Below are 57671 nucleotides of genomic sequence, written 5' to 3' on the forward strand. Positions count from 1 at the left end.
GAGGAATTTCTCCAACAGCTGAAAATCGCCCGGAATCTGGGGATGGAGATTCTCTCCCGGGAACAGTGGGAGGAGCTTTGCAGCCAGGGCGGGATGCAGTGCCGGGTTTTGATCGACGCTATCTTTGGCGTGGGTTTAAGCCGTCAGGTGCAGGGCGCGTACGCGGAGTGCATCCGGCGGATCAACGGCCTGCGCCAGGAGGGTGCCGTGGAATGCGTGGCGGCGGTGGATATCCCCTCGGGTGTCCACTCCGACACGGGGCAGGTGATGGGGGAAGCGGTGAGCGCAGATTTGACCGTGACCTTCGGCTGGGAGAAGCGGGGCACGGTGCTTTATCCAGGGCGCAGCCTGGCCGGCCGGGTGGTGGTGGAGAACATCGGATTTCCGCCCCTGGATTCCCTGAAGCCGGAGGTACGGGACGGGGAGGACGAGGAGGAAATTCCATACGCCTGCACCTACGGTCCCGGGGATTTGGAGCGTATTCCTGAGCGCGCGGCCTACTCCAACAAGGGAACCTTTGGCAAGGTGCTGATCGTTGCGGGCTCGGAAAATATGTGCGGCGCAGCCTATCTGAGCGCTCTGGCCGCCTACCGCACCGGCGCGGGGCTGGTGAAGCTTCTGACTGTGGAGGAGAACCGGCTGATCCTCCAGTCCAGGCTGCCCGAGGCCATTTTAGTGACCTACACCGCGGGACAGCTGATGGAGGGGCGGGAGGAGTTCCGCAAGCTGATCGACGAGCAGTGCCGGTGGGCCGATGTGGTGGTGCTGGGGCCCGGCCTGGGCTGCGGCGCTTACGTGGAGTACCTGGTGGAGGATATTCTCACCATGGCCTGCTCTCCGGTGGTGGTGGACGCGGACGGCCTCAACACCATCGCGGCCCATCCCTACCTGACCTCCTACTACACGGAAAACATTATCATTACCCCGCACCTTGGGGAGATGGCCCGGCTGACCGGGCAGAGCATCCCGCAGATCCGGGAGAATCTGGTGGAGACGGCCGCCGAGTACGCGGCCCACTACGGACTCACCTGCGTGCTCAAGGATGCGGCCACGGTGGTCGCTTCCCGGGAGGGCGGCATCTATATGAACACTAGCGGCACCAGCGCCATGGCCAAGGCCGGTTCCGGCGACGTGCTCACCGGGATTATCGCGGGCCTTCTGGGCCTGGGCATGGATGAGACGGAGAGCGCCAGGCTGGGCGTTTATATCCACGGCCGGGCGGGCGAGCTGGCGGCGAAGAAAACCGGCTGCCACGGCATGCTGGCCTCGGACCTGGCGGAGGCCATCGGCAGCGCCATGGACGGCAAAAAGGCCGGGAATGCGGCGGAGTCCGTTTGGCAGAGCAGGGATTCGGAGGAAAAAAGATGAGACCATATAACAGAGTGTACGCCACCGTGAATCTGGATGCGGTGGCTGACAATATGAAGGAGATGGCGGGCAATCTGCCCTCCGGCACCGGGATGATCGGCGTGGTGAAGGCAGACGGCTACGGCCACGGCGCCGTCCCGGTGGCGATGGCCGTGGACCCATACGTCAGGGGCTTCGCCGTTGCCACGGTGGAGGAGGGGGTGATCCTGCGGCGCCATGGAGTCGGGAAAATGATCCTGGTCCTGGGGGTCACCCATCCGGACCAATACGGGGAGCTGATCCGTTATCAGATCCGCCCCACAGTGTTCACGCTCCGGCAGGCGGAGCGCCTCTCTGAGCTGGCTTGCCGGGAGGGCGTGCGGGCTAAGCTCCATCTGGCGGTGGACACGGGCATGAGCCGCATCGGCATGGAGCCGGACGAAGCTTCGGCGGACATGGTGTTGTCCATGAGCCGCCTGCCCGGGATCGAGATCGAAGGCATGTTCACCCATTTTGCCAGGGCCGATGAGTGGGATAAGGAATCCGCCCGGGCCCAGCTGGCGGCATACCTGAACTTCTCGGAGATGTTAAAGCGCCGGGGGATCGAAATTCCGCTTAAGCACTGCAGCAACAGCGCGGGTATCGTGGAGGGGCTGCCCTCCAACAGCCTGGATCTGGTGCGCGCGGGGATTTCCATCTATGGGCTATATCCCTCGGACGAGGTGGACCGGGAGACCGTCCATCTGACCCCGGCCATGGAGCTTAAGAGCCGTATCTCCTACATAAAGACCATCCGTCCGGGCACGCCGGTGAGCTACGGGGGCACCTTTGTGGCCGGCCGCCCCACGCGCATCGCCACCATTCCCGTGGGTTATGGGGACGGATATCCCCGCAGCCTTTCGTCCCGGGGAAGCGTGCTCATACGCGGACGGCGGGCGCCGATCCTGGGGCGGGTCTGCATGGACCAGTTCATGGTGGATGTGACGGACATCCCGGAGGCGGAGGAAGAGGATGAGGTGACGCTGATCGGCCGGGACAGCGGGGAACAGATTTCCGTGGAGGAGCTGGCCCGTCTCGGGGGAGGATTCCACTATGAGCTGATCTGCGACCTGGGCAAACGGGTGCCAAGGGTTTATCTGCAGGGCGGGCGCATCGCCGGAACCAAGGATTATTTTCAGGATGTCTATGAGGGCTTTCGCCGCCCGTAGTTCCCGGGCGGTTCCGTTTTCACGTTTGAATCATATGTTAATAGTAGACCGCCGTTTCCGGGCGCAGACAGCGCCTGAAACGGAGTGAATATATGGTCGGAGAGTGTCAATACTAATGGTAAATATAGATTGACGGAGTGTGAAGACTGTGATAATCAAACGTGGTGATATTTATTACGCGGATTTAAGGCCGGTGGTGGGATCCGAGCAGGGCGGAGTCCGTCCGGTGCTGATTATACAGAACGATGTCGGGAACAAACACAGCCCCACGGTGATCTGCGCCGCCATCACCTCGAAGATGAACAAGGCGAAGCTTCCCACCCATGTGGAGCTGAACACCAGGCGATGCGCCATGGTGAAGGACTCGGTGATTTTGCTGGAGCAGCTGCGGACCATTGACAAGCAGCGGCTGAAAGAGAAAATATGCCATATCGACGATGAACTGCAGCAGCGGGTAAACGACGCGCTGCTCATCAGTCTGGCGCTGAATACATAGGAAAAAACAGCGCTTGTTAAATTTCTGCTTTTCTTTTGCGGCTCTTTGCTATATAATGTGTTTGATCATTTTACAGGAGGAAGAGAAGAGAGATGGCAGACAATTTGGAGTTGCACGAGGGCGAGGTTGTGGAGAGCGAGGTAAAGGGAGACTACTGGGAGAAAACGCTCTGTATGTACAGCCAGAAGTCGGGGAAATACTGGTTTACCAACCAGCGCATCCTGTTCCGCGGAGGGTTTACCGCTTCCCTTGACCTGCCCTACGAGGAGATCGACGACGTGAGGACCTGCAGCGTGGGCCCCTTTATCCCGTTCATGCCCACCGGCGTCAAGGTGACGATGAAGAACGGTAAAAGCTACAAGCTGTCGGTTCTGGGCCGCAAGAAAATTGCGGAATATATTCAGTCAAAGCTGTCATAACCGGGAAGTTCCCGGCCATTGACGAAAAGTGGTAATAATGTTATGATAAACAGAGTTATGCCGCGGATTACAGGGCAGAGCTCTGTTTTTCTGTGAACGGGCGGGGAAACCGCCGGCGCAGGCTGCGGGAATTTTGGATCGTTTCGTGAACGAAGGGAGTGTTTTTTACATCTATGGACGATGGTTATTCGCCTGTCGGTATTTTGGTATTGATCGGCCTGATCTTTCTGGAGGCGGTGTTTTACGGTTTCGGTTCCGCCATCCAGAATGTGAACGAGGGAAAGCTGGAGGAGGAGATGGAGAACGGCAATGAAAAGGCCGCCCGTCTGCTCCGGATCGTAAACCGGCCCACCCGTTTTGTGAACACCATCCAGATTACCACCCATTTGGTGGGAATTATCACCGGTATTTTTATTCTGCCCGTTGTGGTGAACGCGGCGGCCGGTAAACTTAAGACCATGAACCTGCTTAACTCAGCTCGGACCATGGAAGCGATGGGGGGAACGGCCCCCGCCTGGTATGCAGACCCGCTGTGGTGGATGTGGGCGGGGCTTATGGTGCTGTTTACCGTGGCCGCGGTGGTCCTGATCGTCAGCTTCGGCATCATTATCCCCAAGCGTCTGGCCGCCAAGGAGCCGGAGAAATGGGGCTACCGTATGATGCCCATGGTGCTGTTTGTGGCGGCCCTTCTGCTGCCGCTCACCAAGCTGATCAGCGCAATGGCGTGGCTGGTGCTCAAAGCCTTTGGCGTGGATATGACGGCCGACGATGAGAATGTGACGGAAGAAGACATTATGTCCATGGTAAATGAAGGCCATGAGCAGGGCGTTCTGGAGGCCGGAGAGACGGAAATGATTACCAATATTTTCCAACTCGGCGACAAGGAAGCCTGGGATATCATGACCCACCGCACCAACATGGTGGTGCTCTCCGCGGATACCACGCTTCGGGAGGCGGTGGACTTCATTCTGAAAGAAGGAACCAACACGCGGTATCCCGTGTATGGGGAGGATATCGACGATATCGTCGGCATCCTGCACCTGCGGGATGCCATGGCGTATTTTGAAAAGCCGGAGAACAAGGACCGGCAGTTAATCGAAATCCCCGGGCTTCTCAGGGAAGCCAGCTTTATTCCGGAGACGCGCAGCATCGACACGCTGTTCAAGGAGATGCAGTCCAACAAGATACATATGGAGATCGTGGTGGACGAGTACGGACAGACGGCGGGCCTGCTGACCATGGAGGACATTCTGGAAGAGATCGTGGGCAATATCATGGACGAATACGACCAGGAGGAGGAGTTTATCACGCCTCTGGAGGACGGCAGCTTCAGCATGAGCGGAATGACTCCGCTGGAGGACGTGACGGATGCCCTCAGCATCCGCTTCTCCGAGGAGGACAGCGATACCTACGACACATTGAACGGTTTTCTGATCTCCCGGCTGGACCGCATCCCCCAGGAGCACGAAAAGCCGCTGGTGGAATTTGCGGGCTACCGCTTCCAGGTCACCAAGGTGGGCAACAAGATGATCGAGTCCGTCCATGTGAGCAGAATCTGCGGTCCGGAATCCGGCAAAGGGGAAACAGGAAAGGAAATAAAGGATTCGGATGATACAGATCGCACAGAACACAAAGGAGATGTTCCGGGATAAAATTTTTCTAAAAAAGGCCGTGCAGATAGCCTGTCCGGTGGCCCTGCAGGGGATGTTAAACACCGTGGTCAACCTGGTTGACACGCTGATGATCGGCACCCTGGGGGCCACGGCCATTGCGGCGGTGGGACTGGCGAACAAGGTCTTTTTTGTGTTTTCACTGCTGGTGTTCGGGATTGTCAGCGGCAGCGGCATCCTGGCGGCCCAGTTCTGGGGCAGCGGCGATGTGAAACACATCCGCAAGGTGCTGGGCTTGTCCGTGGTGTTGTCCATGGTGGGCGCAGCGTTTTTTGTGATCCCGGCGGTGGCCTTCCCGGACCAGGTGATGCGCATCTTCACCACCAGCGAGGCCAGCATCTCCCTGGGCGCGCGCTACCTTCGGGTGGCGGCCCTCACCTATCCCTTTATCGCGCTGACCAACGTGTTTGTGGCGCTGCTGCGGGCGGTCAACAAGGTGCTGGTGCCCGTTTGCACCAGCTGCATCGCCATTGTGATCAATATTATCCTGAACTATATCCTGATCTTCGGCGCCTTTGGAGCGCCCAGGCTGGGGGTGGTGGGAGCCGCTCTGGCCACCATGATCGCCCGCCTGATCGAGGTGGCGTTGGTGGTGGGTTATGTGTACGGAACAAAGTCGCCGGTGGCCGGGACGTTTCGGGAGCTGTTCGGCTGGCCGGGGCCGTTTATCCGCCGTTTCCTGGACACCGCGGCTCCGGTGATCGCTAACGAGTTCATGTGGGGGCTGGGCACCACCATGTACTCCCTGGCCTACGGGCGTATGGGGGATAACGCGGTGGCCGCAATCACCATCGCAACTACCATCCAGGACATCGTGGTGGTTTTGTTTCAGGGGCTTTCCGCCGCAACGGCCGTGATCCTGGGAAATGAAATGGGCGCGGGAAAGCTTAAGCGGGCGGAGCGGTATGCGGTGAATTTCTTTATATTGCAGTTTATCGTCACCCTGGCCGCGGCCGCGGTGGTGGTGGGAATCCGCTGGCCGCTGATCGGACTTTACCGCATCACGCCGGAGGTGGCCCGGGACGTGAACCTCTGTATTTTGGTGTTCGCCCTGTACATGCCGGCCAAGATGTTCAATTTCGTGAACGTGGTGGGCGTGCTCAGAAGCGGCGGGGACACGAAAATGTGCCTGTTTCTGGACACCAGCGGCGTGTGGTTCATCGGCGTTCCACTGGCCTTTTTGGGGGCGTTGGTCTGGCGGCTGCCGATTTACACCGTATACGCCCTGGTGATGTTTGAGGAGGTCTACAAGATGATTCTGGGGTACATCCGGTACCGGCAGAAAAAGTGGCTGCGAAACCTGGCGGTGGAAATCCGCTGAAGGGTTCCGAAATGGGGGATTCCCGGTGAAAACCCTGTAATTTCCCCTTGTCAGGGGCTAAAAATCGTGCTAAGATGGAAAAGATGTTTACATGCCAGGGACAAAAGGCCCGCCGGTTTGCGCGGGGCCGATGTTGTGAAAAACAGAATTTAATGAAGAAAGGGTGTTATACGAATGTCAGGACATTCAAAATTTGCCAACATTAAGCATAAGAAAGAGAGAAACGATGCGGCGAAGGGTAAAATCTTCACCGTGATCGGGCGTGAGATCGCCGTCGCCGTCAAGGAGGGCGGAGCGGATCCGGCCAACAACAGCAAGCTGCGCGACGTGATCGCCAAGGCTAAGGCCAACAACATGCCCAACGATACCATTGACCGCGGGATCAAGAAGGCCGCCGGTGACGCCAACGCCGTGAACTACGAGGTGCTTACATACGAGGGCTACGGCCCCAGCGGTGTGGCCATCATCGTGGACACGCTGACCGACAACAAGAACCGCACGGCCGCCAATGTGCGCAGCGCGTTCACCAAAGGCAGCGGAAACGTGGGAACTCCCGGAAGCGTTTCCTACATGTTCGACAAGAAGGGACAGATCATCATCGACAAGGAAGAGTGCGAGATGGATCCCGATGATCTGATGATGCTGGCTCTGGACGCAGGAGCTGAGGATTTCTCCGAGGAGGAGGACAGCTACGAGGTTTACACCGCGCCCGAGGATTTCAGCAAGGTGCGCGAGGCCCTGGAGGCTGAGAACATCCCCATGCTGGAGGCGGACGTGACCATGATCCCCCAGACCTGGGTGGAGCTCTCCGACCCGGAGGACATCAAAAAGCTGACCAGGATTCTGGACCTGCTGGACGAGGACGACGACGTGCAGGCGGTGTACCACAACTGGGACGAATAGGATTAAACAGATGGAGCTCTTCCCTGTTGTGCCGTAACGGCGCGCGGGGAGGAGCTTTTTGGTGAATTGCAGCAAGGGGCCGGCGCAGGCTGCGGGTGATTGCGGCGTACCCGGACGGCCGCAGCCTCAGTCGGCAGGTGATTGAGGCGTACCCGGACGGTCGCGCCTCTGCGGCAGTATAAAAGCTGGGGATATAAAGGAGAGCAGAAGATGAAGATTCAAAATGAGAGCAGACAGTTTGAAGCGCAGTTTGAGGAAAAGACGGAGGAACTGCTGTTTTTGACCGGTCCAAACGGTTTTGGAGGGGGAAGGGTGCCGGGGGAGAAGCTCTGGTCCGCCTCCATCGGATTGGCGGCGTACAAGCGCCCCGGGGAGGAGGCGGTGCAGCAGGACGGAACGTTGACGCTGAAAGCGGACGACGATCTGCTTCACCGCCTGCAGGCGCAGGTGAAGCCGTACAGTGTGATCCGCGCGGCGGTTCGTGCCGGCCGTGAGCGCCAGGCGCGTTTTATGCTGGTGGGAGAAACCTCTCCGGCCCGGGACGGGGAGCTTGAGGCGATCCTGGAGGAGCTAAAAAAACCGGTGTACTTAGAGGACGAGGTGTTGGGGCGCTTTACCCTGGACCGGCAGGTCAACTGGTTTGAGGCGGACGTGGACTGGCTGGGGCAGACGGTGCGCCTGTCCTTTGACTGGGATGAGGACGAGGCAATGGAGGACTCTCTCAGAACGGCTAAGACCCTGATGGCGGATCAGGAGGAGTGGAACCGCCGTGTGCTGGCCCGGGCCTCGGAGGACCTTCTGGAGCTGAAGAATGACAGCTGGCTGGAGGAGGACGAGGAGGAGCTTGACGCAGAGAAATTTGAGGCCCGTCTGGAGCTGGAGAGCATCGAAGTGCGGCCTGATGGAGAGTTCTGCTTCTGGTTTGAGGACGGGGATCTGTTCTGGGGTCACTCCATTACGGTGGAGGGGACGCTGGAGGGCGGTCCTGAGCAGGCGGATATTCAGGGGTAAGAACAGATGAAAATGGGTTCGGATGGGCAGTCGGAACCGGCAGGGCGGCTCTCCGGGAAGGATAGGGAGTATGAAGCGTATTTTTGCATTTTTGATTGATTATATGATTTTGCTGGCCGTTCTGATGGGACCGGTTTTTCTGGCGATTAACAGCGGCATATGGACAGGGGGAAGCTTGTCCCGGATCGGACTCCCGGCGGCGATGGCGGTCTATCTGGTATATTTTTTCTCTGCTGATTACTGGTTTCAGGGCATAACGCTGGGCAAACGTTTCCTGGGACTGCACCTGATCTGGGACCAGGGAGAGGGAAATACCAGGCTGGTCCGATCCATTCTGCACACGGTTTTTAAATGTCTGCTGATCATCGTCTGGCCCGCGACCCTGATCCTATACCTCTGCCTTGGCGGTCGGATGCCCTATGACAGACAGCTGGGTCTCTGTTACGTGCAGGGCCCGAAGGCTCCGCTCTGGAAAACGCTGCTTAAAATTGCTGCGGGTGTGGTGATTTTCTTCGCGCTGGTGTTCTCCGCGGCCTCCCTGATGTTAAGCAGTGTGAACAAAGAGGCCTATTATACGGTGAGAGACGAGAAGATTCCGTCTGTTTACACGGTTTTGGGAAAATATCGTCTGGCTGGATATTCCTCCTCCAGCAGCTCCGGCGTTTACGAGGTGCAGTACCAGTATGTGGTCCGGGGGAATGGAAATGAACTCCTGGAACAATATATGGAGTACCTGATCCAAAACGAGGGATTCGCGCGGCATGAGGAGGACGAGTCCGGATACAGGGGCAACGTCCGGGTTCTGAAGCGGCTGGCCCGGGACGGGTATGAGACGACCGCTTTTCTGGTTTCATCCCGGGACGCCCTGACGGTGAAGCTGGTCTGTGCGCAGGCTGAAAACTGAATCATCCAGACCGCGGCGGGCGGCTGCACCGATGGGTGCGGCCGCCTGCTTTTTCCCGGATGGAACGGGCCGCTGGCGCAGGCTGCGGCACACTGCCTGCCGGAATCCTTAAATTTGTGTAAAAAGTTTTTTCAAATCTTCTATCTGTTCAAAATGCACGTCAGGCTTTATGATATCCCATGTAAGAGATAAACAGTTCTTCTTCAAGCGCTTGAGAGAGACTTTTTAAAGATCCGGCGAGGCCGGGCAGGAGGTTATCAGATGGGTAAATTAATCAACAAGAATTGCATCGTGTTTGACATCCGGGGAGAGAAAAAAGATGTGATCCACAGACTGGCCGTGGAGCTTGGAAAGGCCGGGACGATCACGGACACGGAGGAATTTTACAAGGACGTTCTGGCCAGAGAGGCCATTTCCCCTACCTTCGTAGGGTTTGACATGGGTCTGCCCCACGGCAAGACCGACCACGTGCTGGAGGCCAGCGTGTGCTTCGGCCGCACCGCGGAGCCGGTGGTCTGGAATGAGGAGAGCGGCGAGACTGCGGACCTGATCATCCTCATCGCCTGCCCCCTGGCGGAGGCCGGAGACACCCATATGAAGATCCTGGCGAACCTGTCCAGAAAGCTCATGCACGAGGAATTCCGGGAATCGCTGAGAAACAGCGATGAAGAGCAGGTATATCAAATTTTAACGGAAGTTTTGGAGGGATAATGAGATGAAAGAGCAGTTAAAAACACTGAAAAAGCACATTTTGACGGGCACGTCCCACATGATCCCGTTTATCGTGGCAGGCGGTATCCTGTTTTCCCTGGCGGTTATGTTAAACCCCGCGGGAGCGGCTACCCCGGAGACCGGCTGGCTGGCCGGGCTGGCGCAGATCGGTCTGGGCGGACTGACGCTGTTTGTTCCGATCCTGGGCGGCTACATCGCTTACTCCATCGCCGATAAGCCCGGTCTGGCGCCCGGCATGATCGGAGCGTACCTGGCAAAAGAGATGGGCGCGGGCTTTTTAGGCGGCATGGTGGCCGGCCTGATCGCCGGTGTAGTGGTAAAGCAGTTAAAACGGATCAAGCTTCCCATCGCGCTTAAAACGCTGGGTTCCATTTTCATCTATCCCCTGGTGGGCACCTTTATCACCGGCGGAATCATCGTCTGGGGCATCGGCGGACCCATCGCGGCTGTGATGAACGGCCTGACGAGCTGGCTGTCCGGCCTGGGCGACGTGGGTAAGGTTCCGCTGGCTTCCATTCTGGGCGCAATGACCGCATTTGACATGGGCGGCCCGGTCAACAAGGTTGCAACGCTGTTCGCACAGACTCAGGTAGACACCCTTCCCTATCTGATGGGCGGCGTGGGCGTCGCCATCTGTACGCCTCCCATCGGCATGGGCATCGCCACACTGCTTGCGCCCAAGAAATACAACGCTGAGGAGAAGGAAGCAGGCAAGGCGGCCATTCTGATGGGCTGCGTGGGTATCACCGAGGGCGCGATCCCCTTTGCCGCCAACGATCCGCTGCGCGTGATCCCCTCCCTGATCGTGGGAGCGGTGGTCGGAAACATCATCCCCTTCCTGACCGGCGTGTTAAACCATGCGCCCTGGGGCGGCCTCATCGTGCTGCCGGTGGTCGAGGGCAGGATCTGGTACTTTATTTCCGTGCTTGCAGGTGGATTTGTGACCGCGATTATGGTAAACTTACTGAAGAAGAACAACATGGACGACGCGGTGGTCAAAGCCGTGGAGGAAGACGATCTGGACGAGATCACATTTGACGATTTATAAGATCCGCCGTCAGCCGGGCAGAAGGCGCCGGGGGCGGTACACACAATGAATATGGAACTGTAAAACAGCAAACGTTTAGGAGGAAAAAACATGAAGGTAGTCGGTATTACATCCTGCCCGTCGGGCGTGGCGCACACTTATATGGCAGCGGAGGCTTTAAAGCTCTCCGGAGAGAAGCTGGGAATCGAGGTTCTGATCGAGACTCAGGGCGGAGCGGGCGTGGAGAACCAGCTGAAGCAGAAGGACATCGACGAGGCGGCCTGCGTGGTTCTGGTCAATGACGTGGCGCTGGAAGGTCTGGACCGCTTTAAAGGCAAAAAAGTGCTCAAGATGGGCGTTTCCGATCTGATCAAGAAGTCCGACGCAGTGATGAAGAAGATTCAGGACACGTTCCAGTAAGCGCTGGTCAGGGGAGTATCAGAGCGATAAATGTTACATATGGGAATCAGGACGAGGGGAGAGGGGAGCATCTCCTCTTGTCCTGTTGCAGGTAAAAGCCGCAGGCGCAGCCCCCAGTGATTGCGCCGGCGAACGGGGGAGGCAGATATGTTTAATGGAAGAATGCTGAACATCATCCGTTACCTCAAATCCCACGGCCAATCCTCCTACAAGGAGGTGGCCAGGGATTTGAACGTCTCCGAGCGGAGCGTGCGCTACGATGTGGACCGGATCAACGATATTCTGTCCCTGGAGCGCCTGCCGGAGATCGAAAAGCATTCCAAGGGCGTGCTCGTTTACCCGGAGCACCTGGATCTTAAGGGGATGGAGGATGGTAACGAGGTCATATACACCGGTAAGGAGCGCATGTCCATCCTGCTTCTGATCCTGATGATCCGCAACGAGGACCTGAAAATCAACCAGCTGAGCGAGCAGTTCCGGGTTTCACGGTCCACGGTGAAGAACGACATGGCGGCTCTGGACGAGGAGCTGAAAAAGGACGGGATGGGCATCGGCTATTCCGGGCATTTCTACCTGGCCGGTCCAAAGATCAAGCGGGCCACCCTGCTGAACCAGGAGTTTCGCAAATACATCGAGTATCTGATCAACCCCTTCACCAGCTACAATTCCCATGAATTTTACTGCATCCATATCATTCACAAGGCATTTGAGGGCGTGTCCGTGGCTAATGTGGTGATGGCGGTGGACGATCTTTTGGAGGAGCTTCAGTGCACGCTGACCAGCAGCTCCTACCTGTGGTACATGTCGAACGTGGTGGTTCTGGTCTGGTATATTCTCCACGGCAAGGTCTACCCCCTGGACATTACCGTGGCTCCGGACTTCAACCGGGGGGCCTTCGGGCGCTTCGGGAAGCGGCTGGAGGAGATTATCGGCCGGGAGGTCTCCGAAGAACACATCCGTATGATGGCGAAAATGTTCGATTTCACCAACAAGATCGCGGGGGGAAATGCGGACGTGGACCCGGTGCAGGCGGAAGCGGTGACATTTTCCCTGATCTCCGCCATGTCCAAGCGGTTGAATATGCCCTTTGACAAGGACCGGACGCTGGTGGAAGGTCTGTTAAACCACATGATCCCCCTGATCCAGCGCATCAACAACCACGTGAGCATCCGGGACAACATGATCTCCCTGCTGCGGCCACAGGACCGCCAGATGTACAACCTCATGGCCCAGGTGTGCGCGGAGACCGATATTTTAAAGGAGATCAGCAATGAGGACGAGATCGTCTACCTGACCGTCTGCTTCATGGCCAGCCTGAAGCGGATGAAGAGCGTGCCCTACAAGCGGGTGCTTCTGGTCTGCGGCCACGGCTACGGCACCACCACCATGCTGAAGGAGTCCCTGCTCAGCGAGTATCAGATCCATATACTGGACACCATTCCCATTTATAAGGTCTCCTCCTACCCGGACTGGGCGTCCATCGATTATGTGCTCTCCACCATCAAGCTGAACAACAGCCTGCCCAGGCCCTGCCTGGTGGTGAACCCCATCCTGCAGCCCGAGGACCGGGCCGCCATCGACCGGCTGGGCGTTCCGCGCAAGACAATTCTTTCCAGCTACTACGCCATTGAGGAAAAGCTGGGGTTTCTGGACGAAGCCACCAGAGCCAGAGTGCTGGATGTGATCGAGAAGGAACTGGGATACCAGACGGTCAAGCCCTTCACCAACCCCAAGAGCTTCAGCAGCTTTTTAAAGTACGACTGCATCCGCCTGTGCCGGGAGGAGCCGGATTGGAAAAACGCGGTGCGTTTGAGCGCGGAGCCGCTGTTAAAGCGGGGATTTATCGAGGAATGCTATGTGGAGAACATGATCGGCTTTATCGGGGAGCAGGGCTTTTACGCGGTGTCCGACGACTCCTTCGCGCTGCTGCACGGCAAGGGCGTGGAGGGGATTCACCAGACCAGCTTGAGCCTGTTGATCACCGAAACGCCGGTTCATTTCGGGGAGAAGAAGGTGCGGGTGATTTTCTGCCTGGCAAGTAAAGATTCCAAGGAGCACATCCCGGCGGTGGTGACCCTCATGCGCATGGTCAAGACCACGGGCCTGATCCGGGAGCTGGAGGCGAGCCGGACCGAGGAGGAGGCGTACCAGAGCGTGTTGAACTGCGAGTTTGAGGTGTTGTAAGCAGGCGGAAACCGGGCGGATGCGAAGGGGCATCGGCCCGGTTTTTGACAGATGGTGCGGAAATAAAATTCTATTATTATGGAGAAATTTATGGTATACTACCCTTGATATGCATTGGGAAAAACAGGACGATAAGGCGCGGCAGCGGGAAATGCCGTGACCTGCGGGAGGATTATCCGGATGTTTTTAAAAGAGGTAACGATTAAAAATTACAGAGCGGTTCAAGAACTGAATTTGGAATTCAAACCGGGATTTAACCTGCTGATTGGGAATAACGGAGCGGGAAAAACGTCGGTATTGGAGGCGATTTCAGTGGGTTTAGCGGGATTTCTTGCCGGTATTGACGGGGTATCCGCGAAAAGCATTCTTCATGACGACATCCATTTTGTGTTGAATCGGGCGGGGGACGCCTCAGGCGGCATCCAATATTTTACTCCGGTGGAGATCGGCTGCGTTGCGGAAATCGGAGGAAGGGAATGGACCTGGCGGCGGCGCAGGGTGGACGCCAGCGGAAAAGCCAGAACCACCGTTGAACCGTCTGATATCCGCAGAATCGCGGGCAATATGGCGAATGATATGAATGTAAACCTGCCGCTGCTCAGCTATCAGAGCGAGGCGAGAGTATGGCAGCAGAAGCGGGGAGATTTCGGCAATGAATTAAAGAAAAAGTTAAATGACCGCAGGTGCGGATATATTGGCTGTCTGGACTATTCACTGGACATCAAGGGAATCCGGGAGTGGTGCCTGAAAATGGAGCTGGCCGCATTTCAGCAAAAACGCGAGATTGGGGAGTATGAAGCGTTTAAAGGTCTGGTATCGTCTGTGATGCAGCGGATGAGCGGTTTAGAGGAACGGCCGGTGTTGTATTACGACACTCAGGTTGGCGATATTGTGTACGTGGAAAAAGGCGAGGTGATGCCGGTTGCCCATCTGAGCGCCGGATATCAGTCTGTTATGTGGATGGTGATGGATCTGGCCTACCGCCTGGCACTGTTAAATCCGGATGCCAAAGAGCAGTTAAATACCATACCGGGCATCGTGCTGATCGACGAGTTGGACATGCATCTGCATCCGCGATGGCAGTGGAATATGATCAGCGCCCTGGAGGAAACATTTCCCAGAATACAGTTTATCGCGGCGACCCATTCCCCGATCATCATTTCCTCCTGCCGCCATGAAAACCTGATCTCCATCAATGAGGCCAGAGATATCGTCTATCTGCCATCCGCATACGGATTTTCGGTCAACGATATTTTAGACCTGCGCCTGGGCAGCGTGGAGAAGCCGGAATGGGTGAGGAAGCTGAACCGGCAGTTCGACGAAGCGATGGACCGGGAGGATGAGGAAACGGCCGGGATTATTTTAAGCAGGATGAAGGAAGCATTGGGAGAAGATCACGCGGATGTGCGGAGCGCGGAAGCGGAGCTGCAGCTGGAGGATATTTTGGGAGGAGCGGTCTGAGTGCTGTACATTAAGAAGCAAAGTCCCCCGGCGCTTGTGGCAGGCGAAGTGAGAAAGATTCAAAGATCGCCGGAGTGGAGGCGGCTTAAGGGGACGGATACAAGAGCGGTCCGGGCGTATTTTGACCTGCTGCCGAAAGAGGTGCTCCGGCAGGCCTTGTCGAAAGAGCAGAACGGTTTGTGCGCGTATTGCATGAAACGCATCACCGGCGGCCAGAGTGATACACGGATCGAACACTGGTATCCACTTTCACTGAGTAAAGAAGGGGCGCTGGATTTTAAGAATATGCTGGGCGTGTGTTACGGCGGTGAAAAAAGCGACCATACGAAGTCCTGCGTGCTTTGCTGTGACGCCCAGAAAGGCGAACAGGAGATATATGTTGATCCGCTGTCTGATGAACAGATGGAAAAAATTTCCTATCACCGGGACGGTACGATTTATACGTCGCTGTTCAATGCGAAAATGGATGACGATATCAATGGAATCCTCCATTTAAACGGTATTTTAGATAAGACCACGGGAAAGCGGCTGTCTGATACGAATACGGAGATCGTAAAAGGCAGAAGGGATACATATGAGCGGTGCAGCCGTCAGTTTGAACGGATGGCGGCTAAAAAATCGCTGACATCGTCGAACTTGAAAGGTATGATTGAAGAGATTGAAAACGCTGCGAGAAGGGGGAAAGAACTGCCCGAGTTTATCGGGGTGACCTTGTATCGCTACAAGAAGAAATATCAATGGCTTTTAAAGCATGGCCGTTGATTGATTTGACAGCACGGCTGTCCTGTTCGGTTGGAAGAACGGGGCAGCCGTATTGTTGTTAATGGGCCGTAGGCAGCGCCTGCGGGCGATTAGCTTGCGTCAGTTGGACACCACCATAGTCCTCAACCCATCCGTGGCGTTTGCCGCGTTGAAGATGTAGAGGGTGTAGGAGGTGTTGGCGCTCATGTTGGCGGCTGCCGTGGCGACGGAGACGTTGGGCAGGGAGCCGGTTCTGGAAATGTAGAGCTGGTACCAGCCGGGATAGAAGCTGGTGTAGGGTGTCACTTCACGGTAGCGCACGTTGGTGAAGGGCGTGTAGTTGCTGTTCTGATTGCCGATGGACACGTCGAAGGGCCCAAGGTTCAGAGAGAGGTTGCTGACCCGCAGACAGCTGGTGCCGATGGGCGCGTTGCAGGAGATGTCGGAAATCTCCATGATGTCCAGGCCGCTGGCCGTGTTGATGATGGCAACGGTCATGGAGCTGCCCGCCCGCACGGTGATCTGCTTCTGCACGTAGACATATCCGTTGGAGCCGGAGATGGTCACGGTCTGGCTGCCGGAGGTGGCCTGGAGATAGGTGGTCATGTCTCCGTTGCCGAAACGGCTGGCCACAAGCCAGTTGCCCAGGTAGACGAAGAAGGGCTGATAGCCGTTGCTGGCGTTTAGAAAGCGGACCCGCCCGTAGCTGTTATTGTTGCAGGAGAAGCAGGGGAAGGTGACTCCGGGGATGATGGTTACACCGCCGCCCACGCCGGGAATGATGGGACGGTAGATCGGGGGATTGCCGTCGGCAACGGGACCTCCTTCACCGGGATTGGGGAGGGGGATAACCGGAACATTAGCGTCCGGTATGGATGTATTGCCGTCGGCGACAGGGCCGCCTTCGCCGGGATTGGGAAGCGGAATAACAGGGGTCCCGGCTTCGTTGTCCACTGCGGCGGTGCTGACGATGGGTGCATCGTCATAGTTGTCGGGGTAATAGGACTGACGATTCATGTTTACCTCACTGTGTTTGATTGATTCAGTATAGTGTATTCAGGGGAGTGGGGAATTGTGAGTGAGGGAGGTGAAATTTTTTTCGCAGGGGGTACGCGCTGCCGCCGCGGGAGGGGTGCACCGGACTGCGAAGCGAAGCGCAGGATCTAATGTCCGGGGGACGGCAAAACCGCGGCACCGGCTCAATTCGCGGAGAAATCCTGAAGGCTTTCTCCGCTCAGGTCGCCTGAAATCGGGGCTTTGAGGCCCCGATTTCTCCACGGTTTTGCCGCCCCCCGGACATAAGATCCTGCGGTCCGCTTCGCAATCGCCCGGTGCACCCCTCCCGCGGCGGCAGCGCTGGGGCCCTATGGCGGAGTGAGGAAAAGGAGTCACCTTTGAAGGGGGAAATAAAGGGTATTTTTGGGAGGAGGGTGCATATAATAAAGGGAACCAGTGTGTCGGGAGTGAGGGCTTATGTTAGGGGAATCGAAGGCGGCGGCGGTGTCTGCGCTGGGGCTTCCGCGGGATGTGTTGCTGGGGGATGTGTTGGTCAGTTTTGTGGGGCGCAGGGAGGTCTGTATTGAGAATTATCGCAGCATCCTTTTATATACGGATACCATGGTGAAGGTGCAGGCCAGGACCTGTAAGGTGATTGTGCATGGGGCGCGGCTTGCCATTGCGTATTATACCAGCGAGGAAATGAAGATTACGGGCCAGATCCAGTCTCTGGAGTTTGAATCTTGACGGCCTGAGCGTGGAGAGGAGGAGGCTGCAGTGGTGGAACGGCTGCTACATAACTGGCACGGATATGTGAAGCTGAGGCTTCACGGTTATTCGCCGGAGCGTTTTTTGAATCTTTGTAATGCGAGAAAGCTGGAAATTTGGGGCATTCTCTGTAAGGATGGGGATTATGAGTTTTTTATGACGGTTCCGGGATATCGGAAGGTGAAACCGCTGGTGAGAAAATCCAGGGTGAGGCTTAGGATTCTGGAGCGGTACGGATTGCCTTTCTTTTTGTACCGGAACCGGAAACGCAAATTGTTCGGAGCCGGTCTGGCCGGCTTTTTTGTGTTTTTGTATGTGATGAGCCTGTTTGTATGGGATATCGAGTTTGAGGGAAATTATCATTATACCTATGATACGCTGATCCGGTATCTGGCGGACCAGGATGTGGATTATGGGATGTATAAGAAACGGATCGACTGCGAGGAGCTGGAGAGCGGATTCCGGGCGCATTTCCCGGAGATTACCTGGGTCTCGGCCAGGGTTTCGGGCACGCGGCTGCTGATCCATATCAAGGAGAACGAGGTGATTTCCACGCTGCCGGAAAAGGATGAGACGCCCTGTGATCTGGTGGCGGCCAAGCCGGGGGTGATCACGTCCATGATCGTGCGCCAGGGGATCGCCCAGGTGGCCATCGGGGATGAGGTGGAGGCGGGACAGGTGCTGGTGAAGGGCATCGTGCCCATTGTGAATGACGCGGAGGAGGTTGTGAATCAGTATACAGTAAGGGCGGATGCGGATGTGACGGCCAGGACGGTGAACGGGTACAGCAAGTCGTTTCCGCTGATGCACACGGAGCGGGTGGCGACGGGACGGACGCGGCGGGGGTGGTATGTGAAGGCGGGAAATGCCTCGTTTACGTTTCTTGTGCCTGCCTGGGGGGAGCAACAGTGGGATTATGTGATGGAGGAGCGGCAGCTGAAGCTTTTTTCCAATTTTTACCTTCCATTTTATCTGGGGGATATTAAGGGGAAGGAGATGTCGGCTTACGACAGGAAGTACACGGATGAGGAGCTTAAGGACATCGCGGGGCGGGAAAAAGAGTTGTTTGCGGAAAAATTAACAGAAAAAGGGGTACAAATTCTTGAAAATAATGATAGAATAGAAACGAGTGCAACCAAATGTACCATTACCGGGCAGTTCGTGACGCTGGAGCAGATCCAGAAGGCGGCGCCCCTGGCACAGGAGGAGATCATTCCCAATATCGAACCAGAGGAGACGAAAGCGACGCAATGAGTGTTATCGAGACTATGATCGACATCCCGGTTGAACATGAACGCAATGTATGCGGCCAGTTTGACTCATACTTAAAGAAAATAGAACGCACCCTGCATGTGACCATCATCGCCAGGGACGGGGAAATCAAGTTAATCGGGCCTGAGCAGACCATCCGCCAGGCCAAAAGTGTTTTCAGCAATCTGGTGGAGCTGTCCAGACGGGGCAACGCCATCACGGAGCAGAACGTGGACTACGCCCTGTCCCTCTCCTTCACGGAGAGCGACGGGCAGATCCTGGAGATCGACAAGGACATTATCTGCCGCACCATCACCGGTAAGCCGGTGAAGCCCAAGACCATGGGACAGAAGCAGTACGTGGACGCCATCCGCAAGAAGATGATCGTGTTCGGCATCGGCCCCGCGGGTACGGGCAAGACCTACCTGGCCATGGCGATGGCGATCCAGGCCTTTAAGAACGGGGAGGTGGGGAGGATTATCCTGACCCGCCCGGCCATTGAGGCGGGGGAGAAGCTGGGCTTTCTGCCCGGGGATCTCCAGAGCAAGATCGATCCCTATCTGCGGCCCCTCTACGACGCCCTGTATCAGATCATGGGGGCGGAGAGTTATCTGCACAATTCGGAGAAGGGGTTGATTGAGGTGGCGCCTCTGGCCTACATGCGCGGCCGGACTTTGGACAACGCCTATATTATACTGGACGAGGCCCAGAATACCACTCCGGCTCAGATGAAGATGTTCCTGACCCGGATCGGTTTCGGCTCCAAGGTGATCGTTACGGGAGACCAGACCCAGAAGGATCTTCCCAGCGGGGCGACCTCGGGGCTGGACACGGCCATCAAGGTTTTGAGGCGGATCGACGACATCGGATTCTGCTACCTGACCAGCTCCGACGTGGTGCGCCATCCCCTGGTGCAGAAAATTGTACAGGCCTACGATGATTTTGAGCAGAAGGGGAAGGCCACGTCCCACGCCCGCCGGACCAGGGAGCGGGACCGTTCTTAGGGAGAGCCGGGAAATGAGGCCGGGGCCCCGCAAAGGCCAAAGAACCGGCCGGACAAAGGAGAAGACAAGCTATGACCATTACCATTGAATATGAGGCGGAGAAACAGCTGGACCTGCCCTATGAGGAGATTATCCGGGATGTGGTGAACGAATCCCTGGATTACGAGAAATGCCCTTATGAGGCGGAGGTCAATGTGATTCTGACGGACAACCAGGCCATTCAGGAGATCAACCGGGAACACCGGCAGATCGACGCGCCCACGGACGTGCTGAGCTTTCCCATGGTGGACTACGAAGCGCCCTCGGATTTCGATCACGTGGAGGACGCGGTGGAGGACTATTTTAACCCCGAGACGGGGGAGCTGATGCTGGGGGACATTGTGATCAGCGTGGACAAGGTGGAGGAACAGGCGGAGAAGTACGGCCATTCCCAGACCCGGGAGCTGGCCTTTCTGGTGGCTCACAGCATGCTTCATCTGTGCGGTTACGACCACATGGAGGAGGAAGAACGGCTGTTGATGGAAGCCAGGCAGAATGAGATTCTGGAGCGCAGGGGGTACACGAGATGAGAAAAGCAGGGTGGAAGCGGATAACGGGAATTCTGTTTGCGGCCGCACTTTTGAGCGGCTGCGCAAAACAGACCTATGTGGAGGTCACCACGGCGGAGGAGACCACGGTCGCCGCCACGTCGGCTGAGATCCACATTGAGACCGCGACCACGGAGGCGGAGAAGGTGGACCCGGATCAGCCTCCCTATTACCTGCCCGAGGAGCGGGTGGAGGAGAACGGCCTCATCCGCAGCTATCTCACTGGGGAGATGACAGACGCCGCCAAGGCCAACCGCCGTCCCGTCGCGGTCATGATGAGCAACGACAAGCAGGCTCTGCCACAGTACGGCATCAACCGGGCGGGCGTGGTCTACGAGGCGCCGGTGGAGGGGGACATGAACCGTTATATGTCCATTATCGAGGATTTTGACGATCTGGAGCGCATCGGCTCGGTGCGCAGCTGCAGGACCTATTACACCTATTTTGCCAGAGAGTTCGACGCGATTTACGCCCACTACGGGCAGAGCACCTTTGCCAAGCCCTATCTGAACAATGTGGACAATATCAACGGCCTCGAGGGCATAGGCAGCGTGGCCTACTACCGGTCCAGCGACCGGAAAGCGCCCCACAACGCCTACACCAGCGGACCGCGCCTGCAGCAGTCCATCGAGAATCTGGGGTATTCCCAGGTATTTGACACGTCCTACCAGGGCCACTATCTCTTTGCGAGAGACGGTGTGACGGATCTTTTGGCGGACCGTCCCGGGGTGATGGCGGCTGATACGGTGAAACCGGGGTATACTATGAACAAGGCGTATTTCCAGTACGACCCGGAGGACGGACTCTATCACCGCTATCAGTACGGCGGCGTGCACCAGGGGAATGAAGGCCCCATCACGGTGAAGAACGTGATCTTCCAGTGCTGCCAGATGGGCCATTACGCTACCACGGAGTATCTGAACATCAACGTCCACGCGGCGGAGTGCGGCTTTTTCATCACCGGCGGACAGGCCATCCCAATCAGCTGGGAGAAGGACGGGGAGTTCGGCACCACCCACTACTATGACCTGGAGCACAACGAGATCGTGCTGAACCAGGGCAAGACCTGGGTCTGCATCATTCCCACGCGGGATTTTGATAAAATTGAAATTACAGGAAAAGAGTAACCATACATGAGCGCAACGACGAAAGAACAGACCGGAAACAAAAAGGCTTCAACGCCGGGCGGCAAAAAGGCGGCCAATTTCGTGATCCAGGGCAGCATCCTGGCCATCGCGGGCATTGTGGTCCGCCTGATCGGGATGCTCTACCGCATCCCCCTGATCAACATTATCGGAAAAAAGGGAAATGGATACTATACGTCCTCCTACGGCGTCTACAATATCCTGCTGATCCTTTCCTCCTACAGCATGCCGGTGGCCGTCTCCAAGATGGTGGCCACCAGGATGGCCAGGGAGGAACACCAGAACAGCCGCAGGATCCTGCGGGCCGCACTGGTTTACGCCACGGTGATCGGCGGCGTCGCGGCCGCGGTGCTCTGGTTCGGGGCGGAGACCTTCGCCCAGCTGATCAAGACGCCATTTTCCATGTACGCCTTAAAGACCCTGGCCCCCACCATCTGGATCATGGCCTATCTGGGCGTGCTGCGGGGGTATTTCCAGGGCACCGGTTCCATGGTTCCCACGGCGATTTCCCAAATTCTGGAACAAATTGTAAATGCCATTGTCAGCGTCGGCGCTGCGGCCCTGCTGTTTAGGATCGGAACCTCCATGAACCAGGCCACGGGCGCGACGGAGTATTCCTACGCCCTGGGAGCGGCGGGGGGAACCATCGGCACGGGAGCGGGAGCGCTGACCGCGCTGATCTTTTTTATGTTCCTGACCATGTCCCGTGCGCCGGAGCGGCGCAGGCTGGCGGAGGCGGATGTGAGCGGCAGGCGGGAGTCCTACCGGCAGCTGGCCCACACCCTGACCCTGACCATTCTGCCCATCGTGCTCAGCAGTACGGTGTACAACATCAGCAATGTGCTGGACAACTACTTCTTCGGCCAGGGTATGGATTACCTGGGCAGCTCCGAGGCGGCCATCGCCACTCTCTGGGGAATTTTGGGGCAGTACCAGCTGCTCTTTAATATCCCGGTGGCGGTTTCCAACGCGCTTTCCTCCTCTCTGATCCCCTCCTTAAGCCGTGCGGTGGCCAGCGGGAACCGGGAGCAGACGCTGGAGCGCATCGACGCCGCGGTGCGGTTTTCCATGGTGATCGCCATCCCGGCGGCCGTGGGCCTGACCGTGCTGTCCGCGCCCATCAACAACCTGCTGTTCGGCAGCGAGGACAACCTCACCGTGATCCGTCTGACCATGGCCGGTTCCCTGGCGGTGGTGTTCTATTCCCTGTCCACTGTGACCAATGCCATTTTGCAGGGACTCAACCACATGAACGTGCCCCTGCGCAACGCCTGTATCTCCCTGGCTCTCCACGTGGCGGCCCTGGAGGCCATGCTGCTGGGGGCAAAATGGGGCATCTACAGCGTGGTGTTCGCCAATATTTTGTTCGCATTTTTTATGTGCCTGCTCAACGGCGCGGCCATCGCGCGCATCGCGGGTTACCGCCAGGAGTACCGCAGGACCTTTGTGGCGCCGGGGGTCAGCGCCCTGTTTATGGGGGCCGCCGCCTACGCGGTTTACCGCCTGATCCGCCTGGCGGTTCCGGCCGGAGCCGCGGACCGCAGGTTGTGGCTGGTGGTGCAGGTTCTGCCCGCCATTCTGGCCGCGGTTGTGGTTTACGGCGTGCTGCTTGTGAAGTTTAAGGGCGTGGGCCGAAAAGAGCTGTCGGCGATGCCGGGCGGAAGGCGGCTGATTCCGCTTCTGGAGCGGGCGCGGCTGCTGTAAATATTTCTCAGAAAAAACCGGATTCATGATTAAAAACAGAACAGAAAGCAGATACTAATACTGGATTCTACAAGGAGGACTTATTCCATGAAGAAGTATATGTACTGCTTTCTGTTATTTATTGCCACGTCCATTGTCTGCCTGATCGTGGGCTACGCCGTGACCCGCTACAGCCTCCGCCAGGAACAGGCGCTGCCGGGAACCGCGGTGGAGACCGAGACGGTTAATGAACTGGAAAACCAGGTGGCTGTGAACCAGGACGAGGTCAAACCCATCCTGGAGACAGGCCCTGAGAAGGAGTTTTATCTGGTGGCGGAGTCCGGTTTTCTGCTGGTGTTCAGCAAGGACCAGAGCACCATCTGTCTTTACACCCATATTCCGGTCACGGATTTTCCGGAGACGGAGCGGGAGCGGCTGATGGAGGGAATCTGGTTTCCCACCATGATGGACGTTTACCATTATCTGGAATCCTATACCAGCTGACCCGCCGGGAAATGAGGCCCCAGGCGGCGGATTGGGGCCCGGGTGTGAGAATTATGTGAAAAGTGTTGAAATGTACGGCGAAAACAGATAAAATGTACTTCGAACATCAGACGGGACCTGCAGTCCCAAGTAAGGGATGGGAAGTGACAAATGAAACGGAAAATTATCATCATCGGAGGCGGAGCCAGCGGTCTGGTTGCCGCCATTTGCGGCGCCCGTGAGGGTGCCTGCGTGACGATTGTGGAACATATGGACCGGGTGGGGAAGAAGATTCTCTCCACCGGAAACGGACGCTGCAATATGACGAACCTGGATATGAGGCCGGAGTGCTACCGCTGCGGCCAGCCCGCGTTTCCCATGAAGGTGCTGGAGGGATTCACGGTGGAACAGACCCTGGAATTTTTCCGGGAGCTGGGCATCGAGACCAGGAGCCGGGGCGGCTACATTTACCCTGCCAGCGACCAGGCCAGCGCTGTGCTGGATGTGCTCCGCCGGGAGGTGGAGCGGCTGGGCGTCGTGGTGCTCACCGGCTGCGAGGTCAGGGAGGTGAGCGCTGTGGACGGCTTCCGCCCCGATGGCGCGGAAAAACGGAAGGCGGGGGACTGCCGCCCCGGGGGTGTCGGAAAAAACGGCGGGGAGGGCTGCGGCCCCACGGCCCCGCACTTTGTGGTGAAAACCAGCCAGGGCGATCTGACGGCCGACGCCGTGATTCTGGCGGCCGGTTCCAAGGCGGCGCCGAACACCGGCTCCGACGGCAGCGGATATGAGCTGGCAAAAGGGCTGGGACACAAGGTGATTAAGCCCTTGCCCGCCCTGGTGCAGCTGCGCTGTCAGGGAAGGCACTACAAGCAGCTGGCAGGCATCCGCACGGAGGCCCGTTTGAGCCTGTACGCGGGCGGTTCGCTGCTGGCGGAGGATACGGGGGAGCTGCAGCTGACGGATTACGGTTTGTCCGGCATCCCCACCTTCCAGATCAGCCGGTTTGCGGCCAGGGCCCTGGACGCGGGCCAGAAGGTGACGGTCCGGGTGGATTTCCTGCCCTCCTGGCCGGAGCATGAGGCGTTCGAGCGCCTGCGGGAACGGGTCTCGCGCCTGGGCTACAAGACCGCGGAGGAGATGATGGTCGGGCTGTTGAACCGGAAGCTGGCGGCGGTGCTGCTGCAGGCGGCCGGGATCGATCCCTCCCAGCCGGCGGGCGGACTGAGGAACAAGCAGATTTCCAGGCTGCTGGAACAGCTCAAATCCTACCAGGCCCTGGTTATGAGCGTGAACCCCTTTGCCAACGCTCAGGTCTGCTGCGGCGGCGTGGACACGCGGCAGGTGGACCCAGCGACTATGGAGTCCCGCTGCCGGCCCAACCTGTATCTGGCAGGGGAGATTTTGGATGTGGACGGCATCTGCGGGGGATACAATCTGCAGTTTGCGTGGTCCAGCGGAGCCGTCGCGGGGAGAAATGCGGCCCGGGGCTGCGGATCACAGGAATAAATGGTGACAGGAGAGAACAGACAGTCGATGATTCGGATTAATCAGTTAAAAATGCCCTTGGGGCACAGCGCGGACAGCCTGAAGGCCAGGGCCGCCAAGACTCTGCGGGTCAGGGAAAACCGCATTGCGGACTTAAAAATCGTGAAGCGGTCGGTGGATGCGCGCAAGAAGCCGGATATCTGCTACAGCTATGTGGTGGACGTGGCGGTGAGCGGTCTGGATATGGCCGGTGAGCAGCAGCTGGTACATAGACTCCGGGACCGGAACGTGGGAATTTCCCAGGAGAAGGTTTACCGCTGTCCGGAGTGCGGCGGGGAGCGGCTGGACCACCCGCCGGTGGTGGTGGGAGCCGGTCCCGCGGGTTTGTTCTGCGGCCTGCTGCTGGCCAGAAAGGGATACCGCCCCATTTTGCTGGAGCGGGGGCAGGACGTGGACGCCCGCACCCGGGAGGTGGCCGCCTTCTGGGAGGGCGGAACATTGAACCCGTCCTCCAACGTGCAGTTCGGCGAGGGCGGAGCGGGTACATTTTCCGACGGAAAGTTAAATACGTTGGTGAAGGACGCCTCCGGGCGCAACCGGGAGGTGCTGCGCCTTCTGGTGGAATTCGGCGCGGACCCGTCCATTCTCTATCTCAACAAGCCCCACATCGGGACGGATGTGCTGAGCCAGGTGGTGAAGGCCATCCGAACGGAGATTCTGCGCCTGGGCGGACAGGTCTGTTTCATGAGCCAGGTGACGGATGTGGAGCTGGAGGAAGGTCGTCTGCGCGCGCTGATGGTGGACGGCTCCAAACGGCTTAAGGCCGAGGCCGCAGTGCTTGCCATCGGCCACAGCGCCCGGGACACCTTTGAGATGCTGTGCAGCCGCGGCATTCCCATGGAGGCCAAGGCTTTTGCGGTGGGGCTGCGCATCCAGCATCCCCAGTCCATGATCAACCGGAGCCAGTATGGACAGGACGAAGTGGAGGAGCTGGGAGCGGCTGACTACAAGGTGACCTGGAAGGCAGCCTCCGGGCGCGGGGTGTACTCCTTCTGTATGTGCCCGGGCGGCTATGTGGTGGACGCCTCCTCAGAGCCGGGGCGTCTGGCGGTCAACGGAATGAGCTATCACGGCCGGGCGGGGGAAAATGCCAACAGCGCCCTGATCGTTACCGTGACGCCGGAGGATTTCCCGGACCGCACGGCTCTGGGCGGAATGCATTTCCAGCGGCAGCTGGAGGAGCGGGCTTACGCTCTGGGCGGCGGGAAAATCCCGGTTCAGCTCTACGGAGATTTCCGGGAAAACAGAGCAGGCGCGGAGAACTTTGGCCAGGTAAAGCCCCAGTTTAAGGGGGGCTATGCCTTTGCCAACCTGCGGAAGCTCTGGCCGGAGGAACTGTCTAAGGCGCTGATCGAGGGCGTGGAGGCGTTTGAGGGAATGATCCGGGGCTTCTCCCGCCCGGACGCCATTCTGGCGGGTATCGAGAGCCGCACCAGCTCGCCGGTGCGCATCCCGCGGGACGAAGGTCTGGAGAGCCCGGTGCGGGGAATCTATCCCTGCGGCGAGGGCGCGGGTTACGCTGGGGGAATCACCTCGGCGGCCATGGACGGCCTCAAAACGGCGGAGGAGATTATCCGCCGGTTCGCCCCGCCGGTTTATCGCAGCGATTCAATATTTACTGACAGAGAGGAATCCAACCATGCAGAATAAAGAGCGGCAAATGCTGAAGCAAAAGAAGCGTGTTGTGATAAAGATCGGCTCCTCATCCCTGACCCATCCGGAGACGGGAGCCTTGAATTTACTGAAAATCGAGCGCCTGATCCGCCTGATCAGCGATTTGAGGGGCGAGGGGCGGGAGGTGGTGCTGGTGTCCTCCGGAGCCATTGCGGCCGGACGCCAGGCCCTTGGACACACGAGAAAGCCGGACAGCCTGGCCCAGAAGCAGGCATACGCCGCGGTGGGGCAGGCGCGGCTGATGATGGTGTACCAGAAAATTTTTGCCGAGTATAACCAGACCGCGGCCCAGGTACTTCTGACCAAGGATACCATGGTCAACGACGCCTCCCGATACAACGCCCAGAATACCTTTGAGGAGCTGCTGAAGCTGGGAACCATCCCCGTGGTCAATGAAAACGACACGGTATCCACCTCGGAGATTCCCTATGTGGACAGCTTTGGCGACAATGACCGGCTCAGCGCCATCGTGACGGCCCTCATCGGCGGGGATCTGCTGATCCTGCTCTCCGATATCGACGGCCTGTACACGGACGACCCGCGGAAAAATCCCCAGGCCCGGTTTATCGGCCTGGTTCCGGAGATCACCCCGGAGTTTCTCTCCATGGGGAAAAGCACCTCGGGCAGCAGCGTGGGCACCGGCGGCATGTCGGCCAAGCTGGCCGCGGCCCGCATCGCCACGGACAGCGGGGCGGATATGGTGATCGCCAACGGCGACCATGTGGAGGTGATCCAGCAGATTATGGCCGGGGAAGAGAAGGGCACCCTGTTTCTGGCCCACCCCAACCTGGATTTTGACCTGATGCATTATCTGAACAGTGAATATTGACGACAGGAGGAGACGGAGAAAATGGATTCGACACGCATTGACCGGATCAATGAACTTTACCATAAATCCCAGTCCGTTGGGCTGACGGAGGAAGAGAAGGCGGAGCAGGCGGCGCTGCGGCAGGAGTACATAGCGGCGATCCGCGCCAGTTTGAGGGGAACGCTCAACAACATTTCCATTCAGGAGCCGGATGGGTCCATCACGGACCTGGGCAGGAAGTACGGCAAAATACAGGGGGAATGATGGGAGAGCAGAGGACGGCGGAGGAGAAAAAACAGCTGCGGCGGGAAATGCTTGCGCGGCGTGACCGGATGGAACCGGCAATGGCCGATGCGTTAAACCGGCGGCTCTGGGAACAGATGGAGCGGTGTCAGCAGCTTTGGAGCGGCATGCCGGTCTACACCTATATTTCCTACCGCTTTGAGGCGGACACCCGCAGGCTGGTCCGGGAACTTTGGAAGAGAGGGATTCCGGTGGCCGCGCCCCGGGCAAAGGACGGGCGGATGGAATTTTACCGGATCCGCAGCGAATCGGACCTGACGGCCGGGTACCGGGGAATACCGGAGCCTGTCTGCGGGTGTGAGAAAGCCTCAAAGGAGCGGGCGTTGGTGATCGTTCCGGGAGCTGTTTTTGACTTGCAGGGATACCGCATCGGCTACGGCGGCGGGTATTACGACCGGTTTATGGCCCGGGAACCCGGCCATGAGACTCTGGGGCTGGCCTATGATTTCCAGGTGATATCCCGGCTCCCGGTGGAGGAATATGACCTCCCGGTGGGGAGGATTCTCACCACTTCCGGCCTGGTAAAATGCGGCAGCGGTCCGGAAATTGACCTGAAACGGTAGACTTTTGGCTTGCCTCTGTGGTATCATGTACTGTAAGTTCCGGGCGGGAGATCCCGGCCGGGCTTTGGCGCTCTTTGATCTTTGTGAAAATGGGTGAGGGAGATTCTTATGACATTAAATGAAATCGGCCGTCAGGCCAAGGAAGTATCGAGGCTTTTGGGCATCCTGGGATCCCGGGAAAAGAATATGGGCCTGGAGGAGGCCGCCAGATCGCTGCTGGAAGGGGAGGAGGAGATCCTTTTAGCCAACCAGGAGGACTATGAGAAGGCGAAAAACGGCGGAATGAGCCAGGGACTGCTGGACCGCCTGATGCTGACGCCGGCCAGGGTTCAGGCCATGGCGGACGGCCTGTTGCAGGTGGCGGCGCTGGAGGACCCGGTAGGGGAAGTGCTCTCCGTGAAGCTGCGCCCCAACGGGCTGCAGATCGGCCAGAAGCGGGTGCCTCTGGGCGTGATTGGAATGATCTATGAGGCGCGGCCCAACGTGACGGCGGACGCCTTCGGGCTGTGCTTTAAGAGCGGAAACGCGGTGATTTTAAAGGGGGGAAGCGACGCCATCCGGTCTAACCAGGCGATCGTGCGCTGCCTGCGGGAGGGGCTGGTTCACGCCGGGCTGCCTGCGGATGCGGTACAGCTGGTGGAGGACACCAACCGGGACACCACCCGGGAGCTCATGCGCCTGAACCAGTACGTGGATGTGCTGATCCCCAGAGGGGGAGCGGGCCTGATCCGCGCGGTGGTGGAGAACAGCACCGTGCCCGTGATCGAGACGGGAACCGGCAACTGCCATATCTATGTGGATGAGTCCGCAGACTTCAATATGGCGCTGGATATTATTTACAATGCAAAGACTCAGCGGATCGGGGTTTGCAACGCCTGTGAATCCCTGGTGGTTCACCGGGCCATAGCGGAGCGTTTTCTGCCGCTTTTAAAGCGCAAGCTGAAGGATAAGCAGGTGGAGATTCGCGCCGACGAGGCGGCCTGCGCCATCGAGCCGTCCTTTACTCTGGCAGCGGAGGAGGATTGGGGAACGGAGTATCTGGACTACATTCTGTCCTTAAAGCTGGTGGATTCCCTGTACGAGGCCATTGCCCATATCAACCATTACAACACCGGCCACTCCGAGGCGATTGTGACCAGCGACTATTTTAATGCCCAGCGCTTCTTAAATGAGGTGGACGCGGCGGCCGTGTATGTCAACGCCTCCACGCGGTTTACGGACGGCGAGGAGTTCGGTTTCGGAGCGGAGATCGGCATCAGCACTCAGAAGCTGCACGCCAGAGGTCCCATGGGGCTCAAGGAGCTGACCACGACCAAATATATTATTTACGGAGACGGACAGATCCGTTAGTCTGCCGTTGTGGAAAAGAGGAATGTTTCATGTCAGATAAAGAAAAGACAGAGAATGAACCGTTTAGCTGGAAGGCGGAGATTATCAGCTGGATTCAGATCATTGTAGCCGCTGTGGCGATTGCCTTTGTGCTCAACAACTTTGTGATTGCCAACAGCCGCGTTCCAACCGGCTCCATGATCCCCACCATTATGGCGAAAACCCGGGTGATCGGCTCCCGCCTTTCCTATATCAACAGCGATCCAGAGCGCGGCGACGTGGTGATTTTCCATTTCCCGGACGATCCTACGGGGAAGACTTACTATGTAAAGCGTATCATCGGATTGCCGGGGGAGACGGTGGACATCGTCGACGGCAAGGTTTATATCGACGGTTCGGACACCCCGCTGGAGGAACCGTATTTGGCGGAACCCATGGAGGGGTCCTGGGGTCCCTATGAGGTGCCGGAGGGCAGCTATTTCATGATGGGAGATAACCGGAATAATTCTCTGGACGCCCGCTACTGGGAAAATCAGTACGTGAAAAAGGATAAGATTATCGCCAAAGTGCTGTTCTGTTACTTCCCGAAATTCAAGAAGGTGGTATAGACCGGCGCCCGGCGTCAGTAAATGTGATACAGGCCCGATTTTCAAGACAGGATATTCCTGGATTTGGAAATCGGGCCTGTTCTTTCTACGAAAATGTAAATATATGGGAAAATAGTGGTCACATAAAGCTGGAAAATATAAAAAACATTTGAATGTTATTAATTTGTAACCGAAATGTAACCGGATTATGTTATAGTTGGCGTAGCAAATAATGGATAAGGTGGAATTTTATATGATAAATCGGTTGGAAACGAAATTGAGAAAGGGAGCCGCTGCGATACTTGCGTTCTGTGTCGCCTCCACGTCCTGCATGGGGAATGCCTTTGCTGCGGTGCGCGAGGCTGAGGAGGACGACGAGATCGAGCTGGTAGAGTGCGTCATCGATCTGGATTGGGAAAAACTGGAGACATCCATTGAGGACGCCATCCGCAGCAATCGCATTTTAAAGGATGAATCGGATTTCTTTTTTGTGAGCGACGATGCCGACACGGTGGCTCAGTACCGTCAGCTGTTGGCGGCCAGCAAGGAAAATCCGCTGTACACGGTGGATTACAAGTTCAAGAAAAAGGATCTGCCGGACAAGACGTCCATCCAGCTGTTCGTGCGCCGGGACGGAAACGCGGAGGTGGCATACGACGACAGAAGCTGGGAAGCGGAGCTGATGGACGGGGACGAGGACCAGGAATTTCTGACGGCAACTCCGGCCCAGGCAACTGCTGAACAGGGGAATGATGTGAGCGGCGGTACGGAGGAGGGATCTGAGGCTGAGAATCGCGATGAGGCCGTGGACCTGGCTGATGATGAATGGAAGGAACCGGCGGCTGACGGCGCGGAGATGGAGGCCGGGAGCGCAGAGACGGGGGTTGAAGCGGAAGCGGATGTTGTAGCCCCGGTTGAGGGGAATGAAGCGGAAACGGGTGTTGTAGCTCCGGTTGAAGAGAGTAAAACGGAAGCGGGGGTTTCGGCTCCTGTTGATGAGCATAATGTAGAAGCGGAAATGACGGTTCCGGTTGAGAAGAGCGAAGTTGAAGCGAACGCGGCAGTTCCGGGTGAGGAGAGCGGCGAAGAAGCGGAAGCGGCGGCTCCGGTTAACGAGAGTGGGTCCAGGATAATGGATTCCACAGAGACAGGCGCGGAGGAGGCAGACCGCGGTTATGAGCTCACAGGAAATGAGCAGCTGATCGTCCTGTTCACCAACAAATCCAACAAAGATGTGGCGTATCAGTTTAATATCAATGGATATCTGACGGAAAAGACCTATGTCTACTGTGCAGATACCTTGAAGGAAGAGATGAGGGACGCCCTGGAGCCTGAGCAAAAGGTTCCAGAGTCCACGGCAGCAGTAGAAGTTGTTGAACCGGTCCAGCCGGGAGCGGCCGGCGGCGCAGGTGGCGGCACCGGTGAGAACGCCGGCGTTGAGAAAGATCCCACAGCCGGAGAGGTCATGGATCAGACAGAAGCTCCGGGAACGGACGGGGAACAGGAGATGACCGGCGGCACTGAGGATCAGACGGAAGATAAGACCGTATCGGATGAAACGGCCGGGGATTCCGGGAGTTCTGAAGAAATCGGCGAAACAGGCAAAGCGGAGTCCGATAATGACAACACCGGTTCCGGCAGCCAGAGCGGCACGGATATGGGAGACGGAAGTGGAAACTCCGAAAACGGAAGCGGCGCAGGCGAACATGAAAGCTCTGACGGCGCAAACAATCCGGATGGCAGCGGAAGCTCCGACAATGGAAGCAATGCAGGCGGCAGCGTAGACTCCGGCAGTACAGATAGTGGCAGCACAAGTGAAGATTCCGGCAGCATAAGCGGTTCTGGTTCCGACAACAGTACCGGTTCCGGCAGCAGCACCGGCGGAAGTGGAAGTTCCGACGACAGTACCGGCGAGTCGGGCGACAGCGGAAGCTCCGGCAGCAACAGCGGTTCCGGCTCCGACAGCAATTCCGGCTCCGACAGCGGCTCCAGCACTGACAGCGGCTCCGATAGCGGTTCCGGTTCCGGTTCCAGCGCCGACAGCGGCTCCGGCTCCGATAGTGGCTCCGGCGGCATGTCCCTGTCTATGTCCAGGCGCGATGTGCCGGTTGTGGCGGCAGCGGAGGACGATACCATCGACATGGTGGAATGTCTGGATCCCGTGCTGTTAAAACATCCGCGAGGAGCACAGCGGCCAGCGCGGCAGTCGGATTGACGGCGTTCAGTCTGAACAGCCTTCCCTTTGGAATCCGCAACGGAAACAAAGTGACATTTACGATCAAGAATGTGCGCAGCGAGGGCAGCGGTACCACAAGCAATCCCTACGAGTATGCAGTGACGTTCTCCAATGCGGAGAATATCAGCATTCCGGAGGATGAGCGCTGGGAGATCACGGACAATGGGGATACCCTGGAGCTGACCGCAGAGCTGGCTCAGGGCGGCAGCGTTCAGATTCCGGTCACACTGCTGGATCTCACGCAGCCGGTCACCTATACGATTGTGCAGCGGGAGATGGAACACAACCACTTTGTGGATATTGTCTATGACCACACCAAGGTTTCCGGATCGGTTTCCGGTGAAACGGAGGACGGAGACAGCGAGGTGACGGAGACGGTTCCCTACGGTTATCAGTACGACCGGGAATGTTATGGTTCCCTGATCGAGATGGCCGAGGATTTGGCGAGGGCCGCGAACAAATGTAAAAACTGGGGTGAATTGCAGGAACTGCTTCATGCATCCAATATCAATTCCATTAAAAATGAGGAATACAGAGCCTGCTTGGCAGAGGGGCTTGGCCTGGACGGTAAGTGGCCGAAAGCCGCAGACGAAGGTTTGAGTGAACTTCTGTACAAGTCCAACCGCTATGACAGGGAAAAGCAGGAATTCTACGGAATTGGATATCAGAACAAGACAAAGGTTTATCTGGACAGTTATTATTTAAATGTTTATGTGAAACCGGCGCAGTTTGATAAAACCGGCGCAAAGACCCAGCGCGCCCAGGCAGTGCCCTATATCTCCCTGGAAAGCACCTTGAATGGCGGAAACAAATGGCGCGCGTTTATTCTCTATGATCAGGAGACCGGGAAATGGTATGAGAATCCAAACTCATCGGATAATCCCCAGTCCCTGGCCGGTTTATTAAAAATGACGGCGCTGCAGTTTGTCCAGGAGTACGGATGGACGGAATTGATGGACGGCACAAGCACGGGAGTTACCGACAACGATAACAACAGCGCTTCCGGGTCCTTCCAGAGCAATGGGTTCCTCTACAACGTAGCGGTTTCCTTCATCAATAATTACAGCGTGCCCCAGCCTGAAATGTACACCGTAACCTTCTACCAGGAGGACCGGACCAGCGTGGTGGACACCCGCCGGGTGGAGGCCGGAGCGGCGGTTGAAAATCCGCCCATCCCAGCGCAGCTGGAGGGAAAGAACTTTGTAAAATGGGATCAGGATCTGACGGATATCACCTCAGACCTGGATGTTTACCCGGTATATGAGGAGGCGCAGGAGCCGATTCCTCCGGAAAGCACAGAGACGCCGGAAGAGCCGGATACACCGGTCAAACCGGATACGCCTGCCAATCCTGATACGCCGGAAACGCCGTCTACTCCCGAGACGCCGGACGCGCCGGTTACCCCCGACACGCCGGAAACTCCCGACAGCCCGGATTCCGGAAACCACCAGGGCGGCGGAAACGGCTCTTCAGGCGGCAGCGGTTCCTCAGGCGGCAGCTCGGGCGGTCCTGGGAACAGCGCAACGTATGTGTCCAATGGCCCGGGTCATGAGGTGAAGGAGATTGCACCCGGCGAGACGCCCCTGGCGGTTATGCCCGCAAACGCCTCATCGGCGGCACAGCAGGCCATGACAATGATTGACGACGGGGAAGTTCCCCTGGCAGCCATTCCCAAGACCGGAAACAGAAGCGCGGCAGCGGAGCTGACCATGCTGGTGTCCGGGGTGCTGCTGGCAGTCTACATGGCATTGGGAAAAAACAGAAGAAAAGAACAATAGCTTAACAGATAAGAGTAGCCGGCGCATACGTCCATTAAAAACGTGTGCGCCGGCTTTTTGCAGCTGCATTTCCAAAATGAGACAGTCATTTACAAAAACAAGATAGATGTCTGCAAAATGAGAGTTTCATTTACAAAACGGGAATCCTGCGAAAAGCAAAGAAAACCGGGAAAGATCATTACAAAATGGGATTTTCGGTTTTAAAACGGGATTTTCGGTTACAAAATTGGGCTGTCATTTATAAAACAGGAATTTCATAGTACAAACGGGATTCTCGGGTTACTATTTACGGATTCTCGGGCTACAATTCAGCCAACCGCATTTTACACTAAACAAAATACAAAATATAATTGACATTTAGAATTATATATATTATAATATGCAATATAGAGGAGGTGGCAGCCATTTGAAGAATCTGAAATTAAAATCCGCCCGTGCGGCGCTTGACTTATCCCAGGAGGAGTTGGCGGAAAAGGTTGGGGTGACGCGGCAGACCATCGGCATGATCGAGGCGGGGAAGTATAACCCCACGCTGAATCTATGTGTTGCGATCTGCAAGGTATTGGGAAAGACACTGGACGATTTATTTTGGGAAGAGTGAAAGGATGGAACGATATGAAAGATGAGAGAGTAATGCAGTCGACGAATAAAATCTGGGGAGAGATCGGACGTTTGGCCTATTATCTGGCGGCGGCATCCTTTGTTGTGAAGTGCCTGTTTTTCGGTTTTAAGCTGGAGGACTGTATCCTGGAATACGTGATCATGATTGGAGCGCCGATCTACCAGCTCTTCCGCATGCACCAGCTGAAGCTGGCGTACAGCATGATGACCGACAAACGCAGATACTGGAAGCGCGAAGCGGTGGTGATGCTTGTCGTTGTGGTGGTATACATTGCGGTGATGCTCACCCGCTCGGAGCTGGATGTTAAGGAAGCGCTGATTTCACTGGTGGCCTTTATCGTATCCTTCCAGGCGGTCCGCCTGCTGATCGTCACCCGGGAGGAAAAGCGTGCCAAGCGGCTGGAGAAGGAATTTGAGGAGGATTCACAGGACTGAGGGCGTTCGTCGGGCCGTCAGGGCGGGAAGAGAAATTGCAGACTGAGATTGTGACGGGCGCCGCGGCAGAGGGCGCCCGTTTTTTGCTGTGTCCATGGCGGAATAAACCGGAATGGGCGGCGGCAGCCAAGGACCGCAAAAGGCAAATCGCGAAAACCGGCAACCTTTCAGTTGAAAATCCCAGGCAAATGATCTAAAATAGTAAATTATGATTACGGCTCACCGGTAATAGAACGCCAAGCGCGCTGCTTGCCTCAGACTGAACCGTAACAAATCTTGTGTGAGGGTGGACAGATGGGGCGGTTGCAAATATGGAATCCGAATAAGGTGGAGCGCAGATGAACGTATCGATTATTGCAAATCAAATGATGGTCCTGTTCCTGATGATGGTGGCAGGATATGGAGCATACAAGCGGGGAATGGTGAGCAGGGAGGGGACCAAAAGCCTTTCCTCCCTGATTGTGAACATCCTGAATCCCTGCCTGATTTTGAGCGGTGTGATGAATAAAGAGGTGACCTATGGGCCAAGGCTGATTTTAGAAAATCTGCTGCTGGTGTTTTTGATGTTCGCCCTCCTCATTGTCCTGAGCCTGCTGTTCGTGCGGCTGGCGCGGCCGGGGAAGGATCGTGAGAACACGTACCGGCTGATGGTGATTTTCCCGAACCTGGGTTTTATGGGGATTCCGCTGATCACCAGCGTGTACGGCCAGGCGTCGGTGATTTTTGTGGCCTTCTACATCGTGGGCTACAATCTTCTCATTTACTCCTACGGGATTCTGCTGAGTACCGGAAATGGCGGAAGAACGGAGCATTTTCCGCTGCGCCGCCTCGTCAACCCCGGCATGGGGGCCAGCGTCCTGGCGATTCTGATATTCGCCCTGCGCCTGCGCCTTCCTGATGCGGTGGGCTCCTTTTTCGGCTACATGGGGAACGCGGCGGTGGCGCTGTCCATGATGACCGTGGGTATGACCGTAGCTCAGGCGGATTTAAAGTCCATCTTCATGGACCGCTGCCAGCTGGGATTTACAGCGTTCAGCCTGCTGCTGGTGCCGCTCGTCTGCATTCCCTTTCTTCACCTGCTGCCCATCGATCCCATGTCCTACGGCATCTTTATTCTCCTGATCGCCATGCCGGTGGGAAGCACGGTGACGCTGATTGAGATGGAGTACGGGGGCGGGGACGGGCGGGTGTCCGCCGGCGGCATCGCCCTGACCTCCCTGGTGTCCATGGTGACCATCCCTCTTATTTCCTTTATCGCGTGAGGTAGAACATGAAACGCATTGTGACGCAATATCTGCGGCCTTATTACGGCCGCATGCTGGTGGGGTTTGCCATCAAATTCAGCGGGACCTGTCTGGATCTCTGTCTGCCCTGGGTTCTGGCACGGATGATCGACGTGGTGATCCCTCAGGGGGAGAGGCGCGCCATCTTTGCCTGGGGCCTGGTGATGCTGGGGCTGGCGGCAGGGGCGGCGATCTGTAATATCACGGCCAACCGCATGGCCGCCCGGGTGGCGGCCGGGTCCACTCAGGCGGTGCGGGCCGATTTGTTCAGCAAGGTGATGTATCTGTCGGACAGCCAGTCCGGAGAGCTGGGAAAGCCGTCCCTGATCTCCCGGCTGACCACGGACACCTACAATGTTTACAACGTGATCGGGAGAGTCCAGCGCCTGGGGGTGCGGGCTCCTCTTTTGCTGATCGGAGGTCTGTGCATCACCATGACATTGGACGCCCACCTGGCCTGCATCCTGCTGGCCGCCCTGGCGATCCTCGCCGTGGTGGTGGTGACGGTGTCGCGCAGGAGCGTGCCCATGTACGGGCAGCTCCAGAAGGCCCTGGACCGCCTGGTGATGTCCGTCCGGGAAAATATCGCAGGCATCCGCGTGATCAAGGCCCTGTCCAAGGAGGACTGGGAGAAGGAGCGCTTTGCCGGAATCAACGATCAGGTGGTGCAGCGGGAAAAGGCCGCGGGCCTGACCATGGCGGTGATCAATCCGGTCATGAACCTGGTGCTGAACGTCGGCCTGGTGGCCGTGGTGGTGGCCGGGGCCTACCGGGTCAACGCCGGGGATACGGAGATCGGAAAAATACTGGCCTTTCTGACCTATTTTACCATTATCCTGAATGCGCTTTTGTCCATTTCCAAGATGATCGCCATCATCTCCCGGGGAATCGCTTCCGCGGACCGCATCGAGGCGGTGCTGTCCATGGAGGACGTGCTTCCGGTGACGGAGGAGGCGGAGGGGGAGCCAGAGAGGGAGCCGGAGAGAGAGCCGTCCTGGCACATCTGTTTTTCTCATGTGGACTTCTCCTATACGCCGGGAAAGAAAAATCTGGAGGACATCAGCTTTTGCCTGAAGCGCGGGGAAACCCTGGGAATCGTTGGGGCCACCGGCGCGGGTAAATCCACGCTTCTTAAGCTGCTTTTGCGGTTTTACGACGCCACCGGCGGCACGGTGAGGATCAGCGGCCGGGATATCCGCTCCTACGGCCTGACAGAACTGCGGGAGAAGTTCGGCGTGGTGTTTCAGAACGACGTGATTTTTAAGGACAGTATCCTGGAAAATATACGGCTGAGGCGGGACCTGACCCCGGGAGCGGTGGACAAGGCCTTAAAGACGGCCCAGGCGGAGGAATTTGTGCGGGGCAAGTCCGGGGAACTGGAGGAGGCGTTAAATATCCGCGGAGCCAATTTGAGCGGCGGACAGAAGCAGCGCCTGCTCATCGCCCGGGCTCTGGCCGGAGCGCCGGAGATTCTGATCCTGGACGACTCTTCCAGCGCCCTGGATTACCGAACGGACGCCAGGCTGCGGGCTGCCCTGGCCCGGCTGTATCCGGGAACTACCAAGGTGATCGTGGCCCAGCGGGTCAGCTCCATCCTCCACGCGGACCGCATCCTGGTGCTGCAGAACGGAAGGGCCGCGGGACTGGGAAATCACGAACAGCTTTTGGCGGACTGCGAGGTTTACCGCAGGATTGTCCGCTCGCAGATGGGAGCGTGACGGGCATGGGTGAACGAAAAAAACGGGAACGAATCAACTGGAACACCTTAAAAAAGCTGGGACATTATCTGGCGGCGGAGCGGTGGTACCTGCTGGTTGCGGTCTGCCTGGCGGTGGCGGGGAACCTGCTGGCCCTGGCCGGCCCCATGCTCAGCGGTTACGCGGTGGACGCCATCAGCCCCGGCCCCGGACGGGTGGACTTCGAACGGGTATTTTACTATGCAAAATGGATGATCGTCTGCTACGGGGCCGCCTTTGTCTGCTCCTACAGCCTGGCCGCCCTGATGATCCATGTGAGCCAACGCATCGTGCGGCGCATGCGCAGGGATGTGTTCGACCATCTGATGGAACTCCCGGTGGGGTATTTTGACACCAGAACCACCGGGGATGTGATCAGCCGCATCTCCTACGACATCGATACCATCAACGGCTCCCTGTCCCACGACGCGGTGCAGATGATGACCACGGTCATCACCGTGGTGGGCGCGCTGTCCATGATGGTGCGGATTTCACGGCAGCTGGTGCTGGTGTTCGCGTTCACGGTGCCCCTGTCCATTTTCATGACCCGTCAGATCACGCGCAGGACACGGCCCCTGTTTCGGGTGCGCTCCGCCTCCCTGGGAGAGTTAAACGGGTACGCGGAGGAGATGGTCACCGGCAAGGAGACCCTGGCGGCCTACTGCCGGGAGGAGAGCACCATCCGCACCTTTGAAGAAAAGAACGGGGAAGCCACAAAAGCCGGCTACCGCGCGGACTATTATGGTAATATTGTGGGCTCCTGCATCAATTTCATCAACAATCTGTCCCTGACGCTGATCAGCGTGTTCGGCGCGCTGCTGTATCTGGGCGGCTTCCTGACGGTGGGACATATTTCCTCCTTTGTGCTGTACTCCCGGAAATTTTCCGGGCCAATCAACGAGTTCGCCAATATCATCGGCGAGCTCCAGTCCTCCCTGGCGGCTGCGGAGCGGATTTTCCTGCTGTTGGACGAGCGGGCGGAGACCGCGGACGAGGCGTTGGGCGTGGAGGTATTGGACTGCCGGAAGGGGGAGGTGGACTTTGAACAGATCACCTTCGGTTATGAGCCTGGGCGGCCGGTGATCCGGGACCTGTCCCTTAAAGCGCCTTCCGGGGCGCTGGTGGCCATCGTGGGACCGACGGGAGCGGGAAAAACCACGCTGATCAACCTGCTCATGCGTTTCTACGATGCGAACCAGGGGCGGCTTTTGGTGGACGGCAGGCCGGTGAAGTCGGTGTCCCGGGCCAGCCTGCGGGCCAATTTCGCCATGGTGCTCCAGGACAGCTGGCTGTTTAACGGGACGGTATACGAAAATCTGGCCTATGGGAGCAAAAACGCCACCCGGGCGGATGTAAAGCGGGCCGCGCAGATGGCCATGGCGGACGAATTCATCGAAAAGCTGCCCCAGGGCTACGACACGGTGCTGACCGAGGACGGGGCCAGCCTGTCCAAGGGGCAGAAGCAGCTCTTGACCATCGCCAGGGCCATGCTGCTGGACGCGCGCATCCTGATTTTGGACGAGGCCACGTCCAATGTGGACACGGAGACGGAGCTGCAGATCCAGGCCGCCATGCGGCAGCTCATGCAGGGGAAGACCTGCTTTGTCATCGCCCACCGGCTTTCCACCATCCGCAACGCGGACACGATTCTGGTGGTGGACCAGGGGCAGATTGTGGAGCAGGGCCGTCACGGGGAGCTGATGGAGAAGAAGGGATTTTACTACCGCCTGTACCAGGCGCAATTTCAGATATAGAGACCGGAGGGCCGACAAGATGGAGAGAGCGCATGAACGGGAATACGATCTGCTGCGGGTGATCTGCTGCGCCGCGGTGGTGGTGCTGCACACGGGCAGCATCTACCTGGCCGGGTGGCAGCCGGGCATGCCCGCGGCGAACCGCACGGCGGCGGCTCTCATGCAGAGCCTGACCCGGGACGCGGTTCCGCTGTTTGTGATGCTCAGCGGAGCCTTTCTCCTGCCGGACCCCAAAAGCCGGGACTTCCGGCAGTTCTACCGGAAATCCTGGAAGAAAATGGGGATTCCCACGCTGGTATTCAGCGCGCTGTACGTGGCCTACGCCTACACGGTGCTGCTGGCAAAAATCTACATCAAGCACACCGCCGGGACGGACCAGCTGGGCCAGCCCCTTATCATGTGGCTGAACGGAGTGCCGTACTTTCACATGTGGTTTATGTACATGCTGGCGGGGCTTTACGCGGTGACGCCGGTTTTAGCTTCCCTGAAGCAGCGGATGGGAGAGCGGGCGTGGCTGGCCGCCGGAGTATTCTGCACCCTGGCCGGGATGGCGCTGTCGGCGCGCACGGCGCTGCCCTGGTATCTCCAGTGGCTGCTGTACCTGGGATACTTTATGATGGGAGCCTATATCCGCTGCCACTTCCGGAAAAAGAGAGGAAATCCTCTGAGAAACGGATATCTTTGCGCGGGCCTTCTCTGTCTGGCCGCGGCCGCCTGGCTGTTTCACCGCAAGCTCTGGTACGGGATTCTGCCTCGGTATGAGGTGATCCATCCCCTGTCCGGCCTGATTGTGTTAAGCAGTATGCTGGTGTTTGCCGGCTTTGCCGGGCGCAGGGTGACGGTGGATTTGAGCCGGCAGAGCCGCCTGACCTTTTATCTCTACCTCTTTCACGGCGGAGTGCTGTCATTTCTGGACATTCTGATGAGAAACGTGTTTTCGTGGGAACCGAGGATTCCCCAGATGCTGTTTGCGGCGCTTCTCACCTGGCTGATTTCCCTGGCCCTTTCCGCGGCGTGCGGGACCTATATCCGGCCGGGAGCGCGGAGGACGGGGGAAGGGCGGGCGCACCGGCGCTAAAACCGGTTGCCCCCGCCCGAAAATCCGCTTATAATAGCTATAACCGATAACCATCAACCGAGGACAAGCAGACTATGGAGCCCAGCGTTTTTCCGCAAAAAGCGTCAGAGAAAAATCACATCCGTTTTTCGATCAATAAAAAAATCCTGATCCTCTCGGCGGCGATTGTATTACCGTTTCTTATTTTCGTGGCGGTTCTTCTGGTTTCCATGACCAGATACAACCGCAGATTCGATAAAATCGTCAGCAACATGACCGTGGCCAACAATTACAACTTAAACTTCAAGGAGGAGATGGACGAGAGCCTCTACAAGCTGGTGGTAGGATATGTGGATTACGAGGAGATTTCGGAAAATGGATCGCTGAAGGATCCCTACGCGCTGATCGGCGAGCTGCGGGGCGAATTCACCACCCTGCGGGACATCACCACGGAGGCGGAGAGCAGGTTGTGGCTGGAAAGCCTTCTGCGCAACATCGACACCCTGGAGAAGCGGGTGGACGACATCATGGAGAACATCCGCATCGGCGGCCGGTACGACGAGAACATAGAGGAGCTGGACAACAACATTTACATTCTCACCGAGCTGATTCAGGACAACATCCAGTATTACATCTATTACCAGACAAAGAGCATGGAGGCGGTGACCACGGACTTAAACCGCCAGATCCACAACTTTGTCATCGCCTGCGGCCTGCTTGGCATGGTTTTGCTGGTCCTGACCGTGCTGGTCACCTACCTGATCACCGCGGATATTCTGCGCCCCATAAAGGTCCTCTACGACGCCACCCAGAGGGTTTCCCAGGGAGACTTAAGCGCCAGGGCCGACGTGGCTTCCAGGGACGAGATTGAGATTCTGGCCCGGGGGTTCAACGACATGGCTGGAAACCTGGAGCTTTTGGTCCAGAGGACAAAGGAGGACGAGCAGAAGCTGCGCAAGCTGGATCTGCGCCTGCTGCAGGAGCAGATCAATCCCCATTTCCTGTACAATACGCTGGACACCATTGTCTGGCTCATCGAGGACAACAAGGCCGACGAGGCCGTGAACATGGTGGTGACGCTGTCCAACTTTTTCCGCCTGGTGCTCAGCCGGGGAAGGGAGCTTATTTCCCTGAGGGAGGAGGAACAGCACATCAGGAGCTACCTGGAAATCCAGGAGATGCGCTACCACGACATACTGGAGTACGACATCCGGATCGATCCGGCGCTGTACGATTACCAGATTCTGAAGCTGACGCTGCAGCCCCTGGTGGAGAACGCGCTCTACCACGGCATCAAGTACAAGCGGGCTAAGGGGTACATCCACGTTTCCGGGGAAAAGGACGGGGATGTGCTCCGCCTGTCGGTCAGGGACGACGGGGTGGGGATGGACGAATGCGAGCTGGAACAGCTTCGCCGCGAGATACGGCGCCCCTGCCGGGAGACGGAGAAGGGGTTCGGCCTCGCCAATGTCAACGAGCGGATTCACATGTACTTCGGCCCCGAGTACGGGATGGAGATTCAATCCCAAAAGGGCGGGGGAACGGTTGTAAGTCTGACGATTCCGGCGGTCAAAGAGGAAACGGAACCGGCCGGGATCGGGAAAAGGTGAGATGAGAGATGAGAGTTCCAGGAAAAAACGCAGGAATGAAAGCAGGCCGGATTGTGATTGCGGCGCTCCTTGTGCTCCTTTTGGCAGGCTGTGCCGGAACCCACGGGGTGGAGCAGCCGGAGGACACCCGCACTCCCGTGGACGACAACCTGATCGTGGTAGGCGTGTCCCAGGTGGGCAGCGAGTCTGTCTGGCGGACCGCCAACACGGCGTCCATCCAGAATGTTTTCACAAAGGAAAACGGATATTTTCTGATCTTTAACAACGCCAGGCAGAAGCAGGAGAATCAGATCAAGGCGCTGCGCAGCTTTATTTCCCAGCGGGTGGACTACATCGTATTCTCGCCCATCACGGAGGACGGCTGGGACACGGTGCTCCAGGAGGCAAAGGACGCGCAGATTCCCGTGATTCTGATCGACCGCAAGGTGGACGTGCCGGACGACTCGCTCTACACCACCTGGATCGGCTCAGACTTTTACAAGGAAGGCCGGATGGCCGCAACGGCGCTGGACGAATGTTTAAAGCGCCAAAACCGCGGTGAGGACAGGATTAACATTGTGGTGCTCCAGGGCACCCGGGGGGCCACGGCCACAATCGGCCGCACCAGCGGGTTCAACGAGATCGCCGGGGAGCATAGGAACTGGGTGATTCTGGACCAGGTGGACGCGGAGTTTACCACCGCAAAGGGCCAGGAACAGATGGAGCGGCTGCTGCGCCTGCATCCGGACATCGACGTGGTGATCTCGCAAAACGATGATATGACCTTTGGCGCCCTGGAGGCAATCCGCGGGGCCGGGCTGACGCCGGGGGAGGAGGGGGACGTGATCGTCATCTCCTTTGACGCCGTGAAGGCGGCCCTGGAGCTGGTGGAGAGCGGGGACATCACCGCGGATGTGGAGTGCAACCCCAATCAGGGCGAGTACGCGGAAACGGTAATCCAAAAAATGGAAAATAACGAGGCGGTGGCGAAAATGTACGTTGTCCCGGAGACGGTGTTTACCAGGGAGAATGTGACAAAAGCCCTGGAGGAGAGAACTTATTGACAGGAAAGAGGAAGCGGTATGTTAAAAGTATTTCTGGTTGAGGACGAGCGCGTCATACGGGAGGGATTCCGGGATCGAATACCATGGGAACAGTACGGCTTCCGGCTGGTAGGGGAAGCAAACGACGGGGAGATGGCCCTGCCGCTGATCCGGAAGTTGAAGCCCGACGTGCTGATCACGGACATCAAGATGCCCTTTATGGACGGTTTATCCCTGCGTGAGATCGTCAAGGAAGAATTTCCTAAAATCAAGATCATTATCATCAGCGGGTACGACGATTTTGAGTACGCCCGCCAGGCGATCAAAGCGGGGGTGGACCAGTATCTGTTAAAGCCGGTGACGCGGATGACCCTGCGCAACGTGCTGCTGGAGTTGAAGGAAAAAATCGAGCAGGATATGGAACAGAAGGATTATCAGACCCGGTACCGGGACGAGGTGCGGGAGTTCGAGCAGTTTTCCCTGCGGAGGTTTTTTGAGAAGCTTCTGGACGGAACTCTCTCCGTGAAGGAGATTTACGAGGAGGCGGCCGCCCGCTCCCTGCAGCTTACAGCCCCCTGTTACAACCTGCTGCTTTTCTCCATCTACGAGAAGGGGGAGCGGCCGGCCAGCGGGGCCGGGGAGCAGCTGATCCGCAGGCAGGAGGAGGTGTTTCACTTTTTCCTGCGGCACCCCCAGTATATCCTGTTCCGCCTGAACATCGACAGCTACGGGGTTCTGATCAAGTCGGAGCCGTGGCAGATGGAAGAGTTGGTGGAGAACAGCCTGGCCCATTTCAAAAAGGTCTGCGGGCCGGAGGAGTCCCGGCTGGAGTGGTACGTTGCGGTGGGATCGGCGGTGGAGCGCTTAAGTCTGCTGCCCCAGTGCTACCGCGGGGTGAACCACTATTTTGCCTACCTCTTTATCCTCCCGGGCCTGCACATTCTATCGGGCACCACCCTGCCGGACCATCTGCCGGAGCAGGAGGAGACGAGCATTGGGTCCGTGGACTTTCTGCAGATGGACCCGGAAATTATCCGGGATTTCCTGGCACGCGGAGGTGAGAAGGAAATCCACGATTTTGTGGAGGCCTACCTTGAAAATATCCGAAACGCTTTAAAATCCAGGATGTTCCGCAGCTATGTGATCCTCAACATCCGCTTTGCGGTGGTGGCGTTTCTGGAGTCCATCGGCGCAGAGCAGGCGGAATATCTGGAGGAGATTGAAAACGCCGTGCGCCTGATCCGCAATGAGGACACGGAGGTATTTGAGTATTTCGTGGACATGCTGGGGACCGCTATGGGCATCCGCGACCGGATCAACAGCTATCAGGGCGGGAAAATGCTGAAAAAGGCTCTGGAATACATTGACGCCAACTACGACAGGGACGCTCTGTCCCTCAATCTGGTGGCCGAGCAGACCGGCATGAGCGCCAACTACCTCAGCGCCATCTTCAGCCAGAGCATGCAGAAAACCTTTGTGGAGTACGTGACGGAGAAGCGCATCGAGAAGGCCAAAAAGCTGTTAAAGCAGACGGACAAGACCTCCGGCGAGATCGCCAAAGAGGTGGGGTACAAGGATTCCCACTATTTCAGCTTCGTGTTCAAAAAACTTCAGGACTGCAGCCCAAGGGAATACCGCGGGGAAAAGAAGCGCTGAGGTTTTCTGTGACGTTTGCTGCGCTCCGCTCACAAACAACACCTCGCGGGATATTACCTGTGAACAGTGAGGCGCTGAGCGCTACGCCTGCGTCTGCGTGCTCTCCTTCAGATTCAGCTTCCAGCGGGCTTCCTGTGATGAGACGGGTTGCCCGCTTAACTGACGGATCATCGCCTCCGCGGCCCGGGTGCCCATCTCGTGGGGCTGGTGGGAGAGGGTGGTCACCGTCAAAATGTCGGAGTTGCTGAAATAGGTGTTGTCGAAGGCGGTGATGGCCATGCCGGAGGGCAGCTCGTAGCCTGCCAGGAGCAGCTCGTCCACCAGATAATAGGCGATGATATCGTTGTAGCAGACCACGGCGGTGCAGCCGGATAAGCAGTCCGCTACCATGTTCCGCAAAAACCGCGTGTCCCTGCTGTGGAGCAGCCGGTCCAGCTCGCGGGAGCCGTACCAAAAGACCCGCTCATCGGAGAGGGGCAGGCCCAGATCCCGCATGGCCTCCATGTAGCCCTGATACCGCTCGACGCCCTGCATGTCGTCCGCCTTGAAGATACCGCCGATTTCCCGGTGTCCCTGGGCGGCCAGATACTGGACTAAAAGGGTGCTTCCGTAATAATTGTCGTCCTTGACGCACAGGCAGTCCGGCAGGGCTGGGTAGTAGTTGAACAGGAACACAATGCGGCAGCCGGTTTTCATCAGCCTGCGGTACAGGTCCAGGTTCGGATTGGGCAGCGCGCTTTTGGAGCCCTCCACGATGAGGCCGCGCGGGGGATTTTTCAGAAGGGACAGCAGGATTTCCCGTTCCCTGGAAACGCTGTTGTCCGTGGTGAAAATCCGGTCGGTAAAGCCTGCCGGGGAGAGGATGCCGCGGATATCGGTGATCACGCCCGGGTAAATGTACTCCTGGTCGCTTGAGATCAGGATGCCGATGACATTTCCCTGGGGCTTGGCCGAGCGGCCCGTGATGTAGTAGCCGCTTCCCTGTTTTCCTGCAATCACCCCCTTCTGCTCCAGCAGCTTTAGTGCCGTGCGCACGGTCTGCCGGCTCACGCGGTACCGGTCGCAGAGCTCCTGTTCCGTGGGCAGCTTGTGAATTCCCTTCTGAATCTGCCGTTCTATCATCAGTTCCAAACGTTCCGCAACCCAGCGGTATTTAATCGCCATGGGGCACCTCCTCATTCATATTAAAAAATCGCACAAATTCTCCCTGGTTCAAACGTAAAAATTGTATACCTGTCATAAAAAAACTGCGTTTCCGGCCGGAAACGTCAAGATGCACAAGGGCAAAATTCCTCGTTTCCGCGGTAAAACCGGCGGAAATCTAAAAATTTTCAACCATTCCGGTAAAAAAATCACACCAGACCTAAATTTGTATTTTAATTGAATTATATCATGCTGAATTTGTATTGTAAAGAACTTACAAACCGCGTATATAAGGGAAAAACTGAATTGAAACAAGTGCTCCTCCCTGCTAAGATTGAGTCATAAGGAAACAGCAGTTTTAAGTCAAAAAAATATAAAAGCGGAGGTAGTAAAATGAAAAAGAAAGCTCTTGTTACAATGTTGGCAGTATCCATGATGGCGGCAGGGCTGGCGGGCTGCGGCGGCTCCACCACGGCGGCTACACAGGCTGCGGCCACCACCACGGCAGCGGCTGCGGAGGCTGCGGCCACCGAGGCCACTGAAGCCAAATCCGAGGCGGCCACCGAGGCCGAGAAGGCTCCCGCGGCGGCCGACGGAGAGTTGATCCGGGTGGGAATCATCAACAACGACCCCAACGAGTCCGGATACCGGACCGCCAACGACGCGGACATGAAGGCGATGTTTACCAAGGAAAACGGCTATGACGCCTCCTTTGCCTACAGCCTGAAAAACGACGAGCAGATTACGGCGGCTCAGAAATTCATCCAGGACGAGGTGGATTACCTGCTTCTGTCTGCGGCGGATACCTCCGGCTGGGACAGCGTGCTCAAGGATGCCCAGGACGCAGGCATCGGCGTGATCCTTTTTGACCGCACCATCGACGCCAGCGACGACCTCTATCTGGCCTCCATCGTGTCCGACATGAACAAAGAGGGCGAGACCGCTGTGAACTGGCTGGCCGGACAGGGCCTGGAAGAGTACAACATCATCCACATCCAGGGCGTGATGGGCTCCGCCGCGCAGCAGGGAAGAACCGGCGCGCTGGACGCCAAGGTGGCTGCCGAGGCTTCCTGGAATCTGGTAACCCAGCAGACCGCTGAGTGGAACTCCGAGAAGGCGCAGCAGATCGTGCAGTCCGTCATCGATTCCGGCACCAGCTTCAACGTGATCTACGCTGAGAACGACGACATGGCCAAGGGCGCTGTGGCGGCTCTGGACAAAGCCAACATCTCCCACGGCGTGGGCAAGGACGTGATCGTGATGGGATTTGACTGCAACAAGTGGGCCCTTCAGGAGCTGCTGGACCAGAACTGGAACTACGACGGACAGTGCAACCCCTTCCAGGCCTCCTATATCGATGAGATCATCAAGAAGGTGCAGAACGGCGAGGAACTGACCGAAAAGACCATCATCATGGATGAGAAGGGCTTCGACGCCACCACCATCACGGCGGACGACGTGGAAAAATACGGGATCTAGGAACCAGTTATCCGGGAGTTTCTGTGATCGAAAACTGAAAGAGCGCGCTTACGCGCTCTTTCCCCATAAAAAGGAGTGAATATCGCTGGTGAAAGAGAATTCTGTACTGGAAATGAGAAATATACACAAGAGCTTTCCGGGGGTGCGCGCCCTGCAGGCGGTGGATTTTACACTGTGCGAGGGGGAAATCCACGCGCTGATGGGCGAAAACGGCGCGGGCAAGTCCACGCTGATCAAGGTGCTCACCGGCGTTTATGAGAAAGACGAGGGCGAGATCTATCTGAAGGGCCTGGACAAAGCGGCGGCGATCAAGTCCCCCAAGGATGCCCAGAACTTAGGGATCAGCACGGTGTACCAGGAAATTACCCTGTGTCCCAACCTCACGGTGGCGGAGAACATGTACATCGGCCGCGGAAAAAACCGGATTATGGACTGGAAGAAGGTCAACGAGGATGCGGACCGGATTCTCCAGAATCTGGGAATACCGGCGCGGGCGCAGCAGCAGCTGTCCGACTGCTCCATCGCGATCCAGCAGATGGTAGCCATTGCCCGGGCGGTCGATATGGATTGCAAGGTGTTGATCCTGGATGAACCCACCTCCTCCTTAGACGAGTCGGAGGTGGAAAAACTCTTCGGGCTCATGCGGGACCTGCGGGCCAGAGGCGTGGGCATTATCTTTGTCACCCATTTTCTGGACCAGGTCTACGAGGTATGCGACAAGATCACGGTCCTGCGGGACGGCCAGCTGGTGGGAGAGTACGTTATCGAGGAGCTTCCGCGGGTGAAGCTGGTGGCGAAGATGCTGGGCAAAGAGCTGAACGACCTGGAAAATATCAAGGAGAAGGCAGAGGGGTATTCCGGAGCAAAGGAGCGCGTGCTGGAGGTTTCAGGCCTGCAGAGCGACGCCGGGATCAAACCTTTCGACTTCTACATCAACAAGGGCGAGGTCAACGGTTTTACCGGGCTTTTGGGGTCCGGGCGCAGCGAATGTGTCCGCGCCATTTTCAGCGCAGACAAGGTGACGGGCGGAACGGTTAAGAAGAACGGGAAGACGGTGAAAATCACAAAACCCCTGGACGCCATGAAAAACGGGATCGCCTATCTGCCGGAGGACCGCAAAAACGACGGCATTGTGGGAGATCTCTCGGTGCGCGAGAACATTATCCTGGCGGCCCAGGTCCTGAAGGGATTTTTCAAGCCCTTCTCCAGGGCAGAGGCCAACCGGCTGGCGGAGGAATACATCAAGCTGCTGGAGATCAAGACCGCTTCCGCGGATACGCCCATCAAATCCCTTTCCGGCGGAAACCAGCAGAAGGTTATCCTGGCGCGCTGGCTTCTGACCCACCCGGAATACCTGATTCTGGATGAGCCCACCCGCGGCATCGATATCGGCACCAAGATCGAAATTCAAAAGCTGGTGCTCAAGCTGGCCGCGGAGGGGATGAGCGTGACCTTTATCTCCTCGGAGACGGATGAGATGCTCCACACCTGTTCCCGGCTGATCGTCATGCGGGACCGGAAGATGGTGGGAGAGCTCTCGGGGGATGACCTCAATCAGGTGAAAATTATGGAGACAATCGCAGGAGGTGAGATGGGATGACGGACAGGAGAAAAGCGGATGCATCCGGTGCATTTGCAGATTTATTCAGAAAACAGATTTTTATTCCCATCGCCGCGCTACTGCTCTTGACCGTGTTTAATCTGGCGGTGGACCCATCCTTTTTCAAGGTGACGCTGGGGACCAACAGCGCCGGAAATCCGGTTTTGACCGGCTATCTGATGACCATTTTGGACTACGGCTCCGAGGTCGCCATCCTGGCCATCGGCATGACCTTAGTCACAGCCGCTTCCGGGGGGGCAGGACATCAGCGTGGGCGCCGCGGTGGCCATCGCAGGTTCCGTGATCCTGCGGGTCCTGGTGGGCCTGGGCGGGGACGGCGCGCTTAAGGCCCCGATTATCGTGGGATTCCTGGCCGCCTGTCTGGTGGCGATGTTCTTCGGCGCGTTCAACGGCGTGCTGGTGGCGATCTTTAAAATCCAGCCCATGGTGGCGACCCTGATCCTTTACACGGCCGGGCGCTCCATCGCGGCCTGGATCAACAACAACGAGCTGCCCATCGTGACGGACAAAACCTTTACCTATTTCGGCGGCTTCATCCCCGGGATTCCGGTGCCCACGCCCTTTTTCCTGGCGGTGGTGTGCGTGATCATCACGATGCTGGTGCTAAAATTTACCAACCTGGGCCTGTACACCCAGGCCGTGGGAATCAACGCCAGCTCCTCACGGCTCAACGGGCTGAATCCCACCTTTATCAAGTGGCTGAGCTTTGTGATCCTGGGCCTGTGCGTGGCGGTGGTGGCCCTGATCAAGACGAGCCGCCTTTCCACCATCAACTACTCAGTGATCGCCAAGGACATCGAGATGGACGCCATCCTGGCGGTGGCCCTGGGCGGAAATGTGCTCAGCGGCGGCCGGTTCAACATTATGGCCTCCATTCTGGGCGCCTACGTGATCCAGTTTTTGACCACGACCCTTTACAAGTTCAACGTGTCCTCGGACGCGCTTCCGGCCTATAAGGCCGTGGTGGTGATCGTGTTGGTGGTGATCAGCGCGCCGGCGGTAAAAGAGAAACTTTCGGGCCTTGGGAAGAGACTTACAAAGCAGAGGGAGGTCGCTTGATATGGTAAAAATGAAAAATGCGGGCGGCGGGGCGCAGCCCGGCCGGACCAACCGGCTGACGGACACGAATTTGCTTCTGGCCATCACGGTTGTGGTATTCCTGGTCATGTACATCGGAGCGATGCTGTTTCTGAAGAAAGGCTTTTTGAAGCCCCAGACGTTCTTTAACATTCTCAACGCCAACGCGGCCCTGATCATCACCTCCTGCGGCATGAGCCTGGTGATGATCACCGGCGGGATCGATATCTCCGTGGGCGGCGTGGTGGCCCTGGTCAGCATGAGCTGCGCCGTGTATCTGGACTATCACGGGGGCAGCCTGATCACATCGCTGCTTATCGCCCTGGGAATCGGCCTGGCCTTTGGCGCGGTGCAGGGCTTTCTGGTGGCGTACCTGGATATTCAGCCCTTTATTGTTTCCCTGGCAGGCATGTTCTTTGCCCGGGGCATGACGACCATCGTCCACACGGCCCCCTTTAACGTGGCAAATGAGGCCTTCGTGGGGTTAAAGGACACCCGGATCAATGTGCCGGGTCTGGGTACGGTCAACAAACTGGGAAAATATGTAAATGCCTATGTGGAAATCGGCGTGATCGTGGCGCTTTTGATTGTGGTGATCCTGTTCTGTGTGTTAAAATGGACGAAACTGGGCCGCAATTTCTACGCGGTGGGCGGCAACCGGCAGAGCGCCCTGATGCTGGGCGTGGACGTGAAGAGAACCCGGTTTTTATCCCATCTTTTCTGCGGGCTTCTGGCCGGAATCGGCGGATACGTCTATTTCCTCCACGTGGGGTCCGGCTCCGCCTCCCACGCCATGGGCATGGAGATGAACGCCATCGCCTCCTCCATCATCGGCGGGACCCTGCTGACCGGCGGCGTTGGCAATATTTTCGGAACCTTTGTGGGCGTGCTGTCGCTGAGTACGATTCAGAACATCGTATCCTCCATCGGCCTTGACCAGGCCTGGTGGACGGGAATCACCGTGGCGGCCATGCTTTGCCTGTTCCTTGTGATCCAGAGCGTCATTCTGGCCCGCAAGCGCTGAAATGAGATCGAAAAGGAGAATCTATCATGCTGAATGCGAAAAAATATGAATTTTGGTTTTGCACCGGGTCCCAGGACCTGTACGGGGACGAGTGCCTGGCCCATGTGGCGGAGCACTCCTGGATCATCGTGGATGAGCTCAACCGTTCCGGCAATCTTCCCTTTGAGGTGGTCTTAAAGCCCACGCTCATCACCAACGAGCTGATCCGCAAGACCTTAAACGAGGCCAACAACGACGAAAACTGCGCGGGTGTGATCACCTGGATGCACACCTTTTCCCCGGCCAAATCCTGGATTTTGGGACTTCAGGAGTACCGCAAGCCCCTGCTGCACCTGCATACCCAGTTCAACCGCGAGATCCCCTACGACACCATTGACATGGACTTCATGAACGAAAATCAGGCGGCCCACGGGGACCGGGAGTACGGCCACATCTTCACCCGGCTGGGTATGGAGCGCAAGGTGGTGATGGGCTACTGGGCGGACGCGGATGTTCAGGGCAGAATCGCGGCCTGGATGCGCACCGCGGTGGGCGTGATCGAGAGCAGCCACGTCCGGGTGATGCGTATCGCGGACAATATGCGCAACGTAGCCGTCACCGAGGGCGACAAGGTGGAGGCTCAGATCAAATTCGGCTGGGAGGTGGACGCCTACCCGGTGACGGAGATCGCGGAGGCGGTCGCGGCGGTGTCCCAGAGCGACATCAACGCCCTGGTGGATGAATATTACGGAAAGTACCAGATTCTCACCGAGGGGCGGGACGCCGGGGAATTCAGGCGGCACGTGGCGGTTCAGGCGGGCATCGAGCTGGGTTTTGAGCGTTTCCTGGAGGAGAAGAACTATCAGGCTATCGTGACCCACTTCGGCGACCTGGGCAGTTTAAAACAGCTTCCGGGGCTGGCGATCCAGCGTCTGATGGAAAAGGGCTATGGCTTCGGCGCTGAGGGCGACTGGAAAACGGCCGCCATGGTGCGCATCATGAAGATCATGACCGGCGGAATGAAGGAGACCAAGGGCACCTCCTTTATGGAGGATTACACCTATAACCTGGTGCCCGGCAGGGAAGGCATTTTGCAGGCCCACATGCTGGAGGTGTGTCCCACCATCGCCGACGGAGCGGTGGGCATCAAGGTGCAGCCCCTGTCCATGGGCGACCGCGAGGACCCGGCCCGCCTGGTGTTCACCGCCAAGGAAGGTCCGGCCATCGCCACCTCCCTGATCGACCTGGGAGACCGGTTCCGCCTGATCATCAACAATGTGGACTGTAAAAAAACGGAAAAACCCATGCCCAAGCTTCCGGTGGCCACCGCCTTCTGGACTCCGCAGCCGGATCTTCGCACCGGAGCCGAGGCCTGGATCATCGCCGGAGGCGCCCACCACACGGCCTTCACCTACGATCTCACGGCGGAGCAGATGGGCGACTGGGCCGGGGCCATGGGCATCGAGGCGGTTTACATCGACGAAACGACCACCATCCGCCAGCTGAAGAACGAGCTGCGGTGGAACAGCGTGGCCTACAGAAAATAGTTGAAGGAGAGAGACATGAAAACGCAGAGAGAAATCATTGAAAGCGGAAACGCGGTCCTCGGCATCGAATTCGGTTCCACCAGAATCAAGGCGGTTCTGATCGGAGCGGACGGCGCGCCCCTCGCCTCCGGCAGCCACGAGTGGGAGAACCGGCTGGAAAACGGCTTCTGGACCTACCCGCTGGATGCGGTCTGGGCGGGGCTTCAGGACTGTTACGCCGGCTTAGTCCGGGACGTCCGCTCCAAATACGGCGTGGGAATCAAGCGGCTGGCCGCCATCGGATTCTCCGCCATGATGCACGGCTACCTGGCCTTTGGCGGGGAGGGAGAGCTGCTGACGCCCTTCCGCACCTGGCGCAACGGCACCACCGGACCTGCCGCCTCTGCGCTGACGGAGCTGTTTCACTACAACATCCCCCAGAGATGGAGCATCGCCCACCTGTACCAGGCCATCTTAAACCGGGAAGAACACGTGCCCGGGATCCGTTACATGACGACCCTGGCCGGTTACGTCCACTGGCGCTTGACCGGCCGCAAGGTGCTGGGCGTGGGCGACGCCTCCGGCATGTTCCCCATCGACACCCGCACCCAAAACTACGACGCTGTCATGCTGGAGAAATTTGACGCCCTGACCGCGCCCGAAAACTACCCCTGGAAGCTGCCGGAGATTCTCCCGCAAGTCCTTCCGGCCGGAGCTCCGGCGGGCCGCCTCACCGGGGAGGGGGCCCGGCTCCTGGATACCAGTGGACAGCTGGAAGCCGGAATCCCCCTGTGTCCCCCCGAGGGCGACGCGGGAACCGGCATGACGGCCACCAACAGCGTGGCCAAATGCACGGGCAACGTGTCCGCCGGAACCTCCGCCTTCGTCATGGTGGTTCTGGAGCAGGAACTGAAAAAAATCCACCCGGAGATCGACCTGGTGACCACGCCGGACGGCAGCCTGGTGGGAATGGTGCACGCCAACAACTGCACCTCGGACATCAACGGCTGGGCCGGTTTATTCCGGGAGTTCGCCGCCGGGCTGGGCGTGCAGGTGGACCCGGACCAGCTCTATTCCACCCTCTACACCAAGGCCCTGGAGGGAGAGGACGACTGCGGAGGCCTGCTGTCCTACGGCTATCTGTCCGGTGAAAACCTGGTGGACGTGTCCGAGGGCCGCCCCATGGTTCTTCGCACGCCGGAGAGCCGTTTCACCCTGGCCAACTTCATGCGCGCCCACCTCTACGGAGCCGTGGCAGCGCTGAAAATCGGAATGGACATCCTGGTCAAGGAAGAGCAGGTGCAGGTGGATCAGATTTACGGCCATGGCGGCTTCTTCAAAACGCCCCTCGCAGGCCAGCGCATCATGGCCGCCGCCATGGGCGCCAAAATCTCCGTCCTGGAAACCGCCGGCGAAGGCGGCCCCTGGGGAATGGCCCTCTTAGCCGCCTACATGAACGGCAGGGAGGAAGGCCAGAGCCTCCAGGACTACCTGGCCTCCCGCATCTTCAAAAACAGCCATAGCGTAACCGTGTCCCCCCTGGAAACCGACATGGAAGGCTTTGAAACCTATATCGAACGTTTCAAAAACTGCCTCCCCCTCCAGCGGGCGGCCGCCCAATACCTCACCACCCCAACCCCCTGAAAGGAGGCCCCCAATGCTAGAATCCCTCAAAAAGCAAGTCTACGAAGCAAACATGCAGCTGCCCGCCCACGGCCTCGTCACCTTCACCTGGGGCAACGTGAGCGCCATTGACCGCGAGAGCGGCCTTTTCATCATCAAACCCAGCGGAGTCGATTACGACAAGCTGACGCCCGAGAGCATGGTGGTCATGGACCTCAACATGAACAAAATCGAGGGCGACTTAAACCCGTCCCCCTGCCTCTCACGAACGGAATCCCAAACCGAATCACCCCCCAAAACCAGTTGACTTCCACCCAATTTTAAAGTAAAATTCAACTGTCAATCCAAAATTACACTTGGCTGGACCGTGTGGTCCAGCCTCCTATACGTTAAGGAGCATATAAATGGAACCAACCACTATCACGATAAATGGGACGCCTGAGTCCCCTGCCGCAGCCCCGATTCAGGAACCCCAGCGCCAGCAATACTACATGGAAAAAGCCCGCAAACAGCTGTCCGCTTTTTCTACCGCCCTGGGCCGTCCCCTCACCTGCTGTATCAATACCTTTGGCTGCCAGATGAACGCCAGAGACTCCGAAAAACTCCTCGGCATCCTGGAATCCATCGGCTACCAAGCCACGGACTCCGAGCACGCCGATTTCGTGCTCTACAACACCTGCACCGTGCGCGAAAACGCCAACCAGCGCGTGTACGGCCGTCTGGGCCAGCTGGGGGCCTACAAGAAGAAAAATCCCCACATGATGATCGCCCTGTGCGGCTGCATGATGCAGGAGCCGGAGGTGGTGGAGCGCATCAAAACCAGCTACCACTTCGTGGATCTGATATTCGGCACTCACAACATTTTCAAGCTGGCGGAGCTGGTGAGCACCTGCCTGGACACCCGGCAGGAGAAAAAGCACCGGACCGTGATCGACATCTGGAAGGACACGGACAAGATCGTGGAGGACCTGCCGGTGGAGCGCAAATACCCCTTCAAATCCGGCGTCAACGTGATATTTGGCTGCAACAACTTCTGCAGCTACTGTATTGTCCCCTACGTGCGCGGCCGGGAGAGAAGCCGCAGGCCGGAGGAGATTTTAAAAGAAGTCAAAAGGCTGGCGGCCGACGGCGTGGTGGAGATCATGCTGCTGGGCCAGAACGTCAACTCCTACGGCAAAAACCTGGAGGAGCCCATGACCTTCGCCCAGCTTCTGCGTGAGGTGGAGAAAATTGACGGCATCGAGCGCATCCGCTTTATGACCTCCCATCCAAAGGACCTCTCCGACGAGCTGATCGAGGTGATGTCCCAGTCCAAAAAAATCTGCCGCCACCTGCATTTGCCCCTGCAGTCCGGCAGCAGCCGCATCTTAAAAGAGATGAACCGCCGTTACACCAAGGAGCAGTACCTGACGCTGGCCGAGAAGATCAAGGCCGCTGTGCCGGGGATCTCCCTGACCACGGACATCATTGTGGGCTTCCCCGGGGAGACGGAGGAGGACTTTTTGGAGACCATGGACGTGGTGCGGCGGGTGGAATTTGACAGCGCATTTACGTTCATCTACTCCAAGCGCACGGGCACCCCTGCCGCTTCCATGGAGAACCAGGTGCCCGAGGACGTGGTTAAGGAACGTTTCGACCGGCTGTTAAACGAGGTCCAGTCCATCTCCGCTAAAATCTGTGGCCGCGACGTGCACACGGTGCAGCAGGTTCTGGTGGAGGAGGAGAACGACCACACGCCTGGTTACATGACCGGGCGGCTTTCCAACAATACGGTGGTCCATTTCCCGGGGGATCCGTCCATGATCGGAAAGCTGATGGATGTGTATTTGGAGGAGAGCAAAGGATTTTACTACATGGCCCGTCCGGTTTAAAACCGGTCCGGCAACCGATAAAATGGAAAATTACGAGAGAAGAGAGGCATAAAGTTGGTACAGTCACAATTATCCCCGATGATGCAGCACTACATGGAGACCAAGAAACAGTATCCGGACTGTGTTCTGTTCTACCGTCTGGGCGACTTTTACGAGATGTTTTTTGACGATGCGCTGACCGTATCGAAGGAACTGGAGATCACGCTCACCGGGAAGGAGTGCGGCCTGCCGGAGCGCGCGCCCATGTGCGGCGTGCCCTTCCACGCGGTGGACTCCTATTTAAACCGCCTGGTGCAGAAGGGCTACAAGGTGGCAATCGCCGAGCAGATGGAGGACCCCAAGCAGGCCAAGGGTCTGGTGAAGCGGGAGGTCATCCGGGTGGTGACGCCGGGAACTATCACCAGCGCCCAGGCTCTGGACGAGACCAAGAACAACTACCTGATGGGCATCGTGTGCACGGACGGCGGCTACGGCGTGTCCACGGCCGACATCAGCACCGGGGATTTCCTGGTGACCGAGGTGTCCACGGACCGGGAGCTGTTCGACGAGATCAATAAGTTTTCGCCCTCG

At 57.7% G+C, this 57671-nt stretch carries 49 protein-coding genes and 2 pseudogenes (2 of these 51 only partly in view); 49 read left to right on the plus strand and 2 right to left on the minus strand.

What is annotated here, in order from left to right:
* The 15 genes from ACK2JC_RS27135 to ACK2JC_RS27205 form a co-directional block, all read left to right on the plus strand.
* Positions 1-1368: the 3' portion of an NAD(P)H-hydrate dehydratase gene (locus ACK2JC_RS27135; protein WP_320937467.1), read on the plus strand. It extends 288 nt beyond the left edge of the window; 1368 of the gene's 1656 nt are visible here — the last part of the coding sequence; its start codon lies beyond the left edge, outside the window; its stop codon occupies positions 1366-1368.
* Complete coding sequence (gene alr / locus ACK2JC_RS27140) at positions 1365-2555, plus strand: alanine racemase (RefSeq protein WP_320937468.1); 1191 nt, start codon at positions 1365-1367, stop codon at positions 2553-2555. The genes ACK2JC_RS27135 and alr overlap by 4 nt, the downstream gene beginning before the upstream one ends.
* Positions 2556-2703: 148 nt before the next feature.
* Positions 2704-3051 (plus strand): type II toxin-antitoxin system PemK/MazF family toxin, encoded by a 348-nt coding sequence (locus ACK2JC_RS27145; RefSeq protein ID WP_320937469.1) that lies wholly within the window; start codon positions 2704-2706, stop codon positions 3049-3051.
* 92 nt (positions 3052-3143) lie between these two features.
* Complete coding sequence (locus ACK2JC_RS27150) at positions 3144-3470, plus strand: PH domain-containing protein (protein ID WP_092360851.1); 327 nt, start codon at positions 3144-3146, stop codon at positions 3468-3470.
* A 173-nt stretch (positions 3471-3643) separates the two neighbouring features.
* Positions 3644-5122, plus strand: coding sequence for a hemolysin family protein (locus tag ACK2JC_RS27155; protein WP_320937470.1), 1479 nt, complete (start codon positions 3644-3646; stop codon positions 5120-5122).
* Positions 5079-6461 (plus strand): MATE family efflux transporter, encoded by a 1383-nt coding sequence (locus ACK2JC_RS27160; protein ID WP_320937471.1) that lies wholly within the window; start codon positions 5079-5081, stop codon positions 6459-6461. The genes ACK2JC_RS27155 and ACK2JC_RS27160 overlap by 44 nt, the downstream gene beginning before the upstream one ends.
* Before the next feature lie 174 nt (positions 6462-6635).
* Entirely contained in the window at positions 6636-7364 is a 729-nt protein-coding gene (locus ACK2JC_RS27165; protein WP_007711780.1) for a YebC/PmpR family DNA-binding transcriptional regulator, read from the plus strand.
* 210 nt (positions 7365-7574) lie between these two features.
* Positions 7575-8375 (plus strand): DUF2262 domain-containing protein, encoded by an 801-nt coding sequence (locus ACK2JC_RS27170; RefSeq protein ID WP_276855262.1) that lies wholly within the window; start codon positions 7575-7577, stop codon positions 8373-8375.
* A 70-nt stretch (positions 8376-8445) separates the two neighbouring features.
* On the plus strand, positions 8446-9279 hold the full coding sequence (locus tag ACK2JC_RS27175; RefSeq protein ID WP_276855263.1) for an RDD family protein: 834 nt from the start codon (positions 8446-8448) through the stop codon (positions 9277-9279).
* 261 nt (positions 9280-9540) lie between these two features.
* The gene (locus ACK2JC_RS27180) at positions 9541-9990 is read left to right on the plus strand and encodes a PTS sugar transporter subunit IIA (protein ID WP_227167489.1); all 450 of its coding nucleotides are present in this window, start codon (positions 9541-9543) and stop codon (positions 9988-9990) included.
* Positions 9991-9994: 4 nt separating this feature from the next.
* Positions 9995-11059, plus strand: coding sequence for a PTS fructose transporter subunit EIIC (locus ACK2JC_RS27185; RefSeq protein ID WP_227167488.1), 1065 nt, complete (start codon positions 9995-9997; stop codon positions 11057-11059).
* Positions 11060-11149: 90 nt separating this feature from the next.
* Complete coding sequence (locus tag ACK2JC_RS27190) at positions 11150-11458, plus strand: PTS fructose-like transporter subunit IIB (RefSeq protein WP_007711756.1); 309 nt, start codon at positions 11150-11152, stop codon at positions 11456-11458.
* Between the two features lie 147 nt (positions 11459-11605).
* A complete protein-coding gene (locus ACK2JC_RS27195; protein ID WP_368271343.1) occupies positions 11606-13642 on the plus strand; it encodes a BglG family transcription antiterminator in 2037 nt (678 codons plus the stop codon).
* Positions 13643-13822: 180 nt separating this feature from the next.
* Positions 13823-15103: an AAA family ATPase gene (locus ACK2JC_RS27200; RefSeq protein WP_320937472.1), complete on the plus strand. Its 1281-nt coding sequence runs from the start codon at positions 13823-13825 to the stop codon at positions 15101-15103.
* The gene (locus ACK2JC_RS27205) at positions 15104-15865 is read left to right on the plus strand and encodes a retron system putative HNH endonuclease (RefSeq protein ID WP_368271344.1); all 762 of its coding nucleotides are present in this window, start codon (positions 15104-15106) and stop codon (positions 15863-15865) included.
* Between the two features lie 99 nt (positions 15866-15964).
* Here the strand turns inward: ACK2JC_RS27205 and ACK2JC_RS27210 are convergent, their stop codons facing one another.
* On the minus strand, positions 15965-16861 hold the full coding sequence (locus tag ACK2JC_RS27210; RefSeq protein ID WP_276855265.1) for a DUF4397 domain-containing protein: 897 nt from the start codon (positions 16859-16861) through the stop codon (positions 15965-15967).
* Between the two features lie 456 nt (positions 16862-17317).
* On the opposite strand from ACK2JC_RS27210, the gene ACK2JC_RS27215 reads away from it, so the two are divergent.
* From ACK2JC_RS27215 to ACK2JC_RS27335, 25 genes are all read left to right on the plus strand, one after another.
* Complete coding sequence (locus ACK2JC_RS27215) at positions 17318-17587, plus strand: YabP/YqfC family sporulation protein (RefSeq protein WP_007711748.1); 270 nt, start codon at positions 17318-17320, stop codon at positions 17585-17587.
* A gap of 30 nt (positions 17588-17617) precedes the next feature.
* Positions 17618-18862, plus strand: a complete 1245-nt coding sequence (locus ACK2JC_RS27220; RefSeq protein WP_320937474.1) for a sporulation protein YqfD — start codon at positions 17618-17620, stop codon at positions 18860-18862.
* Entirely contained in the window at positions 18859-19863 is a 1005-nt protein-coding gene (locus tag ACK2JC_RS27225; protein ID WP_092360838.1) for a PhoH family protein, read from the plus strand. Before ACK2JC_RS27220 ends, ACK2JC_RS27225 begins: the two co-directional genes overlap by 4 nt.
* A 71-nt stretch (positions 19864-19934) precedes the next feature.
* Entirely contained in the window at positions 19935-20432 is a 498-nt protein-coding gene (ybeY, locus tag ACK2JC_RS27230; RefSeq protein WP_092360837.1) for an rRNA maturation RNase YbeY, read from the plus strand.
* Positions 20429-21577, plus strand: coding sequence for a DUF3048 domain-containing protein (locus ACK2JC_RS27235; protein ID WP_320937475.1), 1149 nt, complete (start codon positions 20429-20431; stop codon positions 21575-21577). The genes ybeY and ACK2JC_RS27235 overlap by 4 nt, the downstream gene beginning before the upstream one ends.
* A gap of 6 nt (positions 21578-21583) precedes the next feature.
* A complete protein-coding gene (locus ACK2JC_RS27240) occupies positions 21584-23299 on the plus strand; it encodes a polysaccharide biosynthesis protein (RefSeq protein WP_320937476.1) in 1716 nt (571 codons plus the stop codon).
* An 87-nt stretch (positions 23300-23386) separates the two neighbouring features.
* A complete protein-coding gene (locus ACK2JC_RS27245) occupies positions 23387-23782 on the plus strand; it encodes a hypothetical protein (protein WP_007711737.1) in 396 nt (131 codons plus the stop codon).
* A gap of 150 nt (positions 23783-23932) precedes the next feature.
* Positions 23933-25267, plus strand: coding sequence for an NAD(P)/FAD-dependent oxidoreductase (locus ACK2JC_RS27250; RefSeq protein ID WP_320937477.1), 1335 nt, complete (start codon positions 23933-23935; stop codon positions 25265-25267).
* A gap of 27 nt (positions 25268-25294) precedes the next feature.
* Entirely contained in the window at positions 25295-26956 is a 1662-nt protein-coding gene (locus ACK2JC_RS27255; RefSeq protein WP_320937478.1) for an NAD(P)/FAD-dependent oxidoreductase, read from the plus strand.
* Positions 26946-27809, plus strand: a complete 864-nt coding sequence (gene proB / locus ACK2JC_RS27260; RefSeq protein WP_007711723.1) for a glutamate 5-kinase — start codon at positions 26946-26948, stop codon at positions 27807-27809. Before ACK2JC_RS27255 ends, proB begins: the two co-directional genes overlap by 11 nt.
* Positions 27810-27830: 21 nt before the next feature.
* Positions 27831-28052 (plus strand): DUF896 domain-containing protein, encoded by a 222-nt coding sequence (locus tag ACK2JC_RS27265; RefSeq protein WP_227167484.1) that lies wholly within the window; start codon positions 27831-27833, stop codon positions 28050-28052.
* Entirely contained in the window at positions 28049-28654 is a 606-nt protein-coding gene (locus ACK2JC_RS27270; protein WP_368271345.1) for a 5-formyltetrahydrofolate cyclo-ligase, read from the plus strand. Before ACK2JC_RS27265 ends, ACK2JC_RS27270 begins: the two co-directional genes overlap by 4 nt.
* Before the next feature lie 108 nt (positions 28655-28762).
* The gene (locus ACK2JC_RS27275; RefSeq protein ID WP_368271346.1) at positions 28763-30004 is read left to right on the plus strand and encodes a glutamate-5-semialdehyde dehydrogenase; all 1242 of its coding nucleotides are present in this window, start codon (positions 28763-28765) and stop codon (positions 30002-30004) included.
* A gap of 29 nt (positions 30005-30033) precedes the next feature.
* Positions 30034-30591, plus strand: coding sequence for a signal peptidase I (gene lepB / locus ACK2JC_RS27280; protein ID WP_092360829.1), 558 nt, complete (start codon positions 30034-30036; stop codon positions 30589-30591).
* A gap of 232 nt (positions 30592-30823) precedes the next feature.
* Complete coding sequence (locus tag ACK2JC_RS27285; protein ID WP_368271347.1) at positions 30824-32785, plus strand: hypothetical protein; 1962 nt, start codon at positions 30824-30826, stop codon at positions 32783-32785.
* Positions 32782-34584 carry a doubled motif LPXTG anchor domain-containing protein gene (locus ACK2JC_RS27290; RefSeq protein ID WP_368271348.1) on the plus strand — a complete coding sequence of 601 codons (1803 nt, stop codon included), beginning with the start codon at positions 32782-32784 and terminating at the stop codon, positions 34582-34584. The genes ACK2JC_RS27285 and ACK2JC_RS27290 overlap by 4 nt, the downstream gene beginning before the upstream one ends.
* Positions 34585-34963: 379 nt before the next feature.
* Complete coding sequence (locus ACK2JC_RS27295; RefSeq protein WP_007711707.1) at positions 34964-35185, plus strand: helix-turn-helix transcriptional regulator; 222 nt, start codon at positions 34964-34966, stop codon at positions 35183-35185.
* A 14-nt stretch (positions 35186-35199) separates the two neighbouring features.
* Entirely contained in the window at positions 35200-35640 is a 441-nt protein-coding gene (locus tag ACK2JC_RS27300) for a DUF6773 family protein (RefSeq protein WP_092360826.1), read from the plus strand.
* 338 nt (positions 35641-35978) lie between these two features.
* Positions 35979-36902: an AEC family transporter gene (locus ACK2JC_RS27305; protein ID WP_320937264.1), complete on the plus strand. Its 924-nt coding sequence runs from the start codon at positions 35979-35981 to the stop codon at positions 36900-36902.
* 8 nt (positions 36903-36910) lie between these two features.
* Positions 36911-38641, plus strand: a complete 1731-nt coding sequence (locus tag ACK2JC_RS27310; protein ID WP_368271349.1) for an ABC transporter ATP-binding protein — start codon at positions 36911-36913, stop codon at positions 38639-38641.
* Positions 38642-38646: 5 nt separating this feature from the next.
* Positions 38647-40413 (plus strand): ABC transporter ATP-binding protein, encoded by a 1767-nt coding sequence (locus ACK2JC_RS27315; protein WP_227167478.1) that lies wholly within the window; start codon positions 38647-38649, stop codon positions 40411-40413.
* A gap of 19 nt (positions 40414-40432) precedes the next feature.
* The gene (locus ACK2JC_RS27320; RefSeq protein WP_320937265.1) at positions 40433-41491 is read left to right on the plus strand and encodes an acyltransferase; all 1059 of its coding nucleotides are present in this window, start codon (positions 40433-40435) and stop codon (positions 41489-41491) included.
* 74 nt (positions 41492-41565) lie between these two features.
* Entirely contained in the window at positions 41566-43080 is a 1515-nt protein-coding gene (locus ACK2JC_RS27325) for a sensor histidine kinase (protein WP_092360821.1), read from the plus strand.
* Between the two features lie 8 nt (positions 43081-43088).
* On the plus strand, positions 43089-44123 hold the full coding sequence (locus ACK2JC_RS27330) for an ABC transporter substrate-binding protein (protein ID WP_320937266.1): 1035 nt from the start codon (positions 43089-43091) through the stop codon (positions 44121-44123).
* An 18-nt stretch (positions 44124-44141) separates the two neighbouring features.
* Positions 44142-45758, plus strand: coding sequence for a response regulator (locus ACK2JC_RS27335; RefSeq protein WP_320937267.1), 1617 nt, complete (start codon positions 44142-44144; stop codon positions 45756-45758).
* 81 nt (positions 45759-45839) lie between these two features.
* Here the strand turns inward: ACK2JC_RS27335 and ACK2JC_RS27340 are convergent, their stop codons facing one another.
* Complete coding sequence (locus tag ACK2JC_RS27340; protein ID WP_320937268.1) at positions 45840-46922, minus strand: GntR family transcriptional regulator; 1083 nt, start codon at positions 46920-46922, stop codon at positions 45840-45842.
* 372 nt (positions 46923-47294) lie between these two features.
* Between ACK2JC_RS27340 and ACK2JC_RS27345 the strand changes: the two genes are divergently transcribed.
* The 9 genes and pseudogenes from ACK2JC_RS27345 to mutS form a co-directional block, all read left to right on the plus strand.
* On the plus strand, positions 47295-48380 hold the full coding sequence (locus ACK2JC_RS27345) for an ABC transporter substrate-binding protein (protein ID WP_320937269.1): 1086 nt from the start codon (positions 47295-47297) through the stop codon (positions 48378-48380).
* A 112-nt stretch (positions 48381-48492) separates the two neighbouring features.
* Positions 48493-49980: a sugar ABC transporter ATP-binding protein gene (locus tag ACK2JC_RS27350; protein ID WP_092360981.1), complete on the plus strand. Its 1488-nt coding sequence runs from the start codon at positions 48493-48495 to the stop codon at positions 49978-49980.
* Positions 49977-51060: pseudogene (locus tag ACK2JC_RS27355) on the plus strand (ABC transporter permease). Before ACK2JC_RS27350 ends, ACK2JC_RS27355 begins: the two are co-directional and overlap by 4 nt.
* Position 51061: 1 nt before the next feature.
* Complete coding sequence (locus ACK2JC_RS27360) at positions 51062-52102, plus strand: ABC transporter permease subunit (RefSeq protein WP_092360815.1); 1041 nt, start codon at positions 51062-51064, stop codon at positions 52100-52102.
* Positions 52103-52128: 26 nt separating this feature from the next.
* Entirely contained in the window at positions 52129-53628 is a 1500-nt protein-coding gene (gene araA / locus ACK2JC_RS27365; RefSeq protein ID WP_118754005.1) for an L-arabinose isomerase, read from the plus strand.
* A 15-nt stretch (positions 53629-53643) separates the two neighbouring features.
* Positions 53644-55251 carry an FGGY-family carbohydrate kinase gene (locus tag ACK2JC_RS27370; protein ID WP_320937270.1) on the plus strand — a complete coding sequence of 536 codons (1608 nt, stop codon included), beginning with the start codon at positions 53644-53646 and terminating at the stop codon, positions 55249-55251.
* Positions 55252-55264: 13 nt separating this feature from the next.
* A pseudogene (locus ACK2JC_RS27375) lies at positions 55265-55483 on the plus strand (class II aldolase/adducin family protein); the annotation flags it as partial.
* Between the two features lie 151 nt (positions 55484-55634).
* Positions 55635-57101, plus strand: a complete 1467-nt coding sequence (gene miaB / locus ACK2JC_RS27380) for a tRNA (N6-isopentenyl adenosine(37)-C2)-methylthiotransferase MiaB (RefSeq protein ID WP_107434761.1) — start codon at positions 55635-55637, stop codon at positions 57099-57101.
* Positions 57102-57179: 78 nt separating this feature from the next.
* A protein-coding gene (gene mutS, locus ACK2JC_RS27385; protein WP_320937272.1) for a DNA mismatch repair protein MutS crosses the window boundary here: on the plus strand, positions 57180-57671 show its 5' end (the start). 2151 nt of this gene lie beyond the right edge of the window; the window shows 492 of its 2643 coding nt (coding positions 1-492); the start codon lies at positions 57180-57182; its stop codon lies beyond the right edge, outside the window.

The organism is Enterocloster lavalensis, assembly GCF_046603895.1.
Lineage (GTDB): Bacteria > Bacillota > Clostridia > Lachnospirales > Lachnospiraceae > Enterocloster > Enterocloster lavalensis.

What these genes read in the sequence shown, in the direction of transcription:
- alr (WP_320937468.1), top strand. Translation starts at nt 1,365, where the DNA reads ATGAGACCATATAACAGAGTGTACGCCACCGTGAATCTGGATGCGGTG.
- ACK2JC_RS27150 (WP_092360851.1), top strand. Translation starts at nt 3,144, where the DNA reads ATGGCAGACAATTTGGAGTTGCACGAGGGCGAGGTTGTGGAGAGCGAG.
- ACK2JC_RS27155 (WP_320937470.1), top strand. Translation starts at nt 3,644, where the DNA reads ATGGACGATGGTTATTCGCCTGTCGGTATTTTGGTATTGATCGGCCTG.
- ACK2JC_RS27160 (WP_320937471.1), top strand. Translation starts at nt 5,079, where the DNA reads ATGATACAGATCGCACAGAACACAAAGGAGATGTTCCGGGATAAAATT.
- ACK2JC_RS27165 (WP_007711780.1), top strand. Translation starts at nt 6,636, where the DNA reads ATGTCAGGACATTCAAAATTTGCCAACATTAAGCATAAGAAAGAGAGA.
- ACK2JC_RS27170 (WP_276855262.1), top strand. Translation starts at nt 7,575, where the DNA reads ATGAAGATTCAAAATGAGAGCAGACAGTTTGAAGCGCAGTTTGAGGAA.
- ACK2JC_RS27175 (WP_276855263.1), top strand. Translation starts at nt 8,446, where the DNA reads ATGAAGCGTATTTTTGCATTTTTGATTGATTATATGATTTTGCTGGCC.
- ACK2JC_RS27180 (WP_227167489.1), top strand. Translation starts at nt 9,541, where the DNA reads ATGGGTAAATTAATCAACAAGAATTGCATCGTGTTTGACATCCGGGGA.
- ACK2JC_RS27185 (WP_227167488.1), top strand. Translation starts at nt 9,995, where the DNA reads ATGAAAGAGCAGTTAAAAACACTGAAAAAGCACATTTTGACGGGCACG.
- ACK2JC_RS27190 (WP_007711756.1), top strand. Translation starts at nt 11,150, where the DNA reads ATGAAGGTAGTCGGTATTACATCCTGCCCGTCGGGCGTGGCGCACACT.
- ACK2JC_RS27195 (WP_368271343.1), top strand. Translation starts at nt 11,606, where the DNA reads ATGTTTAATGGAAGAATGCTGAACATCATCCGTTACCTCAAATCCCAC.
- ACK2JC_RS27200 (WP_320937472.1), top strand. Translation starts at nt 13,823, where the DNA reads ATGTTTTTAAAAGAGGTAACGATTAAAAATTACAGAGCGGTTCAAGAA.
- ACK2JC_RS27210 (WP_276855265.1), bottom strand. Translation starts at nt 16,861, where the DNA reads ATGAATCGTCAGTCCTATTACCCCGACAACTATGACGATGCACCCATC.
- ACK2JC_RS27215 (WP_007711748.1), top strand. Translation starts at nt 17,318, where the DNA reads ATGTTAGGGGAATCGAAGGCGGCGGCGGTGTCTGCGCTGGGGCTTCCG.
- ACK2JC_RS27225 (WP_092360838.1), top strand. Translation starts at nt 18,859, where the DNA reads ATGAGTGTTATCGAGACTATGATCGACATCCCGGTTGAACATGAACGC.
- ybeY (WP_092360837.1), top strand. Translation starts at nt 19,935, where the DNA reads ATGACCATTACCATTGAATATGAGGCGGAGAAACAGCTGGACCTGCCC.
- ACK2JC_RS27235 (WP_320937475.1), top strand. Translation starts at nt 20,429, where the DNA reads ATGAGAAAAGCAGGGTGGAAGCGGATAACGGGAATTCTGTTTGCGGCC.
- ACK2JC_RS27240 (WP_320937476.1), top strand. Translation starts at nt 21,584, where the DNA reads ATGAGCGCAACGACGAAAGAACAGACCGGAAACAAAAAGGCTTCAACG.
- ACK2JC_RS27245 (WP_007711737.1), top strand. Translation starts at nt 23,387, where the DNA reads ATGAAGAAGTATATGTACTGCTTTCTGTTATTTATTGCCACGTCCATT.
- ACK2JC_RS27250 (WP_320937477.1), top strand. Translation starts at nt 23,933, where the DNA reads ATGAAACGGAAAATTATCATCATCGGAGGCGGAGCCAGCGGTCTGGTT.
- ACK2JC_RS27255 (WP_320937478.1), top strand. Translation starts at nt 25,295, where the DNA reads ATGATTCGGATTAATCAGTTAAAAATGCCCTTGGGGCACAGCGCGGAC.
- proB (WP_007711723.1), top strand. Translation starts at nt 26,946, where the DNA reads ATGCAGAATAAAGAGCGGCAAATGCTGAAGCAAAAGAAGCGTGTTGTG.
- ACK2JC_RS27265 (WP_227167484.1), top strand. Translation starts at nt 27,831, where the DNA reads ATGGATTCGACACGCATTGACCGGATCAATGAACTTTACCATAAATCC.
- ACK2JC_RS27270 (WP_368271345.1), top strand. Translation starts at nt 28,049, where the DNA reads ATGATGGGAGAGCAGAGGACGGCGGAGGAGAAAAAACAGCTGCGGCGG.
- ACK2JC_RS27275 (WP_368271346.1), top strand. Translation starts at nt 28,763, where the DNA reads ATGACATTAAATGAAATCGGCCGTCAGGCCAAGGAAGTATCGAGGCTT.
- lepB (WP_092360829.1), top strand. Translation starts at nt 30,034, where the DNA reads ATGTCAGATAAAGAAAAGACAGAGAATGAACCGTTTAGCTGGAAGGCG.
- ACK2JC_RS27285 (WP_368271347.1), top strand. Translation starts at nt 30,824, where the DNA reads ATGATAAATCGGTTGGAAACGAAATTGAGAAAGGGAGCCGCTGCGATA.
- ACK2JC_RS27295 (WP_007711707.1), top strand. Translation starts at nt 34,964, where the DNA reads ATGCAATATAGAGGAGGTGGCAGCCATTTGAAGAATCTGAAATTAAAA.
- ACK2JC_RS27300 (WP_092360826.1), top strand. Translation starts at nt 35,200, where the DNA reads ATGAAAGATGAGAGAGTAATGCAGTCGACGAATAAAATCTGGGGAGAG.
- ACK2JC_RS27305 (WP_320937264.1), top strand. Translation starts at nt 35,979, where the DNA reads ATGAACGTATCGATTATTGCAAATCAAATGATGGTCCTGTTCCTGATG.
- ACK2JC_RS27310 (WP_368271349.1), top strand. Translation starts at nt 36,911, where the DNA reads ATGAAACGCATTGTGACGCAATATCTGCGGCCTTATTACGGCCGCATG.
- ACK2JC_RS27315 (WP_227167478.1), top strand. Translation starts at nt 38,647, where the DNA reads ATGGGTGAACGAAAAAAACGGGAACGAATCAACTGGAACACCTTAAAA.
- ACK2JC_RS27320 (WP_320937265.1), top strand. Translation starts at nt 40,433, where the DNA reads ATGGAGAGAGCGCATGAACGGGAATACGATCTGCTGCGGGTGATCTGC.
- ACK2JC_RS27325 (WP_092360821.1), top strand. Translation starts at nt 41,566, where the DNA reads ATGGAGCCCAGCGTTTTTCCGCAAAAAGCGTCAGAGAAAAATCACATC.
- ACK2JC_RS27330 (WP_320937266.1), top strand. Translation starts at nt 43,089, where the DNA reads ATGAGAGTTCCAGGAAAAAACGCAGGAATGAAAGCAGGCCGGATTGTG.
- ACK2JC_RS27335 (WP_320937267.1), top strand. Translation starts at nt 44,142, where the DNA reads ATGTTAAAAGTATTTCTGGTTGAGGACGAGCGCGTCATACGGGAGGGA.
- ACK2JC_RS27340 (WP_320937268.1), bottom strand. Translation starts at nt 46,922, where the DNA reads ATGGCGATTAAATACCGCTGGGTTGCGGAACGTTTGGAACTGATGATA.
- ACK2JC_RS27345 (WP_320937269.1), top strand. Translation starts at nt 47,295, where the DNA reads ATGAAAAAGAAAGCTCTTGTTACAATGTTGGCAGTATCCATGATGGCG.
- ACK2JC_RS27350 (WP_092360981.1), top strand. Translation starts at nt 48,493, where the DNA reads ATGAGAAATATACACAAGAGCTTTCCGGGGGTGCGCGCCCTGCAGGCG.
- ACK2JC_RS27360 (WP_092360815.1), top strand. Translation starts at nt 51,062, where the DNA reads ATGGTAAAAATGAAAAATGCGGGCGGCGGGGCGCAGCCCGGCCGGACC.
- araA (WP_118754005.1), top strand. Translation starts at nt 52,129, where the DNA reads ATGCTGAATGCGAAAAAATATGAATTTTGGTTTTGCACCGGGTCCCAG.
- ACK2JC_RS27370 (WP_320937270.1), top strand. Translation starts at nt 53,644, where the DNA reads ATGAAAACGCAGAGAGAAATCATTGAAAGCGGAAACGCGGTCCTCGGC.
- miaB (WP_107434761.1), top strand. Translation starts at nt 55,635, where the DNA reads ATGGAACCAACCACTATCACGATAAATGGGACGCCTGAGTCCCCTGCC.